62 protein-coding genes and 1 other RNA gene are annotated in these 54,476 nt (G+C 60.7%); 31 read left to right on the top strand and 32 right to left on the bottom strand.

Going from position 1 to position 54,476, the window contains the following annotated elements; translation table 11 throughout:
* The first annotated feature begins 250 nt into the window (after positions 1 to 250).
* The 9 genes from MPJ51_RS06100 (at position 251) to MPJ51_RS06060 (ending at position 9,689) form a co-directional block, all read left to right on the top strand.
* Positions 251 to 820: a peroxidase-related enzyme gene (locus MPJ51_RS06100; RefSeq protein ID WP_298383263.1), complete on the top strand. Its 570-nt coding sequence runs from the start codon at positions 251 to 253 to the stop codon at positions 818 to 820.
* A 498-nt stretch (positions 821 to 1,318) separates the two neighbouring features.
* Positions 1,319 to 1,882 carry a hypothetical protein gene (locus MPJ51_RS06095; RefSeq protein WP_298383259.1) on the top strand — a complete coding sequence of 188 codons (564 nt, stop codon included), beginning with the start codon at positions 1,319 to 1,321 and terminating at the stop codon, positions 1,880 to 1,882.
* A gap of 120 nt (positions 1,883 to 2,002) precedes the next feature.
* Entirely contained in the window at positions 2,003 to 3,031 is a 1,029-nt protein-coding gene (locus tag MPJ51_RS06090; protein ID WP_298383256.1) for a zinc-binding dehydrogenase, read from the top strand.
* Positions 3,032 to 3,105: 74 nt separating this feature from the next.
* Positions 3,106 to 3,981: a branched-chain amino acid ABC transporter permease gene (locus MPJ51_RS06085; RefSeq protein ID WP_298383253.1), complete on the top strand. Its 876-nt coding sequence runs from the start codon at positions 3,106 to 3,108 to the stop codon at positions 3,979 to 3,981.
* 3 nt (positions 3,982 to 3,984) lie between these two features.
* Entirely contained in the window at positions 3,985 to 5,082 is a 1,098-nt protein-coding gene (locus MPJ51_RS06080) for a branched-chain amino acid ABC transporter permease (RefSeq protein WP_298383250.1), read from the top strand.
* Positions 5,079 to 5,843: an ABC transporter ATP-binding protein gene (locus MPJ51_RS06075; RefSeq protein ID WP_298383247.1), complete on the top strand. Its 765-nt coding sequence runs from the start codon at positions 5,079 to 5,081 to the stop codon at positions 5,841 to 5,843. The genes MPJ51_RS06080 and MPJ51_RS06075 overlap by 4 nt, the downstream gene beginning before the upstream one ends.
* A complete protein-coding gene (locus tag MPJ51_RS06070; RefSeq protein WP_298383245.1) occupies positions 5,840 to 6,613 on the top strand; it encodes an ABC transporter ATP-binding protein in 774 nt (257 codons plus the stop codon). The genes MPJ51_RS06075 and MPJ51_RS06070 overlap by 4 nt, the downstream gene beginning before the upstream one ends.
* Positions 6,614 to 6,618: 5 nt before the next feature.
* Positions 6,619 to 8,538 carry a long-chain fatty acid--CoA ligase gene (locus MPJ51_RS06065; RefSeq protein ID WP_298383242.1) on the top strand — a complete coding sequence of 640 codons (1,920 nt, stop codon included), beginning with the start codon at positions 6,619 to 6,621 and terminating at the stop codon, positions 8,536 to 8,538.
* Positions 8,535 to 9,689 (top strand): ABC transporter substrate-binding protein, encoded by a 1,155-nt coding sequence (locus MPJ51_RS06060; RefSeq protein ID WP_298383240.1) that lies wholly within the window; start codon positions 8,535 to 8,537, stop codon positions 9,687 to 9,689. The genes MPJ51_RS06065 and MPJ51_RS06060 overlap by 4 nt, the downstream gene beginning before the upstream one ends.
* 71 nt (positions 9,690 to 9,760) lie before the next feature.
* Here MPJ51_RS06060 and rpsI read toward each other — a convergent pair whose 3' ends face one another.
* The gene (gene rpsI, locus MPJ51_RS06055; protein ID WP_209197069.1) at positions 9,761 to 10,246 is read right to left on the bottom strand and encodes a 30S ribosomal protein S9; all 486 of its coding nucleotides are present in this window, start codon (positions 10,244 to 10,246) and stop codon (positions 9,761 to 9,763) included.
* A 6-nt stretch (positions 10,247 to 10,252) separates the two neighbouring features.
* A complete protein-coding gene (gene rplM, locus MPJ51_RS06050; RefSeq protein WP_298383233.1) occupies positions 10,253 to 10,711 on the bottom strand; it encodes a 50S ribosomal protein L13 in 459 nt (152 codons plus the stop codon).
* Between the two features lie 229 nt (positions 10,712 to 10,940).
* On the opposite strand from rplM, the gene MPJ51_RS06045 reads away from it, so the two are divergent.
* Complete coding sequence (locus MPJ51_RS06045) at positions 10,941 to 11,306, top strand: nuclear transport factor 2 family protein (RefSeq protein WP_298383230.1); 366 nt, start codon at positions 10,941 to 10,943, stop codon at positions 11,304 to 11,306.
* Between the two features lie 2 nt (positions 11,307 to 11,308).
* Here MPJ51_RS06045 and MPJ51_RS06040 read toward each other — a convergent pair whose 3' ends face one another.
* Entirely contained in the window at positions 11,309 to 12,712 is a 1,404-nt protein-coding gene (locus MPJ51_RS06040) for a PLP-dependent aminotransferase family protein (protein ID WP_298383227.1), read from the bottom strand.
* Between the two features lie 100 nt (positions 12,713 to 12,812).
* On the opposite strand from MPJ51_RS06040, the gene MPJ51_RS06035 reads away from it, so the two are divergent.
* Positions 12,813 to 13,040, top strand: coding sequence for a DUF1127 domain-containing protein (locus MPJ51_RS06035; RefSeq protein ID WP_298383224.1), 228 nt, complete (start codon positions 12,813 to 12,815; stop codon positions 13,038 to 13,040).
* 62 nt (positions 13,041 to 13,102) lie between these two features.
* On the opposite strand, the gene MPJ51_RS06030 is transcribed toward MPJ51_RS06035, so the two are convergent.
* Positions 13,103 to 13,546 carry a PaaI family thioesterase gene (locus MPJ51_RS06030; protein WP_298383221.1) on the bottom strand — a complete coding sequence of 148 codons (444 nt, stop codon included), beginning with the start codon at positions 13,544 to 13,546 and terminating at the stop codon, positions 13,103 to 13,105.
* A gap of 30 nt (positions 13,547 to 13,576) precedes the next feature.
* Here MPJ51_RS06030 and MPJ51_RS06025 point away from each other — a divergent pair, with 30 nt between their 5' ends.
* The 4 genes from MPJ51_RS06025 to gluQRS all read left to right on the top strand — a co-directional run bounded on the left by MPJ51_RS06025 (position 13,577) and on the right by gluQRS (position 17,475).
* Complete coding sequence (locus MPJ51_RS06025) at positions 13,577 to 14,389, top strand: enoyl-CoA hydratase (RefSeq protein WP_298383218.1); 813 nt, start codon at positions 13,577 to 13,579, stop codon at positions 14,387 to 14,389.
* 251 nt (positions 14,390 to 14,640) lie between these two features.
* The gene (gene trmFO, locus MPJ51_RS06020) at positions 14,641 to 15,981 is read left to right on the top strand and encodes a methylenetetrahydrofolate--tRNA-(uracil(54)-C(5))-methyltransferase (FADH(2)-oxidizing) TrmFO (protein ID WP_298383216.1); all 1,341 of its coding nucleotides are present in this window, start codon (positions 14,641 to 14,643) and stop codon (positions 15,979 to 15,981) included.
* A 37-nt stretch (positions 15,982 to 16,018) separates the two neighbouring features.
* On the top strand, positions 16,019 to 16,633 hold the full coding sequence (locus MPJ51_RS06015; RefSeq protein ID WP_298383213.1) for a methyltransferase domain-containing protein: 615 nt from the start codon (positions 16,019 to 16,021) through the stop codon (positions 16,631 to 16,633).
* Positions 16,630 to 17,475, top strand: coding sequence for a tRNA glutamyl-Q(34) synthetase GluQRS (gene gluQRS, locus MPJ51_RS06010; RefSeq protein WP_298383210.1), 846 nt, complete (start codon positions 16,630 to 16,632; stop codon positions 17,473 to 17,475). The genes MPJ51_RS06015 and gluQRS overlap by 4 nt, the downstream gene beginning before the upstream one ends.
* Positions 17,476 to 17,518: 43 nt before the next feature.
* On the opposite strand, the gene hisI is transcribed toward gluQRS, so the two are convergent.
* Positions 17,519 to 17,908, bottom strand: a complete 390-nt coding sequence (hisI, locus tag MPJ51_RS06005; protein ID WP_298383207.1) for a phosphoribosyl-AMP cyclohydrolase — start codon at positions 17,906 to 17,908, stop codon at positions 17,519 to 17,521.
* Between the two features lie 48 nt (positions 17,909 to 17,956).
* On the opposite strand from hisI, the gene MPJ51_RS06000 reads away from it, so the two are divergent.
* Complete coding sequence (locus MPJ51_RS06000; protein ID WP_298383203.1) at positions 17,957 to 18,409, top strand: iron-sulfur cluster assembly scaffold protein; 453 nt, start codon at positions 17,957 to 17,959, stop codon at positions 18,407 to 18,409.
* Between the two features lie 59 nt (positions 18,410 to 18,468).
* Complete coding sequence (locus tag MPJ51_RS05995; RefSeq protein WP_298383200.1) at positions 18,469 to 19,107, top strand: MarC family protein; 639 nt, start codon at positions 18,469 to 18,471, stop codon at positions 19,105 to 19,107.
* A gap of 185 nt (positions 19,108 to 19,292) precedes the next feature.
* Here MPJ51_RS05995 and MPJ51_RS05990 read toward each other — a convergent pair whose 3' ends face one another.
* The 5 genes from MPJ51_RS05990 to MPJ51_RS05970 all read right to left on the bottom strand — a co-directional run bounded on the left by MPJ51_RS05990 (position 19,293) and on the right by MPJ51_RS05970 (position 25,088).
* Positions 19,293 to 19,415, bottom strand: coding sequence for a hypothetical protein (locus MPJ51_RS05990; RefSeq protein ID WP_298383198.1), 123 nt, complete (start codon positions 19,413 to 19,415; stop codon positions 19,293 to 19,295).
* A gap of 112 nt (positions 19,416 to 19,527) precedes the next feature.
* Complete coding sequence (gene recG, locus MPJ51_RS05985; protein WP_298383196.1) at positions 19,528 to 21,618, bottom strand: ATP-dependent DNA helicase RecG; 2,091 nt, start codon at positions 21,616 to 21,618, stop codon at positions 19,528 to 19,530.
* Complete coding sequence (gene ligA / locus MPJ51_RS05980) at positions 21,615 to 23,867, bottom strand: NAD-dependent DNA ligase LigA (RefSeq protein WP_298383194.1); 2,253 nt, start codon at positions 23,865 to 23,867, stop codon at positions 21,615 to 21,617. Before ligA ends, recG begins: the two co-directional genes overlap by 4 nt.
* Positions 23,868 to 23,992: 125 nt before the next feature.
* Positions 23,993 to 24,709 (bottom strand): response regulator transcription factor, encoded by a 717-nt coding sequence (locus MPJ51_RS05975; RefSeq protein WP_298383191.1) that lies wholly within the window; start codon positions 24,707 to 24,709, stop codon positions 23,993 to 23,995.
* 85 nt (positions 24,710 to 24,794) lie between these two features.
* Positions 24,795 to 25,088, bottom strand: coding sequence for a DUF1153 domain-containing protein (locus tag MPJ51_RS05970; RefSeq protein ID WP_298383303.1), 294 nt, complete (start codon positions 25,086 to 25,088; stop codon positions 24,795 to 24,797).
* Positions 25,089 to 25,217: 129 nt separating this feature from the next.
* On the opposite strand from MPJ51_RS05970, the gene mnmA reads away from it, so the two are divergent.
* The gene (mnmA, locus tag MPJ51_RS05965) at positions 25,218 to 26,363 is read left to right on the top strand and encodes a tRNA 2-thiouridine(34) synthase MnmA (protein WP_298383188.1); all 1,146 of its coding nucleotides are present in this window, start codon (positions 25,218 to 25,220) and stop codon (positions 26,361 to 26,363) included.
* Here the strand turns inward: mnmA and MPJ51_RS05960 are convergent.
* From MPJ51_RS05960 to MPJ51_RS05870, 19 genes are all read right to left on the bottom strand, one after another.
* Positions 26,360 to 26,905 (bottom strand): carboxymuconolactone decarboxylase family protein, encoded by a 546-nt coding sequence (locus MPJ51_RS05960; protein WP_298383185.1) that lies wholly within the window; start codon positions 26,903 to 26,905, stop codon positions 26,360 to 26,362. The two genes, mnmA and MPJ51_RS05960, sit on opposite strands and share 4 nt — an antisense overlap.
* A gap of 76 nt (positions 26,906 to 26,981) precedes the next feature.
* Positions 26,982 to 27,557 carry a hypothetical protein gene (locus MPJ51_RS05955; protein WP_298383183.1) on the bottom strand — a complete coding sequence of 192 codons (576 nt, stop codon included), beginning with the start codon at positions 27,555 to 27,557 and terminating at the stop codon, positions 26,982 to 26,984.
* Positions 27,550 to 28,713 carry a lipid-A-disaccharide synthase gene (gene lpxB, locus MPJ51_RS05950; RefSeq protein WP_298383179.1) on the bottom strand — a complete coding sequence of 388 codons (1,164 nt, stop codon included), beginning with the start codon at positions 28,711 to 28,713 and terminating at the stop codon, positions 27,550 to 27,552. The genes MPJ51_RS05955 and lpxB overlap by 8 nt, the downstream gene beginning before the upstream one ends.
* Positions 28,713 to 29,507: a UDP-2,3-diacylglucosamine diphosphatase LpxI gene (gene lpxI, locus MPJ51_RS05945; RefSeq protein WP_298383176.1), complete on the bottom strand. Its 795-nt coding sequence runs from the start codon at positions 29,505 to 29,507 to the stop codon at positions 28,713 to 28,715. The genes lpxB and lpxI overlap by 1 nt, the downstream gene beginning before the upstream one ends.
* A 4-nt stretch (positions 29,508 to 29,511) precedes the next feature.
* Positions 29,512 to 30,297, bottom strand: a complete 786-nt coding sequence (gene lpxA, locus MPJ51_RS05940; protein WP_298383173.1) for an acyl-ACP--UDP-N-acetylglucosamine O-acyltransferase — start codon at positions 30,295 to 30,297, stop codon at positions 29,512 to 29,514.
* Entirely contained in the window at positions 30,294 to 30,767 is a 474-nt protein-coding gene (gene fabZ, locus MPJ51_RS05935; protein ID WP_298383170.1) for a 3-hydroxyacyl-ACP dehydratase FabZ, read from the bottom strand. The genes lpxA and fabZ overlap by 4 nt, the downstream gene beginning before the upstream one ends.
* Before the next feature lie 74 nt (positions 30,768 to 30,841).
* Positions 30,842 to 31,408, bottom strand: a complete 567-nt coding sequence (locus tag MPJ51_RS05930) for an OmpH family outer membrane protein (RefSeq protein WP_298383165.1) — start codon at positions 31,406 to 31,408, stop codon at positions 30,842 to 30,844.
* A gap of 22 nt (positions 31,409 to 31,430) precedes the next feature.
* A complete protein-coding gene (bamA, locus tag MPJ51_RS05925; RefSeq protein WP_298383162.1) occupies positions 31,431 to 33,791 on the bottom strand; it encodes an outer membrane protein assembly factor BamA in 2,361 nt (786 codons plus the stop codon).
* A gap of 128 nt (positions 33,792 to 33,919) precedes the next feature.
* Entirely contained in the window at positions 33,920 to 34,048 is a 129-nt protein-coding gene (locus tag MPJ51_RS05920; RefSeq protein WP_298383159.1) for a hypothetical protein, read from the bottom strand.
* A 137-nt stretch (positions 34,049 to 34,185) separates the two neighbouring features.
* Entirely contained in the window at positions 34,186 to 35,538 is a 1,353-nt protein-coding gene (rseP, locus tag MPJ51_RS05915; RefSeq protein WP_298383156.1) for an RIP metalloprotease RseP, read from the bottom strand.
* Positions 35,539 to 35,543: 5 nt separating this feature from the next.
* Positions 35,544 to 36,716: a 1-deoxy-D-xylulose-5-phosphate reductoisomerase gene (gene dxr / locus MPJ51_RS05910; protein ID WP_298383152.1), complete on the bottom strand. Its 1,173-nt coding sequence runs from the start codon at positions 36,714 to 36,716 to the stop codon at positions 35,544 to 35,546.
* Positions 36,716 to 37,498 (bottom strand): phosphatidate cytidylyltransferase, encoded by a 783-nt coding sequence (locus MPJ51_RS05905; protein ID WP_298383149.1) that lies wholly within the window; start codon positions 37,496 to 37,498, stop codon positions 36,716 to 36,718. The genes dxr and MPJ51_RS05905 overlap by 1 nt, the downstream gene beginning before the upstream one ends.
* Positions 37,495 to 38,226 (bottom strand): isoprenyl transferase, encoded by a 732-nt coding sequence (locus MPJ51_RS05900; protein WP_298383146.1) that lies wholly within the window; start codon positions 38,224 to 38,226, stop codon positions 37,495 to 37,497. The genes MPJ51_RS05905 and MPJ51_RS05900 overlap by 4 nt, the downstream gene beginning before the upstream one ends.
* Positions 38,227 to 38,235: 9 nt before the next feature.
* The gene (gene frr / locus MPJ51_RS05895; RefSeq protein WP_298383142.1) at positions 38,236 to 38,799 is read right to left on the bottom strand and encodes a ribosome recycling factor; all 564 of its coding nucleotides are present in this window, start codon (positions 38,797 to 38,799) and stop codon (positions 38,236 to 38,238) included.
* Positions 38,800 to 38,976: 177 nt separating this feature from the next.
* A complete protein-coding gene (gene acuI / locus MPJ51_RS05890) occupies positions 38,977 to 39,972 on the bottom strand; it encodes an acryloyl-CoA reductase (protein WP_298383139.1) in 996 nt (331 codons plus the stop codon).
* A gap of 73 nt (positions 39,973 to 40,045) precedes the next feature.
* Positions 40,046 to 41,140 (bottom strand): dimethylsulfoniopropionate demethylase, encoded by a 1,095-nt coding sequence (locus MPJ51_RS05885; protein ID WP_298383136.1) that lies wholly within the window; start codon positions 41,138 to 41,140, stop codon positions 40,046 to 40,048.
* A 1-nt stretch (position 41,141) separates the two neighbouring features.
* Positions 41,142 to 41,648 carry a DinB family protein gene (locus MPJ51_RS05880; RefSeq protein WP_298383134.1) on the bottom strand — a complete coding sequence of 169 codons (507 nt, stop codon included), beginning with the start codon at positions 41,646 to 41,648 and terminating at the stop codon, positions 41,142 to 41,144.
* Positions 41,648 to 42,352, bottom strand: coding sequence for a DUF1326 domain-containing protein (locus MPJ51_RS05875; protein WP_298383131.1), 705 nt, complete (start codon positions 42,350 to 42,352; stop codon positions 41,648 to 41,650). Before MPJ51_RS05875 ends, MPJ51_RS05880 begins: the two co-directional genes overlap by 1 nt.
* Before the next feature lie 4 nt (positions 42,353 to 42,356).
* On the bottom strand, positions 42,357 to 43,166 hold the full coding sequence (locus tag MPJ51_RS05870; RefSeq protein WP_298383128.1) for a DUF2182 domain-containing protein: 810 nt from the start codon (positions 43,164 to 43,166) through the stop codon (positions 42,357 to 42,359).
* A 71-nt stretch (positions 43,167 to 43,237) separates the two neighbouring features.
* On the opposite strand from MPJ51_RS05870, the gene MPJ51_RS05865 reads away from it, so the two are divergent.
* From MPJ51_RS05865 to MPJ51_RS05830, 8 genes are all read left to right on the top strand, one after another.
* Positions 43,238 to 43,969: an FCD domain-containing protein gene (locus tag MPJ51_RS05865; RefSeq protein WP_298383125.1), complete on the top strand. Its 732-nt coding sequence runs from the start codon at positions 43,238 to 43,240 to the stop codon at positions 43,967 to 43,969.
* Positions 43,970 to 44,040: 71 nt separating this feature from the next.
* On the top strand, positions 44,041 to 44,691 hold the full coding sequence (locus MPJ51_RS05860; protein ID WP_298383122.1) for a TenA family protein: 651 nt from the start codon (positions 44,041 to 44,043) through the stop codon (positions 44,689 to 44,691).
* Between the two features lie 18 nt (positions 44,692 to 44,709).
* Positions 44,710 to 45,072, top strand: coding sequence for a DUF4345 family protein (locus tag MPJ51_RS05855; RefSeq protein WP_298383119.1), 363 nt, complete (start codon positions 44,710 to 44,712; stop codon positions 45,070 to 45,072).
* Positions 45,073 to 45,108: 36 nt separating this feature from the next.
* Positions 45,109 to 45,456: a transfer-messenger RNA gene (gene ssrA / locus MPJ51_RS05850) on the top strand.
* A 100-nt stretch (positions 45,457 to 45,556) separates the two neighbouring features.
* Positions 45,557 to 45,988, top strand: a complete 432-nt coding sequence (locus MPJ51_RS05845) for a nuclear transport factor 2 family protein (RefSeq protein WP_298383116.1) — start codon at positions 45,557 to 45,559, stop codon at positions 45,986 to 45,988.
* A 131-nt stretch (positions 45,989 to 46,119) separates the two neighbouring features.
* Positions 46,120 to 46,935 carry a sulfurtransferase/chromate resistance protein gene (locus tag MPJ51_RS05840; protein WP_298383113.1) on the top strand — a complete coding sequence of 272 codons (816 nt, stop codon included), beginning with the start codon at positions 46,120 to 46,122 and terminating at the stop codon, positions 46,933 to 46,935.
* The gene (gene chrA, locus MPJ51_RS05835) at positions 46,932 to 48,182 is read left to right on the top strand and encodes a chromate efflux transporter (RefSeq protein ID WP_298383111.1); all 1,251 of its coding nucleotides are present in this window, start codon (positions 46,932 to 46,934) and stop codon (positions 48,180 to 48,182) included. The genes MPJ51_RS05840 and chrA overlap by 4 nt, the downstream gene beginning before the upstream one ends.
* A gap of 77 nt (positions 48,183 to 48,259) precedes the next feature.
* Entirely contained in the window at positions 48,260 to 48,724 is a 465-nt protein-coding gene (locus tag MPJ51_RS05830) for a ClpXP protease specificity-enhancing factor SspB (protein ID WP_298383108.1), read from the top strand.
* A gap of 27 nt (positions 48,725 to 48,751) precedes the next feature.
* On the opposite strand, the gene MPJ51_RS05825 is transcribed toward MPJ51_RS05830, so the two are convergent.
* Positions 48,752 to 49,306, bottom strand: a complete 555-nt coding sequence (locus MPJ51_RS05825) for a hypothetical protein (RefSeq protein ID WP_298383105.1) — start codon at positions 49,304 to 49,306, stop codon at positions 48,752 to 48,754.
* A gap of 205 nt (positions 49,307 to 49,511) precedes the next feature.
* Here MPJ51_RS05825 and fumC point away from each other — a divergent pair, with 205 nt between their 5' ends.
* The 5 genes from fumC to MPJ51_RS05800 are packed head-to-tail and all read left to right on the top strand — an operon-like array spanning position 49,512 to position 52,467.
* On the top strand, positions 49,512 to 50,903 hold the full coding sequence (gene fumC, locus MPJ51_RS05820) for a class II fumarate hydratase (protein WP_298383102.1): 1,392 nt from the start codon (positions 49,512 to 49,514) through the stop codon (positions 50,901 to 50,903).
* Positions 50,900 to 51,415 (top strand): gamma subclass chorismate mutase AroQ, encoded by a 516-nt coding sequence (aroQ, locus tag MPJ51_RS05815; RefSeq protein WP_298383099.1) that lies wholly within the window; start codon positions 50,900 to 50,902, stop codon positions 51,413 to 51,415. Before fumC ends, aroQ begins: the two co-directional genes overlap by 4 nt.
* On the top strand, positions 51,412 to 51,588 hold the full coding sequence (locus tag MPJ51_RS05810) for a DUF4169 family protein (RefSeq protein WP_298383097.1): 177 nt from the start codon (positions 51,412 to 51,414) through the stop codon (positions 51,586 to 51,588). Before aroQ ends, MPJ51_RS05810 begins: the two co-directional genes overlap by 4 nt.
* Positions 51,585 to 51,806, top strand: coding sequence for a ribbon-helix-helix domain-containing protein (locus MPJ51_RS05805; RefSeq protein WP_298383094.1), 222 nt, complete (start codon positions 51,585 to 51,587; stop codon positions 51,804 to 51,806). The genes MPJ51_RS05810 and MPJ51_RS05805 overlap by 4 nt, the downstream gene beginning before the upstream one ends.
* A 58-nt stretch (positions 51,807 to 51,864) precedes the next feature.
* Positions 51,865 to 52,467, top strand: coding sequence for a DNA-3-methyladenine glycosylase I (locus tag MPJ51_RS05800; RefSeq protein WP_298383091.1), 603 nt, complete (start codon positions 51,865 to 51,867; stop codon positions 52,465 to 52,467).
* Here the strand turns inward: MPJ51_RS05800 and MPJ51_RS05795 are convergent.
* The gene (locus MPJ51_RS05795; RefSeq protein WP_298383089.1) at positions 52,464 to 53,345 is read right to left on the bottom strand and encodes a fructose bisphosphate aldolase; all 882 of its coding nucleotides are present in this window, start codon (positions 53,343 to 53,345) and stop codon (positions 52,464 to 52,466) included. The genes MPJ51_RS05800 and MPJ51_RS05795 overlap by 4 nt on opposite strands.
* Positions 53,346 to 53,418: 73 nt before the next feature.
* On the bottom strand, positions 53,419 to 54,476 hold a 1,058-nt coding region (locus MPJ51_RS05790), incomplete at its 5' end, for a cytochrome P450 (protein WP_298383087.1).

Raw genomic sequence — 54,476 nt, 5'->3', positions numbered from 1 at the left:
ATAAAGCAGTAGCGTCTACAGAACAGATGTCTGTACCAGAGCAAAAATACCGCAATTTCAGTTATCGATACAAAGCGTCTGATTTCGCCTACGGGCGTATGTCGGGCTTTAGTTCCGCTTAAACCCAATGTCCGCTAAGCGGGACAAAGCTGACAACCACACACATCAGAGCAACCCGCAGAAAGCTCTTTGATTGCGAAAACCCCAAGTTCCACTAAGATGCAAGGCGCTGAATTGCTGAGGAGCCGAAATGAAACGCTTGTTTCCGTCGATGCCCGAAGACGCAAACCTGAGCCACGTCTATCGTGCGTTCCCTGAAAAGCTTGCGCCTTTAGCTGAATATCAAAACCGGGTCATGCGGGGCGACAGCGAACTCAGTGTAGCCGAACGAGAGATAATTGCAGCTTATGTCTCCGGTTTAAATGCTTGCGCATTTTGCCATGGTGCGCACACGGTGCATGCCAAGGCTTTTGGCATTGAAGTCAGCACCATCGAGGACATGATGGTTAGCCTCGAAAAGGCGAACATTGATCACAGTCTGAAACCCATTCTTGCCTATTCCGGAAAGCTAACAACCGATCCTTCCCGTATGACGGAAGCCGACGCAAAAGCGGTATACGATGCTGGGTGGACCGAGAAAGCATTGTTCGACGCTATACAAGTTTGCGGTCTATTCAATTTGATGAACCGCGTGTTGGAGGGTACTGGAATTACCAAATATCACTCGGATATTCGGAACGTCGATCAAGATGTGCTGGACAAGCTTCGCAGCGACGATTGTTACGTTGATTTCGGCAAGGCAAACGGACTTTCACAGTGACTTCTGATTGGTCAGTATGGGCTCTTTCCTGTAATTCGCCTTTATTCATTATCCAACTTCGGTAAATCAGTAGAACGATGATCCACAGGAAGCTCATCAAGCGATTGTATTATTGCTTCCCATTCTTCGAGTGTTGAGAAAAGATCATCAAAATGGCTCGAAGTTTTTCCTCGCAGGTCGGCCACAGAACTTTCGCGAGAAAGTTCAGCTGTCTTCTGATCAAAGCACTGAGCAGTAGTCGTTCCGAAGGAACGATGAGAGCTTGCAGGGTTCGAACAGTATCTCTTCAGGTTTGCCACTAACGTTCCAGCCATCGGCCCCGTTTCAATCCCCGTCCCGTGCGATGCGCAGCCGACGGCGTGAACTTGCCTGCCTGATCCCGGTCAATCAGCGCACAGTGGCTCAAACCGCGATTCTGCCAAGTTTGCGCCGGATTTCCCCTTTGCGATCAGGTAGTTTTTCCCCATCTGGGCGGCACATCGTTCAAAGGAGATACTCATGTCCCGTTTATTGCTTATCATCGTGATCGCCGTCATCGGCGGCGGTGCTTATTATTATGCCACACAACCCGAACCCACCCCGGCCGAGCAGGTGCAGGCCGCGGCCGAAGATGCCGAAGACGCGGCGTCGGAAGCTGCCACAGCCACCGAGGAAACCGTTTCCGAGGCCGCAGGTTCACTGACCGATCAAGCGGTTGATGCTGCGTCGGATGCGGCAACGGCGGTGCAGGATGCCGCGTCCGAGGCGGCAAGCTCTGTCGCCGATCAGGCATCCGAGGCGGCCTCGTCCCTGGCGGATCAGGCGGGTGATGCCGCCGCTGCCGCAGGCGATCAGGTTGCCGCGCTGACCGCGCAGGGGCAGGATCTGTTCAATTCCTGGCTGCAAGAGGGCCAACTGACCGCGCAGAATTTCGACTATGACGCCATGGTCGCCTCGGTTCAGGACAGTACCCTGACGCAGCAGGTCAAGACTCAGGCGATTGCGATTCTGGACAAGATCAAAGCCTCGCCCGAGACCATCGTGACCGAGATCCAGAAACTGCGCACCCTGTTGACGCAGTGATAAAAGCCTTGCGGGCTGATCACCGGGATCGGCCCGCATCCTGATGGCATTGACGCCCGCGCAGCTATTTGTTTGGCTGGTCTGATCCGCAACCATATGCGGCCAGACAAGGAGCGTCGGATGACCGATCTACCCGCCACCATGTTCGCTGTGATCCAAAAGCATGACGGCTATTCCGGCACCGCCACCGGCCCGGCTCTGGATGATGCCGCCGCGTGGCTTGAGCCTGCCGAGTTGCCCCTGCCCGCGCCCGGCCCCGGTCAAGTTCTGATCCGGCTGCGCGCGGCCTCGGTCAACCCGTCGGATATTCACTTTATCAAGGGCGAATACGGCCAGCCCCGTGCCAAAGGCGCCCCCGCCGGGTTCGAGGGCTGCGGCGATGTTGTCGCCTGTGGTGCCGGGGCCGAGGCGTTGCGGGATCAGCGCGTCGCTTTTGTGGCCGCAGGTTCAGGCGCCTGGGCGGAATATGTGGTCACGCAAGCGCAGATGTGCATCCCGCTGCGCCCCGATATCTCGGATGAGGATGGCGCGGCGCAGATCGTGAACCCCCTGACCGCCATGGCGATGGTTGATATCGCACGCGAAGCTGGCGAGGCGTTTGTCGTCTCTGCCGCGACCAGCCAATTGGGCAAGCTGATGTGCAGCCTTGGGCGGGACCTCGGGCTGCACCCCATCGCTCTGGTCCGGCGGGCCGAGGCGGTGGAGGCGTTGAAACAGACCGGCGCGGCCGAGGTTCTGGATGTGACCCAAGGTGATGTGGTCGAGCGGTTTGCTGCGCTGTCCGCCACGATGAAACCGCGCGTGTTTCTGGACGCGGTGGCTGATCAACTGTCGGAACAGCTATTCTGCGCCATGCCCAACGGCGCGCGCTGGGTCTGTTATGGCAAGCTGAGCGCCGATCTGCCACGCCTGACCCAGATGGGTCAGTTGATCTTTATGGATAAGCGGATCGAAGGGTTCTGGCTGACCCGCTGGATGATGTCCACGCCGCCTGCCGATCAGATGCGCGTGGTGGCCGAGGTTCAGGCCCGCTTTGCCGATGGCCGTTGGAAAACCGATGTCTCGGAACGGCTTACCCTAAAAAATCTTGTGCCGAATCTGGCGGATGCGCTGAAAAAGAGTGACGGGAAGGTGATTATCACGCCATAGTAGAACCATGCCCCTGCCCATCAACGCGGCAGGGCGAAAACAAAGCCGGGCATACCGGCGGATGGAGGGAGAGTTTGGATAACGCGCAGCTGCTGATCAGCGGGCTGGCCAATGGCTGTGTCTATGGCCTGATCGCGCTTGGCTTTGTGCTGATCTACAAGGCGACCGAGGCGGTGAATTTCGCGCAGGGCGATTTCATGATGCTGGGCGCTTTTGTGACCATCGGCCTGACCAATACCGAATATATGGGCCTGCCCTTCTGGCTGGCGCTGCCGATCTCATTGGGCATCATGGGGGCGCTGGGGTATCTGGTCGACCGGCTGATCATCCGCCGCCTGTTCGGCGAAAGCCAGACGGCGGTGGTGATCCTGACCATCGCTTTGGGGTTCGTCATCCGCTTTGCCGCCGGGTTGATCTGGGGGCATGAGCCGCAGACACTACAGAACCCGCTTGCCGGGAAAGAGGTCCGCTTTGGCGGGCTGGTGCTGGGGATGGAGGATGTTGCGGTCATCGTGGTGACCCTGCTGCTGACCTGGGGCCTTTACGTGTTTTTCAGCAAGACCCGGCTGGGGTTGGCGATGCAGGGGGCCTCACAAAACCAACTCGCGGCTTATTACATGGGCATCCCGGTCAAGCGGGTGCAGGGTTTCATCTGGGCGCTGGCGGGTGTGGTCGCGGGGATCGCGGGCATTCTGTTTGCGGCCAAGGGCTCGGTCGATCCGGCCTCGGGGCTGTTGGGGATCAAGGCATTTGCAGCGGCGGTGATCGGCGGCTTCGGCAGCCTGCCCGGAGCACTTGCGGGCGGGCTGATCGTCGGTGTGATCGAGCCTTTCGCCAGCCGCTATATCGCCGCCGGGTACAGCCAGATCGCGCCTTATGCGCTGTTGCTGGCGGTGCTGATCTTCCGCCCGCACGGGCTGTTCAGCCAGGTCCGGGTCAAGAAGGTCTGAGATATGCGGATCGTTTTCAAAACCAACTATATGCAGGATATCCGGCCCTGGAAGGACGGCTATCAGCTGACCCTCTACTTGATCCTGTTAGCGGTCGTGGCTGCTGCCCCCTGGTGGCTGGATGATTTCTATCTGGGTGAGCTGACGAATGTGCTGATCTGGGCCATCGCCGGACTGGGTCTGATGATCTTGACCGGCCACACCGGACAAGCCAGCCTGGGCCACGCGGCGTTTCTGGCCTTTGGCTGCTATGCCAATGTGGTGCTGATCGAGGCCGGAGTGCCCTTTCTGATCGCCTTCCCCGTCGCGGGCATCCTGACCGGTATCGCAGGCGTCACCGTGGCCATCCCGGCCCTGCGGCTACATGGGATCTATCTGGCGATTTTCACGCTGGCCCTGTCGATCCTGATGGACGACATCATCGTGCTGGCCGAACCCATCACCGGCGGGGTTGCGGGCAAGTATTTGGGTGGGGTCGAGATCTTCGGGTTCCTCGTTGATCGCTGGGCCACGCCCGCGCCGTTCTTCTGGCTGGTGCTGGGCGTCGCGGTGCTGGTCACGCTGGGATATATCAACCTGCTACGCTCACCGCTGGGCCGCAGTTTCATCGCCGTGCGCGACAGCGAGGTTTCGGCGCAGGCCATGGGCGTCGATATCGCACGCACCAAGATGATTTCTTTCGCGCTGTCCTGTGCTGTAACGGGCTGGGCGGGCGCGTTGATGGGGCTTTATGCGGGCGCGTTCAATAACGAGACTTTCAGTGTCCTGATCTCGATCCAATTGCTGATGATGATCGTCATCGGCGGGTTGGGCTCGATCCACGGGGCCTTTCTGGGCGCTATCGTGATCGGCTTTTTGCCGCAATTCCTATCGATCTCGAAAGAATACGTCGGCGCCCTGTTCGGCGGCAACACCGTCGCCATCCCGGGGCTGGAGTTCGGCATTTTCGGCATGATCCTGATCGGTTTCATCCTGTTCGAACCCATGGGGCTTTATGGTCGCTGGCTGAAAATCCGCACCTGGTTCGAACTATTCCCCTTCTACCGCAAGGACATGTTCAAACGGCAGAAATCCTATCTGAAGACGGAGCGTCTGCGATGAGCTTGCTGGAGTTCGAAAATGTCACCCTGAAATTCGGCGGCCTGACGGCGGTGGATGATCTGTCTTTCTCGGTCGAACAGGGTGAGGTCTTTGCCATCGTCGGCCCAAATGGCGCGGGCAAATCGACCGTGTTCAACCTGATCTCGCGCTTCTACGACCCCTCAAACGGGGCGATCCGCTTCGACGGGCATGATCTGTTGCAGGTCAAACCCTCGGGCGTGGCTGACCATGGCGTGGCGCGGACTTTTCAGAATATCGAACTGTTCGAGCATGCCACCGTCTTGCAGAACCTGCTGGTCGGGCGGCACCGTCATCGGCGCACGAACCTGATCTCGGACATCCTGTTCACCCGCGCCGCGCGGCGGCAGGAATTGGAAAGCCGCGAAAAGGTCGAGCAGATCATCGACTTTCTCGACCTGCAGGCGTTCCGCGACAAGATGATTTCGGGCCTGCCCTATGGTGTGCGCAAGGTGGTCGAAGTGGCCCGCGCATTGGCGACCGAGCCGAAACTGTTGCTGCTAGACGAACCGGCCTCGGGGCTGTCGGTCGAGGAGACCACCGATATGCGCTGGTGGATCGACGACATAAGGCGGCAGATGGGGATCACCGTGCTGATGGTGGAACATGACATGGGTCTGGTCTCGGGCGTGTCCGACCGGGTGCTGGCCATGGCCGATGGCGCGAAACTGGCGCTGGGAACCCCCGCGCAGGTGCAATCTCACCCGGCGGTGGTCGAGGCGTATCTGGGGAAAGCCTCATGAGCCAGCCGATCCTGAAAATCCGCAATGTCGAAAGCTTTTATGGCCCCATCATGGCCATTCGCGGCGTGTCGCTGGATGTGCATCCGGGGCAGATCGTCTCGATCCTTGGGGCCAATGGTGCGGGCAAAACGACGCTGATGAAGACCGTCTCGGGCGTGATGGACCCGGAAAAGGGCACGATCACCTTTGACGGGCACGACATTCAGGGGTCCGAGCCGCATAAGGTGGTCCAGAGCGGCATCGTGCATGTCCCCGAAGGGCGCGAGGTGTTTCCGTTGCTGAGCGTGGACGAAAACCTCAGCCTCGGGGCCTATACCCGCTCCGACAAGGCGCAGATCGAACAGGATCGCGAGCTGGTCTTTTCCTATTTCCCGATCCTCAAGGACCGTCGCGGTCAGGAGGCCGGAACCCTGTCCGGTGGCCAGCAGCAGATGCTGGCGATCGGGCGCGGGTTGATGGCAAAGCCCCGGATCATGCTGCTGGACGAGCCCTCACTGGGTCTGTCGCCGCTGCTGGTGCAGGAAATCTTCGGCATCCTGAAACGCCTGAACGATGAACAGAACATGACCATGATGCTGGTCGAACAGAACGCCCATGCGGCGCTGCAACTGGCCCATCATGGTTATGTGATGGAGGTCGGGCGCATCGTCATGGATGGCGCGGCAGATGTGTTGATGCAATCCGAGGATATCCGGAACTTCTATCTTGGCGTGCAAGAGGAAGGCAGCCGCGAAAACCGCCGTTGGAAGCGGAAAAAGACGTGGAGGTGACGCAGATGGATGCCAGCCCCCTGCCCCCTCAGACAACGATCAACGGGGTCCGCTTCAACGCCACGCCCGGCCAGCGCCCGCTGCGGGTCGATGACTGCATCACCATCGGCGAGCTGTTTCAGAAACGCTGCGCCGAGCTGGGCAACCGCACCGCGCATCGGGAAAAGGATCTGGGCATCTGGAAATCCTATTCCTGGTCCGACTACTGGCACTACGCCAAATGGATCGGGCTGGCCTTGCGCAAGCTGGGGCTGCAACGGGGTGAGGTCGTCTCGATCCTGTCCGAGGACCGCAAGGAATGGGCCTGGCTGGATATGGGTATTCAAGGGGTCGGCGGCGTTGCCTCGGGCATCTACACCACCGACGCGGCCAGTCAGGTGCAGTATATCATCACCGACAGCGACAGCCGGTTTCTGATTGTCGAAGACGAAGAGCAACTGGACAAGTTTCTGGCGGTCGAGGACGCCCTGCCCGATCTGCTGAAGGTCATCATTCTTGAGGATGAGGGCCTGCACGACCTGAACCACCCGCGCTGCATGATGATCGGTGATCTATACGCGCTGGGTCGGCAGGCCGAGGCCGAAACCCCCGGCGCGTTCGAGGCTGAAATCGCTCAGACAACTCCGCAGGACACCGCGCTGCTGGTCTACACCTCGGGCACCACGGGCATGCCCAAAGGCGCGATGCTGAGCAATGAAAACATCATGGCGGTGATCGAGGCCGGCGCCCACTCCCTGCCCGCCATGTCCACAGATGAACAACTGTGCTTCCTGCCGCTCTGCCATATCCTTGAACGCGATGTGTCGGTCTATTTCCCGCTGGCCTCGAAATGCACCGTCAATTTTGCCGAAAGCCCCGAGACGGTGTTTGCCAATCTGCAAGAGGTCTCGCCCAACACCTTCACCGCCGTGCCGCGCGTGTGGGAGAAGATTTATTCCAAAGTGCAGTTCATGGCGAAAGAGGCCACGCCGCTGGGCCGTTACGCCTTTGCCAAGGCCGTGAATGCCGGGATGGCGCGGGCGGATCATATCTTTGCGGGCCAGAAGGTGCCGCCATTAATTGCCGCAAGGTTCTGGCTGTGGGACCGGCTGGTTCTGCGCAATCTGCGGCGGATGCTGGGGCTGGATCGGCTGCGTCGGGGTGGTTCCGGCGCGGCACCGATCTCGGCCGATCTGCTGAAATGGTACTGGGCCATCGGCGTGCCGCTGGTCGAAGGGTTCGGGATGACCGAAACCTCGGGCCTTGGGGCACTGAACACGCCACAGGCCAACCGCCTGGGCACCATTGGCCGCCCGGTGCCCGGCAACGACCTGCGCATTGCCGAGGGTGGCGAGATTCAGATCAAGGGTCTGAACGTGTTTCAGGGCTATTGGCGCAACAATGCCAAGACAGCCGAAACCTTCACCGCCGATGGCTGGCTGCGCACCGGGGACATGGGGCATGTCGATCAGGATGGCTATGTCACCATCACCGGACGGCTCAAGGACATCATCATCACCGCAGGCGGCAAGAACATCACCCCGGCCGAGATTGAAAGCCGGATGAAGTTCAGCCCCTACATCTCGGACGCGGTGATCATCGGCGACCGGCGCAAATTCCTGACCGCGCTGATCATGATCGATCAGGAAGTGGTCGAGAAATTCGCCCAGGACCGGAAAATCCCGTTCTCGAATTTCGCCTCGCTTTGTGCTGCGCCCGAGATCAAGGATTTGATCGGGGCCGAGATCACATCCGTGAACAAGGATTTCGCGCGGGTCGAACAGATCAAGGATTTCCGCCTGATCGACGTGCTGCTGACCGCCGATGATGACGAATTGACCGCAACCATGAAATTGAAACGTAATCTGGTGGAAAAGAAATACTCAGATTTGATCGAAGATATGTACCATCAGACAGGGTCTGACCCACAGGGAGGAGAGACATGAGAAAACTGATCAGCGGTGTTGCCGCCGCGTTCGCAGCCACGGCATCCATGGGCTGGGCCGAAACTCAGGGCGTGAGCGACGATGAAATCGTCATCGGCTCGGTCAATGACCTGAGCGGGATTTTTGCCGCCGTGGGCGTTCCGGCCACCAAGGGCGCCAATGTGGTGTTCGACCGGGTCAACGCAAACGGGGGCGTCCATGGGCGCACGATCCGCTATGTGGTCGAGGATAACGGCTATCAGATGCCGCGCGCGATGCAGGGCTATAACAAGCTGCTGAACCGCGACAAGGTGTTTGCCATGCTGCAATCGCTGGGCACGCCGATGAACATGGCGGGATTCAAACTGCTAGACCCCAAGGGCATTCCCAACGTCGCCCCCCTGACCGCCGCGCGGCAAATGCTGCAGGAGCCGATGGATAACAAGTTCACCTCGTTCTCGACCTATTACGATCAGGCGCGCGTGGGGGTGAAGTATCTGGCCGGTGAGTTTGGCTCGCAATCCGTCTGCACCATGTACCTGCCCACCGATTTCGGTGAAGAGATTCTGGAAGGCAGCCATGCCGGTGCCGAAGAGGCCGGGATCACATTCGTCGCGGAAACCACCCATAAACCGGATGAGACCGATTTCGTGGGCTCGCTGAGCAAGCTCAAGGACGAAGGCTGCGATATCGTGACCATGGCGCTGGGGGTACGTCAGGCGATCACCGTTGTGGGCACGGCCAAGAAGATGGGGCTGGAGGATATGAAATTCCTCGGCACCTCGGCCAGTTTCCTGACCGTTGTGGCGCAGGTGCCGGGCGGCGTGACGGACGGGTTCTATGCCGCCGCCTCGTGGCAGGACCTCTGGGCGCGTGCCGATGATCCCGCCCCGGCGGCCTTTATCGCGGAATACAAAGAGGCCACGGGCGAGGACCCGGTTGGCTTTGCCATGCTGGGCTATTCGGCGGCCGAGATGATGGTCAAGGCGCTGGAGGCCGCAGGCCCCGATCTGACCCATGAAAGCTTCATCGCCGCGATGGAGACGCTGGATTATCAGGATGATCTGGTCGGCAACCACATGACCTTTGGTCCTGACGACCATCAGGGCGCGGACAGCATCTATGTGAACGTTGTGGAAAACGGTGCGTGGAAACTGGTTTACGAAGAATAAACCCAGCCACCAGCGCAAGAAAAAAGGGCTCGCATACGCGAGCCCTTTGAAATTTCGTAGTCCGCAGCGAATTAACGCTTCGAGAACTGGAACGAACGACGCGCTTTGCGCTTACCGTATTTCTTACGTTCCACAACGCGGCTGTCGCGGGTCAGGAAGCCGGCGGCTTTCAGGGCGCCACGCAGGCTGGGATCGTACAGTTGCAGCGCTTTCGAGATGCCGTGCTTGACCGCACCGGCCTGACCGGTCAGGCCACCGCCCTTGACGGTTGCAACAACGTCGAACTCACCTTCCACACCAGCAACCTGGAACGGCTGGCGCAGGATCAGCTGCAGAACCGGACGAGCGAAGTACTTGTCCTGATCCTTGCCGTTCACGGTGACCTTGCCGGAACCCGGCTTGATCCAGACGCGGGCAACAGCGTCTTTACGCTTGCCGGTGGCATAGGAGCGACCCAGTTCGTCACGCACGGGTTCGCGCACGATGACTTCTTCGGTCACGGTTTCAACGCCTGCGACGGCGCTCAGCTCTTCGAGAGTATTGATCTGATCAGCCATCGGTCATTAGCTCCGGGTGTTTTTCTTGTTCATGGACTTGACGTCCAGAACTTCGGGCGCTTGCGCCTCGTGGGGATGCTCGGCACCGGCGTAGACGCGCAGGTTGGTCATCTGCTGACGCGCCAGACGGTTGCCCGGCAGCATGCGCTTGACCGCCTGGGTCACGACGCGCTCGGGGTATTTACCTTCGAGGATCTGCTGCTTGGTGCGCGACTTGATGCCGCCCGGGTGGCCAGTGTGCCAGTAGAAGTTCTCTTCGCGCTTCTTGCCGGTCATTTGGATTTTGTCAGCGTTGATCACGATGACATTGTCGCCCATGTCCATGTTCGGGGTGAACGACGCTTTGTGCTTGCCACGCAGGCGCATGGCGACGATCGAGGCAAGACGACCCAGAACAACGCCCTCGGCGTCGATCAGGATCCATTTCTTGTCGATGTCTGCAGGTGTTGCAGAAAAGGTTTTCATGGCAGGATAGTCCTGTTTGATGTGAAAGACCGCCCCAGCGGAGCGGCCCGAATTCGATGGATGGGTATCTAGAGGCAAGCGAATTGCGCGTCAATATCTGCTATCGGTAATTTTAATATCAATATCAATATGTTATAAAATAGGTATTATTTTACCCCATGTTTTGACCCTATTTTGCCGCCATAGGCTATACTTGTCGTGACCCCCGATCTGAACAAGGAGCGTCCCCATGCAGGACTGGCAGCAAACCATCGCCGATTATGGCGCCGCGTGGCAGGAAACCGATCCGGGCAAAAGGCTGGACCTGTTGACGCGGTGCTTCGCCGAAAATGGCCGCTATGTCGACCCGACGGCGGATGTCAGCGGGCGGTCGGCGCTGTGCGACCATATCGGAGACATCCTGAACGGCTCAACTGGCCGGGTCGAGCTGACCAGCACGCCGACCCAGCATCATGATGTGGTGCATTTCACCTGGCACATGATCGGTCCGGATGGAGGCATCTTTGTCGCGGGGCATGACTTTGTTCACCTGAATGCGGACGGGCAAATTGTCCATCTGGCCGGATTCTTTGGTGACCCTGTCCCGCTGGGCTAAGGTCAGACGCTGATCTGTTCCGGCGGATTGTCCAGCAGCGCGCGCAGCCGCAGCATCGCGTCTTCGAACTGCTCCAATGTCACATGCCCGTTCATGGCGATGCGCACCGCGTTGGGCGCGCGCCCGTCGCGCAGGGCGAATTCATCGGCTGACCGCAGCTGTATCCCCTCCCGCTCGGCCGCGCGGCTGAAGGCGGCGGCGCGCCAGCCTGACGGTAGGCTGAGCCAGACAAAGGGCACGTCCGGCGCCCAGTTCAGATCGAACCCGCCCAAGGCGTTCACGGTGACCCGAACATACTCCCCCATCCGCTTGCGCACATCGCGGATGATCTGTTGCGTGCGTGGATCAGACAGCAGCAGCCGTGTCAGTTCAGCCAATGGCTGGGCCAGACCGAAATAACCGTATTCAGCGGACCGGCGCAGATCGACGCTGCGATCCCTGGGGGCAATCGCAAACCCCACCCGTAACGCAGGCGTCAGGATTTTCGAGATCGAGGACACATGCCACCCCCGCTCGGGCGCAAGCGCCCGATAGCTGGGCGCGCGGGCGTCGCCCATGCGATAACAATCATCCTCGATGATCTGCAGATCGTATTTCCGGGCAAGGGCGACGATCTCTTTCCGCCGTTCCAGCGGGGTATGCAGGCCGGTCGGGTTCTGCACCTCGGGCGAGACACAGATCGCCTGCGCCGAGGTCTGGCGCAGGATATGTTCCAACGCGCTGGGGTCGACGCCCCATTTGTCCATCTTGATGCCGATTACCTCGGCCCGCATCAACTCTCCGGCGCGGCGGAACCCGGCATAGGACAGGTCTTCGACCAGAACCACCGGTTTGGGGCCTTGCAGGATGGTCTGAAACACCAGGCACAGCCCGTTCTGGCCGCCATGGGTCAGCACGATATCGTCCTGAGTGATTGGCCCCAGCGGCAGGTCGGACAACCAGTCCACCACCGCCTGCCGCATTGGCCTATACGCATCGCGCGTGGGATAGTTCATCAACAGCCACGGGTCGCATTTCGCGACCTTCTCAAGGCATTCCCGGATCAACCTCACCTGCCCCATATCGGGCAGCCGGGGGCTGAACAGGCTGACATGGTTGTCATCGCGCGCCTCGGCCAGATGCAATTGCCGCGACCAGACATCATCCAGGATCGGCGATTTCGGAGGCGCCACGAATGTACCACGCCCGACCTCGGCTTGTAACAATCCCTCATCGGTCAGGATCGTATAGGCCCGCGCCACGGTTCCGGGTGTGATCTGCAATCTATAAGCAAGCTCGCGCACCGGAGGCAGCTTGCCCCCAACCTCCAGCGTTTTGTTTTCTATAGCTTTTCGGATCGTGTCTGCGACCAGAGTGTATTTCGGACCTTTGGATTTCGGCAAGGACTCTGGCCAAATTGTATCCATTACAATTCTTCCTTTGCTTTTGACACAATCCTGAATGTACTAAACACATGTACCGAGCATTTATACTTTGTGTCAATACAATTTTGAAAGGATACCCCAGATGACACGCACAATGCACAACCCCGCCCTTATGCTGCTGAACGACAGTCCCCGGCTGCCGCTGATCGCCGCGCTGGCGGTGCGGTTTGCGGTCGTGGTCACAAAATGGGAACAACGCCGCCGCAGCCGCGTCAATCTTGGGCGACTGGACGACCGGCTGCTGCGCGACGTCGGTCTGACCCGGTATCAAGCCGAGTCAGAGGTCAGCCGTTTTTTCTGGATGCACTGAGTTATCCCCAGTCCCGATTTTTTCGGGACCTCTTCCTGGCCGGGGCTTGTCCCCGGCCTTTTTTATCCGAAAGTTGCCGCAGCCGAGCCTGCGGGCGGGATCGAATAGGTCATACTGGCCCGCGCCACGGGCTTGTCGGACCCGTCGGAATAAATCAGCACATCCCCCACTGCCAGACTGCGCCCCAGCTTCAGCAGGCGGCACTGCGCGATCATATCCGTCGCCCCGTCTGGTTTGCGCAGGAAATCCATCGAACTGCTGGTGGTCACGGCCAGCGATTGCCGCCCCTTGCGCGCCAGCACCATCGCATAGACACAGACATCGGCCAGCCCGAACATCGAAGGCCCCGAAACCGTGCCGCCGGGGCGCAGATGCCGGTTCGCGACCACAAGGCGCATGGTGATCGTGTCTTCGGTCAGATCCTCGACCACGAAATCCTTGTGAACCTGCGGAAAGACCTGCGCCAGATAGGCGGTCAATTCTTCCTTGTTCAGCGCCAATGACATGCTTCCCCTCCGTCCCGTGCCGCCCTAGAGTTGGCCAAGACTGCGCGGGAGAGCAAGATGCCAATTCTGGAACGTAACGACACGGGCGCCATCGCCCATCTGACATTGAACGCCCCGGACCGGCTGAACGCTCTGAGCGATGAGATGCTGGCCGCCCTGCAGGCCCAATTGGATGCGCTGGAACAGGACCGCTCGATCCGGGTGGTGATCCTTTCTGGTGCGGGCAAGGCGTTCTGTGCTGGTCATGACCTGAAGCAGATGACTCAGGGCCGTCAGGCCGAGGATGGTGGCAAAGCCTATTTCCAGGACCTGTTCGATCGTTGTGCGCGGATGATGATGTCGATCCAGTCCCTGCCCCAGCCCGTTATCGCCCGCCCCCACGGCATCGCTACCGCCGCCGGTTGCCAGTTGGTTGCCACCTGCGATCTGGCCGTCGCTGCCGAGGGCACGCGGTTCGGGGTCAATGGTGTCAATATCGGCCTGTTTTGCTCGACCCCCATGGTCGCGCTCAGCCGCAACATCCCGCGCAAGCACGCGTTCGAGATGCTGACCACCGGCGATTTCATCTCGGCCGAACGCGCGGCTGAGCTTGGTTTGGTCAACCGCGTCGTCCCGGTTGACCAGTTGGAACAGGAAACCATGGCGCTGGCCGAAAAGTTGGCGGACAAGCTGGGAAGCGCTGTGAAAATCGGAAAACAGGCGTTTTACCAGCAAGCTCAGATGCCGCTGGATCAGGCCTATGCCTATACCGCCGAGGTAATGGCACAGAATATGCTGCATCGTGACACCGAAGAAGGGATTTCCGCTTTTATCGAAAAAAGACCACCAAATTGGCGGCAATGACGCGATTGTTATGCACAAATTTATTGATTGTTCGCATTTTTGTACTTTCCAAAAGGGCGACACTGTGGCAATGCTGGGTCAAGGCCATGGCCTGAATATGCTTTTGGGTCGCCGTGGGCGGAAGGTCCCTCCAAGCTGGTTTCTCTCACCGGCGTAGACATTCCCGCAGCGGCGACCCCAAAAACTTCCCTGACAATTGATGGTTCAAACGCGCGTTGCGTATAGCTGCGCTGTGCCCTATGTGGCTGCTTATGACAGACAGATTGCATATCGTGGGCGGCGGCATGGCCGGGTCCGAGGCCGCATGGCAGGCGGCAGAGATGGGCGTTGACGTGGTGATCCACGAAATGCGGCCCAATGTGGGCACCTTTGCGCATCAGACCGGCAATCTGGCCGAAATGGTGTGCTCGAACTCCTTCCGCTCGGACGATGATGAACAGAACGCCGTCGGGCTTCTGCATTGGGAGATGCGTGCCGCCAACGGATTGATCATGACAACCGCAGATGCCCATCGCCTGCCCGCAGGCGGCGCGCTGGCTGTGGACCGCGACCCCTTTGCGGAAAGTGTCACTGCGAAACTGCGGGCGCATCCGCGTGTCTCGGTCACCGGGGAAGAGGTCACCACCCTGCCCGAGACCGGTCAATGGATCTTTGCCACCGGCCCTCTGACCTCGCCCGATCTGGGCGCTGCGATCCGGGCCGAGACCGGGGCCGAGTCGCTTGCCTTTTTTGACGCCATCGCCCCCATCGTCTATGCCGACAGCATCGATATGAGCCAGGCCTGGATGCAGTCGCGCTATGATAAGGGCGAGACCGAGGAAGAACGCACCGCCTATCTGAACTGCCCGATGGACCGCGATCAATACGAGGCGTTCATCGACGCCCTTCTGGCCGCCGACAAGACCGAGTTCCACGAAGGCGAAACCGCTGGTTATTTCGACGGCTGCCTGCCGATCGAAGTGATGGCCGAACGCGGGCGCGAGACGCTGCGCCACGGGCCGATGAAGCCGGTCGGACTGACCAATCCGCATCAGCCGGATGTGAAACCTCATGCGGTGGTACAGCTGCGCCGGGATAATGCTCTGGGTACGCTGTTCAACATCGTGGGGTTTCAGACCAAGATGAAATACGGCGCGCAAACCGATGTTTTCCGGATGATTCCGGGGTTGGAGAATGCCAGTTTCGCGCGGCTTGGCGGCATTCATCGCAACACGTTCATCAACTCTCCGACCCTGCTGGACGCGCAGATGCGGCTGAAATCGCGACCCAATATCCGCTTTGCCGGGCAGATCACCGGGGTTGAGGGCTATGTCGAAAGCGCCGCCATGGGGCTGCTGGCGGGTCGTCTGGCGGCGGCTGATTTGCTGGGCCGCGCCCTGCCCGAAGTGCCGCAGGACAGCGCCATGGGGGCACTGATCCACCACATCACCGGCGGTGCCGAGGCCAAAACGTTCCAGCCGATGAACGTGAACTTTGGCCTGTTCCGTCCGGTTGATGGCCTCAAAGGCGGGCGCCGGGGCCGCAAGGACCGGTACAAGGCCTATACCGACCGCGCCAAATCGGCCTGGACCGACTGGCTGGCGCATTGCTGACTGGACGCCGCCCCCCGGCACCGCCTACCATGACCGCATGAGCGACAAGTTCCTGAACAGCACCTATGACCTGACCACCCCGCAAGAGACGCAGGACCACTATCAGAAATGGGCAGGGTCCTACGACGCCGAGGTGGCCGAAAACGGCTATATCACCCCCAGCCGCGCCGCTGCGGCGCTGTGGGCGCAAAAGCCTGATCCTGATCTGCCGATCCTCGACTATGGCTGCGGCACCGGTCTTTCTGGTCAGGCTTTAACCAAAGTCGGATACCGCGTGATCGACGGGATGGACCCGACACCGGAAATGCTTGAAATGGCCGCGCAAAAGGGCATTTACCGCAGCCTTACAGGTTTTGAGATCACCGATCCCGATCCGCTGGAACAAGATGCGTATGATGTGATCGCTGCCATCGGGGTCATCGGCACCGGTGCCGCCCCGCCGGAAACCTTCGATCTGCTGATGAAGGCCCTGCCACGCGGCGGCTGGCTGGTGTTCTCACTGAACGACCACGCGCTGGCCCTGCCGGAATATCCGGCGCGGATGAATGACTGGCTGGATATGGGCGCCGCGCGGTTGATCTTCCGCGAAAATGGCCCGCATCTGCCTGGCATGAACTTGAAATCTGACGTATATATTGTTGAAAAAGCGTGACATTCACCACCCGTTTTGCGCCTTCACCAACAGGGCCTCTGCATCTGGGTCACGCCTATTCTGCCCTGCTGGCCCATGACCTGGCCACAGCGCAAGGTGGCCAGTTCCTGTTGCGGATCGAGGATATCGACCAATCCCGCGCGCGCCCACAATGGGAGGATCAGATCTATGACGACCTGTCATGGCTGGGCCTGACCTGGCCGCATCCGGTGATGCGTCAATCAGATCGGCTGGATCGCTACCGTCAGGCACTGCACACCCTCATCGACATGGGCCTCGTCTATCCCTGCCGCTGCAACCGCGCCGATATCGAGGCCGCCGCCGGGGCCCCGCAGGAAGGTGTCCCGCAATTCGGCCCCGACGGGCGGATTTATCCCGGCACCTGTCGTCTGCGCCCTATGTCCGAGGCGGGATCACAGGATGTTTTGCGGCTGAACATGAAAAAGGCGCTGGAACGGATTGATTCCATTTCATTTCAGGAAACCGGAGCAACTCACTCAGGCACCCATGCCCTCGACCCGAAGACCCTGCTGCGAGAGGTCGGCGACATCATCCTTGTCCGCCGCAATATGGGCAGCTCCTATCACCTGTCCGTGGTCGTGGATGATGCGGATCAGCACATCACCCATGTCATCCGGGGCGAGGACCTGTTCGACGCCACCCAAATCCACGTGCTGCTGCAAGCCCTGCTCGGTCTGCCAACCCCAGTTTACCAACACCACAAACTGATCCGAGATCCGGCGGGCAAGCGGCTGGCAAAACGCGACGATGCCCGCGCCATCGCCAAATACCGGGCCGAGGGGACCTCGCCCAAAGATATCCGCGCCATGGTCGGGCTCTGACCCTCGCTTCATCTTTTCAAAAATACTCTCGCCGAAGGCGAAATCACGCCATTGGCGTCATCAGTTCGACCTCTTCCCCTTCCCGCACGGCCGTATAGAAACAACTCCGCCGATTGGTGTGGCAAGCCGGTCCGGTCTGACGCACCAGAACCAGCAGGCAATCACGGTCACAATCGACGCGCAGATCCACCAGTTCCTGCACATGGCCCGAGCTTTCGCCCTTGACCCAGAACGCCTGCCGCGAGCGCGACCAATAGGTGACACGCTCCGTTTCCAGCGTCCGCTCCACCGCCTGCGCGTTCATCCAGGCCATCATCAGAACCTCGCCGGTTCCTTCTTCCTGCGCGATGGCGGGGATCAGCCCGGCCTCGTTGAATTTCAATGTCGACGGGTCAAATGCGACCTTCTGCGCCATGACAAAAACCTTTTGCATCCCAGAGCCTGACCACTATGTATGGGGAACAGCCAACGAGGGAAAGCCATGTCCGGCGAAACTGACCTGATCAAGCTTTATTCCGGGCGCATTCTTGCGCTTGCGGCGGATATTCCGCATCTCGACCGGCTGGAAAACCCCGACGCCACCGTCAAGAAACGCGCGCCGCTGTGTGGGTCGACCGTGACGGTTGACCTCAAGGTGCAGGACGGGCGGATTTCCGAGTTCGGGCAGGACGTCAAAGCCTGTGCATTGGGTCAGGCGTCGGCCTCGGTCGTGGGCAGTGCGGTGATTGGCGCGACCCGCGCGCAGGTGGAAACCGCACGGGACCAACTGGCCGCAATGCTGAAAAAAGACGGCCCCGCCCCCGATGCGCCGTTTGAGGGGCTTGAGGTGCTGATGCCCGCGCGGGAATACAAGAACCGCCATGCCTCGATCCTGCTGGCGCTTGAGGCGACGACCGAGGCGATGGAACAGGCCGAACAAGCCAATTGCGCGTAATCATGGCGTTTTCCGTCAAAGCGGTCTAGTCTCGCCCCTGATTTGAGGGAGGGACGGTTTTGAACAATTTGCTGGAACATTTTGTCACGCTCTGGGTCGTGATCGACCCGATTGGCACAATACCCGTCTTCATCGCGGTCACCGCCGGGATCGAGGCCACCGCCCGCCGCAAAACCGCATTGCTGGCCGCGCTGGTCAGTGCCGGTGTTTTGCTGTTCTTCCTGGTCTTTGGTCAGTTGCTGATCGAGGCGCTGGATATCGGCCTCAACTCATTCCAGGTGGCAGGTGGGATCATTCTGTTCCTCTTTGCCCTGACGATGATCTTTGGTGAAAGCAAGCAGGATGTCGAACAGCGGCAGGCCGAAGAAGATGTCGAAGACAAGATGCACAAGACCAACCCAGCCATCTTTCCGCTGGCGGTGCCCTCGCTGGCCTCACCCGGGGCGATGCTGGCAATTGTCATCCTGACCGACAACAATCGCTACAGCGCCACAGATCAGGGGATCACTGCGCTGGTGATGCTGTCGGTGCTGGCCATCGCCTTTGTGCTGATGCTGCTGGCGGACCCGATTATCCGCTGGATCGGCCATTCCGGTGCGGCGATCATCAGTCGGGTGATGGGGATGATCCTGGCCTCGGTTGCGGTGAATTCCGTGCTGTCGGCCATGCTGGAAATCATGAAAACCGGGCAATTGTAAAAAAACCGCCGCACCTTCCGGGCGGAAAGGGCGGCGGCAGGTTGTGCGTGTCTCGTGTGGGATCCGGAATTCCGCGCGGGGCCGAGGCTGGCCCCTTCAAGGGGTTTGGGACAGGCAGGTCACCCTTGCTTGAGATGGGGAAACAAGCGCGGTTTTTGTCGGCACGAGATCGCAGGCAGAAAGGCTTAGAACCCCAGCGGCAGGTGAAGGGCAACCACCAGCATCACCACAAGCGACGCAACACCCGCGGCATCCTGCAAAATCGTGGCTTGCGAACGGCTGAATGCGGTCTTGATCTGGGTCAGCATGGTCTCACCTCCGGGTCAGGCTTTAATCCTTTGTTGACCTTTTGTTCTCATATCTTGCGCATTCAGTAAAGAACTTTTTGAGAACATTTGTGAACTTTTAAGGATTTTTCGGCTAACCTACTGAAATCAAACGGATCGCCTGATCCTGTTTCATCAGCCATAGCAGAACACGCGCCGCCTGCCCCCGGTCCGAGGTCAGTTTGGGATCACCCGCCAGCAAGGTCCGCGCGTCCGATTGCGCCACGGCCATCAGCCCGGCCTGCCGCTCCAGATCGGCGATGCGGAATTTTGGCAGCCCCGATTGCGCGGTTCCGATCAGATCGCCTGCGCCGCGCATTTGCAGATCGGTTTCGGCGATGCGGAAGCCGTCCTCGGTTTCACGCAGCACTTCCAGCCGCTTGCGGCCGCCTTCGGACAGCGGCGCCTGATACATCAGCAAACAGGTCGAGGCCGCCTCGCCCCGTCCCACCCGGCCGCGCAGCTGGTGCAATTGCGCCAACCCAAAAATCTCGGCCCGCTCGATCACCATGATCGTGGCGTTGGGCACGTTCACCCCAACTTCGATCACCGTTGTGGCGACCAGAACCTTGGTCTGTCCGTTCTGAAACGCTGCCATCGCCGCGTCTTTGTCGGCGGGCGGCATCTGGCCATGGACCAGCCCGACCGTCTCATCCCCCAGCAAGGCACGCAGGCGTTTGAACCGCTCCTGCGCCGCGGTCAGGTCCGAGACCTCGGATTCGTCGACCAGAGGGCAAACCCAATAGCATTGGCGCCCCTCATCAATCGCGCGGCGCAGATGGGCCACGACCTCATCCATGCGCTGCGTGCTGACAATCGCGGTCTTGATCGGTTTGCGCCCGGGTGGCTTTTCATCCAGCACCGAGACATCCATATCGCCATATTGCGCCAGCGACAGACTGCGCGGAATCGGCGTGGCGGTCATGACGAGAACATCCGCGCCCTGCCCCTTTTCGGACAGCTCCATCCGCTGCCGCACCCCGAACCGGTGCTGTTCATCGACAATGGCCAGACGTAGATCGCGGAATTCCACATCGTCCTGAAACACCGCATGGGTTCCGACCAGAATATGAATATCGCCGCGTTTTAGCGCGGCCAGCTTGGCACGCCGCTCTGCCCCTTTGTCGCGCCCGGTCAGGATATCCAACACCACGCCCGCCTCTTCGGCCAGAGGGCGCAGGCCTTCCAGATGCTGACGAGCCAGAATTTCGGTCGGGGCCATCATGACCCCCTGCCCTTTGGCCTCAACCGCGACCAGCAAGGCCATGAACGCGACCAGCGTTTTGCCCGCGCCCACGTCGCCTTGCAGCAGACGGTTCATACGGGTGTCGGCAGCCATATCCGCCGTGATGTCATCAATCGCGCGCGATTGCGCGTTGGTCGGGCGGTACGGCAGGCTGTTCAGGATCTTCGATTGCAGTTTGCCGGTGCCAACGCTGACAACACCGCGCGCCTTACGCTCACGCTGTCGCGCAAGGGCCAGAGTCAACTGGTGCGCAAACAGTTCATCATACGCCAACCGCTCCCGCGCCGGGGCAAACGGGGCCACATCATCGGCCCCCTTGGGATGATGCGCAGCCCGCATGGCCGAGGCCCAATCGGGCCAGTTCTGCTGCCCGACCTGCGCCGGATCGGCCCATTCCGCCAGATCAGGTGCGCGGGCCAGCGCGCTTTGCGCCGCCTTATAGGCTGTCTTCTGGGTCACGCCTTGTGTCAAGTGATAGACCGGTTCGAATTCCGGCAGATCACTTGCGTCTTCGGGCGGCACGATATGGTCGGGATGCACCATCTGCGCCATGCCGTCGAACAGTTCCAGCTTGCCCGACACCACCCTGCGCGCACCCTGCGGCAGGATTTTCTGCAGGTAATCGCCGCGCGCATGGAAGAAAACCAACTGAAAATCGGTCTGCGCATCCTCAACATGGATGCGGTAAGCCCCGCCCCGATTGCGCGCCGGGCGGTGCGTGCCCACCGTCACCTCAACCGTGAGGGTTGAGGGCAATTCGGCCCCCTTGATCGTATCCCGCCGCCGCCGGTCCACCACCGCATAAGGTAGCGAAAACAACACGTCACGCGGCGATTCGATGCCCAGTTGCGCCATGTTCTGCGCCGTCTTGGGGCCAACGCCTTCCAGCGTTTCCAGCCCGGCAAACAGCGGGAACAGTTTCTCAGGACGGCCCGTCATGCATCCCCGATCAGCTGTAGCCAGCCATCTTCGTCCAGCGTCTCGATCCCCAGATCAGCGGCCTTTTTGGCCTTGGACCCGGCCCCCGGCCCCGCCACTAGCAGGTCGGTTTTCTGACTGACCGAACCCGAAACCTTGGCCCCTAACGCCTCGGCCCGGGCCTTGGCCTCGGCCCGGGTCATCTTTTCCAGCGTCCCGGTGAAGACCACGGTTTTGCCCGCCACGGGGCTGTCTTCTGAGGGTGCATCGGGCGCGATGACCTGCAGGTGACTGCGTAACATGTCAAAGGCGGCCCGTTCATCCGCGTTGGCAAAAGCGTCGGACAGCGACAGGCCCAGCGTCGCGCCGATCCCGTCTATGCCGGTCAGGTCGGACCACGCCGCCGTAGCCTCAGCCGGAACATCCAAGGCGACCATCGCCGCCTCGCGCGCCTCTTTGATCCGGGCTCGGCGGTTTTCTTCGGTGGCCGCCAGACGCTCGGCCTCTTCTGCCTCATCGGCCTTACGATGAGCCACCGCTGCCGGGCGCGCGGTGTCGATGGCCTGCGCCATCACATCCCAGTCACGATAGTACAGCGCCAGATCGCGCGCGCCGACCTCACCTACATGCCGGATGCCAAGCGCGAACAGCAGCCGCGCGAACGGGATAGCGCGCTTTTCATCAATCGCTGAAAACAGGTTACTGGCCGAGGTTTCACCCCACCCATCCCGGTTCTTGAGCCGCGCAAGATTTGCCGCATCGCGGGTTTGCAGCGTGAAAATATCGGCGGGCGCATTGATGGGCAGAACCGGGTCGTCATAGAACATCTCGATCTGCTTTGCGCCCAGTCCTTCGATATCAAACGCCTTGCGTGAGACGAAATGTTTCAGCTTTTCAACCGCCTGCGCCGGACAGATCAACCCACCTGTGCAGCGACGCACCGCATCGCCATCCTCGCGGATCGCTTCGCTGCCGCATTGGGGGCATTTCGTGGGGAAATCATAGGGTTCGGCACCCTCGGGCCGTTTGCTCAGATCAACATCCGAGAGCTTTGGGATCACGTCCCCGGCCCGATAGACCTGCACCCAATCGCCGACGCGGATATCCTTGCCGTCACGGATCAGGCCGCCTTTGGCATCACGTCCCTTGATGTAATCTTCGTTATGCAGCGTCGCGTTCGAAACCACGACCCCGCCCACCGTCACCGGATGCAGCCGCGCCACGGGGCTGAGCGCGCCGGTGCGGCCGACCTGAATATCGATCGCTTCCAGCCGGGTCCAGGCAAGTTCGGCCGGGAATTTATGCGCAATGGCCCAGCGGGGCGTGGTCGAGCGGAACCCCAGCCGCGCCTGTAAGGCTAGATCATTCACCTTGTAGACCACCCCGTCGATGTCATAGCCCAGCGTCGCCCGCTGCGCCTCGATATCGCGATAGTGCTCCAACATCTGTTGGGTGTTTTCGCATAGGCGGGTCAGGTCGTTGATCTGAAACCCGAAGGATTTCAGCCGTTGAATGGCCTCCATCTGAGTGTCCGCCAGCGGGGCCGAAATCTCCCCCCAGGCATAGGCGAAAAAGCGCAGCGGGCGCGCCCTGGTGATTGAGGAATCCAATTGTCGCAACGACCCGGCAGCGGCGTTTCGCGGGTTGGCGAAGGTTTTCCCGCCGGTCTCGGTCTGCCGCGCGTTCAAGGCATCAAAATCGGCATGCGACATGTAGACCTCGCCCCGCACTTCCAGCACATCGGGGGCATCTTTGATCTGCTGAGGAATGTCGGACATGGTCAGCGCGTTGGCGGTGACGTTTTCACCTACCTCACCATCACCGCGCGTTGCGGCCTGCACCAGTTTGCCCTGTTCATAGCGCAGCGACAGCGACAGCCCGTCGATCTTGGGCTCTGCCGTAAATGCCAACGCCGCATCGTCAGTCAGCCCAAGATATTTGCGAATCGACCGGTCGAAATCTGCCACATCCTCGTCATCAAACGCATTGCCCAGCGACATCATGCGCACCGCATGAGTGACCTTGGAAAACCCGTCTGCCGCCCGTGCACCCACCTGCTCTGACGGGCTGTCATTGCGCTTGAGGTGTGGGAATTGCCCCTCAATCTCGGCATTTCGGCGCTTTAGCGCGTCATATTCCGCATCGGAAATCTCGGGCGCGTCTTCCGCATGATACAGCTGATTGGCCTTGGCAATCTCGACCGCCAGCCGCGCCAGTTCGGCCTGTGCCGCGTCTTCGGTCAGCTCTGATACCGGAATGGATTCGCTCATGGCCTCGCCCTGTCACTTTGTCTTGGACCCCAGTGATAGGGCGAGGCCATGGCCAGGTCCAGTGCCGTGCTGTACCGTGAGTGAGGGTGCCGCCCCGGACCAGCGACGGCAGTATTTCAGTGTGGTCAGGCGCCGACCGCCATGCGGGTTTCGTCAACCCCGCCAGCCTGCGGGTCGCGCAATACATATCCCCGGCCCCAGACCGTTTCGATATAGTTCTCGCCCCCTGTCGCATTGCTGAGCTTTTTGCGCAGTTTGCAGATAAATACGTCGATAATCTTCAATTCAGGTTCATCCATGCCGCCATAGAGGTGGTTCAGGAACATCTCTTTCGTCAGGGTCGTGCCCTTGCGCAGACTCAGCAGTTCCAGCATCTGGTATTCCTTGCCGGTCAGATGCACCGTTTTGCCCTCAACCTCGACCGTTTTGGCATCGAGATTCACCGCCACGCGGCCGGTATTGATGATCGATTGCGAATGCCCCTTGGACCGGCGGATGATCGCGTGAATGCGCGCCACCAGTTCTTCGCGATGGAACGGCTTGGTCAGATAGTCATCCGCGCCAAATCCGAAACCCTTGATCTTGCTTTCCGTGTCATCCGCGCCCGACAGGATCAGGATCGGCGTTTCGACCCGTGCGATCCGCAACTGGCGCAGCACCTCATGCCCGTTCATGTCAGGCAGGTTCAGATCCAGCAGGATCAGGTCATAATCATAGAGTTTCGCCAGATCGATGCCTTCCTCGCCCAGATCCGTCGCATACACGTTCAGGTTGGCATGGGTCAGCATCAATTCGATGCTTTTGGACGTTGTCGGATCATCCTCGACAAGAAGAATACGCATTTTCACTGCTCCAATTCAGGTCAATCTTTCGAATTCGAGTTAAGCCTGAACAAAAATGGTTAATCTGACGTTACCGTATATTCATTTATTCACCTTCTCCCTTAGGTTGTCGATATTTTTTTAATGCGGTCACTTTCAGCGCCCCTTCACCATGTTCGGCGACCAGCGTGACCCAGCCGTTGAACTCTTCATCGCTGATGCCGTATTGCTTTTTGGCCTCCGACAGGGTGATCAGCCCGTAAAGCACCCCCCGCACCACCAATATCTTGCGCGAGGCCACCCATCGACGCGTGTCGGCGGGGGGCAGATCGGCGCGGGTCAGTATCGACCCGTCCGGCAGGGTGACCGATCTTGGCCCTTCCACTTTGTGCAAATACATCCTTGAACCCTTTTCCAGCTGCATCAAAGCTGCGCCCAGCCTACTTAAAACTGCGTGAAACCGCCCCTTGAGAGTGTGTAGAATTTTCCTATATTCTGCCGGTCTTTCTTAACCCGGACTGGAATCGCCATGGCCCTCGCCGCCGAGACCCAACTCAATTCGCTTGGCTTTGCCAAACCGCCCTCGGAAACGCGGGTGGTTGTGGCCATGTCGGGCGGTGTCGACAGCTCGGTCGTGGCGGCCTATCTGGCGGATCAGGGTTATGACGTGGTGGGTGTGACGCTGCAGCTTTATGACCATGGCGCGGCGCTGGCCAAGAAAGGTGCGTGCTGTGCGGGGATCGACATCCATGACGCGCGCCGCGTGGCCGAGGAGCGTGGCTTTCCCCATTACGTTCTGGATTATGAGAACATCTTCAAGGACGCGGTGATCGATGAGTTCGCCGACAGCTATCTGGCGGGCGCGACCCCTGTGCCCTGCATTCGCTGCAATGAGCGGGTGAAGTTCAAGGATCTGCTGGAGACCGCCAAGGACCTTGAGGCCGACTGCATGGCCACCGGTCACTATATTCAGCGCAAGATGGGCGCGAAAGGCCCGGAATTGCACAGTGCCGAGGATGCCAACCGCGATCAGTCTTATTTCCTGTTCTCGACCACACCCGAGCAGCTGGATTTCCTGCGTTTCCCGCTGGGTCACCTGCCCTCCAAGGACGCCACGCGCGAGATGGCGGCGCAATATGGGCTGGCGGTGGCGGACAAGCCCGACAGTCAGGACATCTGTTTCGTGCCCAACGGCAACTACGCCAGCGTGATCGAGAAACTGCGCCCCGGGGCCGCCGAACCGGGTGAGATCGTGCATGTGGATGGCCGTGTTCTGGCGCAGCATGACGGGGTGATCCACTACACCATCGGTCAGCGCCGAGGTCTGGGCATCGGCGGCCTGAGTGAGCCGCTTTATGTGGTCAAGCTGGACGTGGACAAGAAACAGGTGGTCGTCGGCCCGAAAGAGATGCTGGCCACCCGCGTCGTGCCTGTGCGTGAGATCAACTGGCTGGGGGATGAGCCCTTCACCTCACGCAAGGAATGGCACCTGTCGGTCAAGGTCCGCTCGACCCGCCCGCCGCGTGAGGCAATTGTCCGGTCCTTGTCGGACACGACAGCCGAGGTTGAATTGCTGACGCCCGAGGAAGGGATTTCTCCGGGTCAGGCCTGCGTGTTCTATGCGGGTGAAGGCAGCCGCATCTTTGGCGGCGGCTGGATCTGGCGCGGGTATTAGGCCTCGACGGGCTCAACCTCGGGTTCGATCTGGATTTGCAGCGCATCGTTGAATCTGTTGAACGCGCCGGTCAGGGCGATGCGCCATGTCAGCTCGACGATCTGCGCATTGCTGAACCATTGGCGCAGGTCATGGACCTCGGCATCGTGCATCCGGCCTGACCGCGTCGTCACCGCCTGCGCATAGCGCACCACGGCCTTGTCGCAATCGTCCAGTTCCGGGTGTCCCTCGACATCCGGCAACCGCGCGGCCCCTTCGGGGCTCAGCCCTTCAACGGTCAGCAGCGGAGTGTGATGCGACAGGCAATAATCGCAGGCATTCAGCCTGGAAACCGTCACCATCGCCAGCTCTAACGCGCGGCGTGGCAGAGTGTCTTGCGCACGCAAACCGGTCAGCATCCCGGCGACATGTTCCAGCACCGCCGGGCTGTGGGCCGCCACCCGCGCCCAGTTGTCGAAGGGGCCGTATTCACCCAACGCGACATGGGCCGCCTTGGCGGAGGCGGTCATCTCAGAGTCGGTCAGGGGTGGGATACGGGTCATGGGCGCTCTCCTCTATCCGCGTGATATTGCAAGGGGTTGAGGCCACGACAACCGCCGGGTGATCACAAGGCAGAGATCACAGCGCGTCCGTTGGCGTATTCAGCAAGATATAGAGCCCGACGCAGACCATGATATACGGCGCGATCCGGTCCAGACGCGCGACCCGTGGCCCAAGGCTCTGCGCATGCGGCGCGCCCCAGGTTGCAACAGCCACCAGCACCACAGCCGAACAGAAGGCCCCCGCAAGGGCGGCGAGCCGGAACACAGGCGTCGAATCCGCCAGCAAAGGTGTCATCACCGCAAAACTGTCGATGGACAGGCTGAGGAACAGGGTCACGACCGAGGTCACGGCGCCGCTGGGCTCGGTCTCCTCCGTTTCGGCGCCGGTGAATTGTTGCCAGATGCCACGCAGGCCCAGAACCAGCGGCACGATCCCCAGATAGCCGATCCAGCTTGGGATACCGGTCTGGCTCAGCCCGCTGGCGACTGCCATGGCCAACGACAGGACAATGACCTGCGCCAGGGCAAATCCAATCACCGCACGGCGGTGTTCCATCACCAGCATCAGGCCCAGCAGCACGGCCAGATTATCGAGATTGGTCGAAATCATCGCCACCCCGGCTGAGGCTGCAAACAGCGCGTAATCAAACATCGCGCGGCATGCAGTCCAGAACCGCCTTGGCGGCGCGCAGACCTGGGGCCTCACCCCCACGGCCCAGGCGGGTCATGGTCAGATCCATCGCCTGTCGCTGCGCATCGGGCGCACCCGCCACCTGTGACAGCGCGGCGGCGATCTTGTCCGGCTGACAATCGTCCAGCAGGCATTCCGGCACCGCCCGTGTGTCCGAGACCAGATTGACCAGCGTCACGGTGTCCAGTTTCACCATGCGTTTGGCGATCAGCGTGGTCAGCCAGTTCAGGTTATAGGCAATCACCATCGGCGTTGCTTGCGCCGCCAGTTCCAGCGAGACGGTCCCCGAGGCCGCCAGCGCCAGCTCGGCCGCGCCAAAGGCCGCGCGTTTCTGCGCCTGCGCCTGATCTGCGGTCCCCGTGCGCGGGTCGACGACAACCGGCTGGCCTGGCCAGTTCTTGACCTGCGCCGCTACGGCCTCGACCATATGCGCCACGGTCGGAACCACGACGCGCATATCCGGGCGATCCTGCAGAAACTGATGCAGCGCGGCACCAAAGATCGGGGCCAGCCGTTCGACCTCACCCCGCCGCGACCCGGGCAGCGCAAGGACAATCGGCGCGTCCCCCAGATCATGGTCTGCGCGAAACCGGGCGATGTCCTGATCCGAGGCGACGGGTTCGTTCACCACCGGATGGCCGACAAAATCGCACTCCATCCCGGCGCGTTCCATATAGGGCGGCTCGAATGGCAGCAGGGCCAGAACATGGTCGATCACCTTGGCCATCTTGTCGGCCCGCCCCGGACGCCAGGCCCAAACACTGGGGGCGACGTAATGAACGGTGCGGATCGTGCTTTGCGCCTTGACCAGTTTAGCGACACGCAAGGAAAAATCGGGGCTGTCGATGGTAATCAGCACATCCGGCTGCGTGTCCAGCACCGCCTGCGCCGTCTCGGCAATGCGGCGTTTGAGGTGGAAGAATTTGGGCAGAACCTCGACCAGCCCCATGACCGAAAGCTCATCCATGGGAAAGCGGCTGGTCAGGCCCTGTGCCTGCATCAGCGGACCACCGACCCCGTCGAACTCCACATCCGGCACAAGGGTTTTCAGCCCTTCCATCAATGCGCCGCCCAAGCGATCGCCCGAGGGTTCTCCGGCGACCAGAAAGACACGCATCAGACGGCCCGCTCGCGCACGGTCAGGAACAGGCCCAGACGGTTGCATTCGGCGAAGACCTTGTCGCGATGCAGAACCAGCACGCCGCCCTTTTCGATCACGATCCCCGACAGGCCCGCGGCCACGGCGGCGGAAACGGTATCGGGGCCAATGGCAGGCAGGTCCGCGCGCCGGTCCTGATCGGGTTTGGGGCCTTTGAACAACACGCCGCCACCGGCATCGGGGCGCTGGGTCAGGGATTGCAGCATCCAGGCGGTGCCAAAAATGCTCTCAACCGCCAGAGCCTGCCCTTTCAGCACCACGCAAGCCTGCCCGATATCGGCAACGCCCATGGCGCGCAAGATACCTGCGGCGCGGTCGGCATCACCCAGATCAGCCTCCGAGGGTTGCGCCTCGGTCAGGCAACCCAGCGGCGGCAGCAGGTCCGGTGCAATCTCATGCGCGGCGCGGACGGTCAGACCGGCGTCTTCGAAAATACCGATCACGGCGCGCAAGGCACCATCGTCACCGGACATGATCGCTTGTTGCAGGATCGGAACCAGAGGCATTGTCGCCGCATCAATCCGCGCCGGATCAACCTTGGGCCGACGCACCGCGCCCGCCATGCATAACTGAGTGACGCCGCGCGCTTTCAGCTCGGCAATGAAGCTGCCCAGCTGTTCCAGCGGGAAGGTCAAATCGGGGGTCAGGGTATCGGGCTCAAACCCCTCCATCGCGCAAATCAGGGGCCGTTCGGGCAATGCCGCCACGACCTGATCCGGCAAAACGCCCGTTCCTGCAATCAGTGCCAGCATCGGGCTACTTCCCCGGTGTCAGGAAAGATCGGTCCGTCTCGCCGGTCACAAAATCGACGATGCGGCGGACATATTCGCTGTTGGCATCCTCACCCACGCGCTTGGCACGGTCCATGAAGGTGCCATCACCATCAGAAAGCTCACGGAAGGCCGCGCGCAGGGCCGAGATATCCTCACGCGCCACACCGCGCCGCTTGAGGCCGACGAGGTTCAACCCGTCCAGCTCTCCGCGCGGGGCCTGAACCAGACCGTAGGGAATCACGTCCTTGGCCACCATGGTCAGTGCGCCGATGATGGCGCCCTGCCCGACCCGCACCCATTGATGCAGGCCCGAGATACCGCCGACGATCACGTCATCCTCGACAATGCAATGACCCGCCGCACCGGCATGGTTGACCATGATCACCCGGTTGCCGATCTGTACATCATGCGCCACGTGGACCCCGGCCATCAGCAGGCAATCGTCACCAATCCGAGTCACCCCGCCACCGCCCTCGGTGCCGGTGTTCACGGTCACATGCTCGCGAATGCGGTTGCGCTTGCCGATCTCCAGCCGGGTGTTCTCGCCCCCGAATTTCAGGTCCTGTGGAATCTCACCGATGACCGAGAAATTGAAGATCACGCTGTCTTCGCCGATCCAGGTATCGCCGGTGACCACCACATGCGATTTCAGCTCGACCCGGTCGTCCAGACGGACCTGCGGGCCGACATAGCAAAACGGCCCGATGGTACAGCCCTGCCCGATCTGGGCCCCGTCTTCGATAATGGCGCTGGGGTGGATGCCGCTCATGTCGTTTTTTCCATGTCCCAGTCGACATAGGCCGAGAACTCGGCCTCGGCTGCGACCTCACCATCAACCGTGGCGCGGCCGCTGAATTTGAAGATCTTGCCACCCTTCTTGCCGCGCACGGTTTCCACATGCATCTGAAGGACGTCGCCGGGGATGACCTTGCGGCGGAATTTGCATTTGTCGATGTTCATGAAATAGATCAGCAGTTCGCTGTCGATCACATCCATGCCCACGCCCAGCATGACGCCTGCGGTCTGGGCCATCGCCTCGACAATCGTGACGCCGGGCATGATCGGGGTTCCGGGGAAATGGCCCTGGAAATGCGGTTCGTTCATGGTGACATTCTTGATACCCACGGCGGATTGATAGCCGTCGATATCCACTACCTTGTCGACCAGAAGAAACGGATAGCGATGGGGCAGAATGCGCTGAATCAGCTGAATGTCGGCACTCTTGGTTTCCGTGGTCATGGTGCAGATGTCCCGTGTTTGATTGTTCGTCGTTCCGCGTGGTTAACAATACCGGCCCTCAAGGGCAAGCAATGCTATTCTTCCCGCCCCTCTTCCAGCGCCAGACCGTCGCCGATAACCGCATCGATCCGGGCGATGGCCGCATCGGTGATATCCGACGCGTCCGAACTGAGAAACACGCTGGAGCGTTCGATGATCATTGAGGCCCCGGTTTCGCGCATCAGTTCGATCAGCACGGGCTGGGCCATTTCGATAAAGATGACGCGCGCCTCTTCGCTGCGTCGGGCCAGAACCTCCAGCTTGGCGCGCTGGCTTTCGCGGTGGGATTGGACCTTGTCGTCGAACGCTTCGGCCAGAGGGCGGAATTCCTCGGGTGTCAGTTCGGCGCGCTGTTCTGTCAGGTCCTTTTCCTCTTTGCTGAGCGCGGAGACGATGCGTTCGTTTTCCTGCGCCAGAATTGTGCTTTCGGCCTCAATCTCGCGAAACACGCGCTGGCCATAGGCCGAGCCGGAGAACAGCCGCTCACCCGAGATGGTCAGGACGCCCGTTTGCGGCACGCCCAGTTGCTGCGCCTCGGCTGTTGCCAAACCGAGGGTCAGGAAAACACACAGGGCCCGGATCGGGCCCTGCATTCTGTTCATCAATCCACCGATCATTCAGACCTCAGAACCGGGCCTGAATGGTCAGGTCAAAGTTCTGTTCCTTGTCGAAGCTTTCCTTTTTCAGGGCTTTCGAGAAGTTGAACCGCAGCGGACCAAAAGGCGTGTCCCACAGGACCGACAGGCCAACAACATGGCGGAGCGCCCCGTTGGCACCGACGATATTGGCCCCTGCGGTGTTCACGTTGTCGATGTTGTAAAGGTTGCCCACGTCATAGAAGACACCACCACGCAGCCCCAGCTCCTCGGGCAAGCCCAGCGGGAAATCGGATTCGAACCGGGCCACCCAGTAGTAGTTACCACCGATGGCGTCATCCTGACCGTTCGACAGGTCGCGGGGGCCAAGACCCGCAGGCTCGAACCCGCGGAACACGTTCGGACCCAGCACGAAACGGTCCAGCGTGCGGCTGAAATCGCTGCCGGTCCAGTTCAACGCACCCAGTTCCAGAGTGGCGCGCAGAACAACCTCTTCGTTCAGCACCCGTTGCTGGGCGATGGCGCGTGCAGTGGTCTTGATGTATTCGCTGTCGCCACCAACACCGGCAAAATCGACATTCGCCTCAAACAGAACACCGGCATTGGGGTTCAGACCACCCAAACGGCTGTCATAGACATAGGACAGACCGATCGAACTGGCGACCCGTTCGCCCTGCGCAATCTCGGACGCGATCACCGCACCATTTGTCTGACCGCTTTGCTGTGTCATCTCACTGCTGTTCCAGCCATAGCGCAGGCGCAGAGACGACAGCTCTCCGATCGCATAACTCAGCTGCGGGTTGAAGAAGACGCTTTTGGTGTCAAAGCTGGCAAAGCTGGAGTTGGTTGTCGCCAGACCAAGCCCCAGATCAAAGCGCAGCTTGCGGCCCAGAAGGTAGGGTTCGGTGAAGTTCACCACATATTGCTCGGAATCCTGTGCGGTCGACAGGGTAATACCCAGATTCTGACCCCGACCTAGGAAGTTGGCCTCGTTCAGACCAATGGCAATCCCGAAACCATCCGAGGCCGAGAAGCTACCGCCCAGGCTGAGCGAGCCGGTCGGCTGTTCCTCGACATCCACGTCCACGATGACCTGGCTGGGGGTCGACCCTTCGCGGGTTTCCACATCGGCCACGGCAAAGAAGCCAAGCGCCCGGATGCGTTCCGCGCTCTGACGGATTTCGCGCGGGTTGAACGGGTCACCCTCGACCGTGTCGAACTGACGACGGATCACCTGATCCAGCGTGGTGGTGTTGCCCTCGATATCGATGCGTTCCACGAAGATGCGCGGACCCTTGGTCAGCACGAACTGCACGTCCAGCGTCAAATCGCGATCATTGCGGGTGACGCGCGGCTCGACCCGCAGGAAATCGACGCCCTGTTTCAGGCCCAGCCGTTCCTGCCGGGCAATCGAGTTTTCGATCAGCGTGGGTGAATAGACCACACCGGGCTTCAGCTTCAGCGCATCCTGATAGGCTGCCGCATCCACACCGGGTATTTCGCTGACGGTCGAGATATTGCCAAACCGGAACTGCTGCCCCTCGGTGACGTTGATGACCAGGAAGAACGCGTCACGCTCCTGCGTCAGTTCCACATTGCTGCTGTTGACGCGGAAATCGGCATATCCACGCGACAGGTAGAAATCGCGCAGCACCTGTTTGTCGAACTCGATCCGGTCGGCGATGAACGTGTCGCCCCGAATAAAAGTCCGCAGGAAGTTGGCCTGTTTGGTTTCCAGCACCCGACGCAGACGACGGTCGGAATAGGCGCGGTTGCCGACAAAGCTGACCCGTTCGATCTCGATCGTGGTGCCTTCGGCGACCTCAAAAACCAGATCGACGCGGTTGTCGCTGCGGCGGATGATGCGCGGAATGACCGTGGCCGAGATACGGCCCTGTGACGAATAGACCTGAGCAATCAGGTCGGCATCGGCTTCGGCAACCTGCGGGATGAACACGCGCCGTGTCTCGGACGAGATCACATCCAGCAGCACATCATCCTTGACCCGGCGATTCCCTTCGATGCTGATCTGGTTGATCGTCGGGTATTCCTGCACTTCGATGACCAGCGTGCTGCCGCGCGGTGTCAGTTCGACTGTCTCAAAAACGCCACTGTCAAGCAAACGCTGAAAGGCGTCATTCAACTGGCCTGCGCTGACCGTTTGGCCCGGTTCGATTCCCGTCCGCGCGATGATGGTCGAGGTCTCGATGCGCCGGTTGCCTTCAACTTCGAAGTTGGTGATCGTGAAAGTCTGCGCCTGCGCGGCGCCCGGCAAAGCCGTTAAACTCAAGGCAGCAAAGAGGAAAAGAACCGCTAGTGTCTGCCACAAAATCTTGCCTTGCGACCGGATCAAGCCGCAGGATGTGCCCGTGCCTCTGCTCACTGCCATGTTTTTTCTCTACCCAGATTTTTCAGACTTTAGCTGCTGAGTAGCGGGTCTGGCCCGTCTTGTCAAAAGACCAAACGGCACAGATGCGCTTTAAAATTCGCGCTCAATTTCGGGAATATGTGGAAGAATCACAGGCCGACGAAATAGGCACCGGCGGCCAGCGCCAATGCGGTCACGCCAAAGCTGAGCAGCGTGTCCCAGTTCAGCATGAACAGGTAACTGAAACTCTGATAGGATTTTTGCAGCGCCTTGGTCATGTCGACGGTATCCGTTGATGTATCTCAACCCCGGATTGTAACCGTCAATTAAGGCGATTTTGCGTCGGAACCGTGCCGCTGATGCCTTATTGCCCTTTGCGAAAATCTTCCATCAAGGGGGTCGCAAAGGGCTACTTTCAGCAGAACAGATCGTTGCTGACCGAAAACACCATCAGCGACAGGATCATCGTGATGCCGATTCCCATCAGCACCCGCAGCGCTTTGTCGCTGGGCGGCTTTCCGGCCACGGCCTCATAGGCGTAGAACACCAGATGCCCCCCATCCAGCGCCGGGATCGGGAACAGGTTCAGCAGACCCACGGCGGTGGACAGAACCGCGATGAAAAAGATGAAATTCTCGGCCCCCTGGCTGGCCATCGCACCGGATGTTTCGGCAATGCCGATGGGCCCCGAGATATTGCAGGTGCTGATCGCGCCGGTGATCATATGCCAGATCCCCGACAGCGACCCGTCGATGATGCGGATCGTCTGATTGACCCCGCCGGACAGCGAAGACCACAGCCCCGCCGGAACCGTTTCAGGCTCCAGCATCATGCCGCCGACGATGCCGATGCGCCAATGGGTGACGAAACCGCCATCTGCGCGCGGCTCATCGGTGCGGCGCGGGGCCAGTGCAAATTCCAGTTCGGCCCCGTCACGCCAGACATTCAACAGCAAAGGCCGCCCGTCCGAGGCCTCGACCCGGGACTTCAACTGCTCAAAGGCAAAGATCGGTTCACCATCCACGGCGGTGATCACATCCCCCGATTGCAACTGGATATCCATCGCGGCGCTGCGCGGGGCAACCTGCTGAATCAGCGGTGGAAACGGCCACGGGGCTTCGACGTCCAGCGTCTCACCATCACGATTGACGGTGTAATCCAGAACCGGCTGCAGTGGCAGTTCATCAGTGAACTGGCCCCAAGTGCGCTGATCGTCGAAATCCGGCGTGGTGATGCCGGCAATGGCGACGATCTCATCCCCGTCCTGCAACCCCTGCACCGTACCGGGCAGCGGGTGCAGCGCGCCGACGGTCAGCGGCTCGCGCGAGACACCCTGAGACCACAGGATCAGGCCGAAAACCAGAATGGACATGACAAAGTTGAACACCGGCCCGGCCGCAACGGTGGCCGCCCGCGCCCAGAGTGGCGCGCCATGCATGGTGCGCCGCAGCTCTTCGGGGCTTTGTTCGGTGATCTCTTCCATCGCCGCTTCGTCCTTGCCGGACGCGGCATTGGAATCGCCAAGAAACTTGACGTAACCGCCCAAGGGCAACAGCGCGACCTGCCAGCGGGTGCCGCGCTTGTCCATGCGGCTCCACAACACCGGGCCGAACCCGATCGAGAATACCTCGGCATGGATGCCGGACCAGCGGCCAACGATGTAATGGCCATATTCATGCACCGCGACGATAACGGACAAAGCCACGACAAAGGCCAGTACGGTATACAGCACGCCGCCGAATTGGGGGATCAAAGAGAATATGTCCAAAAGTCTTATCCTGCTCGTTCTAGTACGGCTTCATCCACCCACTTACGTGCCAGATGGTCCGTTTGCTGCACGTTATCAAGGGTCAAAGCGGCATCAATAAGGCTGTCTGTGGCGTCAAACCGGTCAAGAACCGCAGCCACCATATCGGCCATGTCCAGAAAGCCCACGCGACGGGCGATGAAATGATCCAGTGCGCGTTCCTTGGCGGCGTTGAAAACGGCACCGGCCAGCCCGCCCCGCGCCATCACCTCACGCGCCAGACGCAGCGCCGGATATCGCGCCTCGTCCGGGGCGGTGAAGTTCAGCTGTCCCAACCCGGCAAGGTCCAGACGCGGCACCGGCAGCTCCTGCCGTTCGGGCCAGTGCAGCGCATAGCCGATGGCGTGGCGCATATCCGGCGCGCCCAGATGGCTGAGCACCGCGCCATCGCGGAACCCGACCAGCGCATGAACGATGGATTCGGGATGCACCAGCACCTCGATCCGGTCGGGATGGATGCCGAAGAACTCTTTTGTTTCGATAACTTCCAGTGCCTTGTTGAACATCGACGCACTGTCGATGGTGATCCGTTGTCCCATGGCCCAGTTCGGATGGCTGGACGCCTGTTCAACCGTGGCATTCGCCAAATCACTCAGCGGCCAGTCGCGGAACGCGCCGCCGCTGGCGGTGATGATAATACGTTCGACCGCGGCGATATCCTCGCCCACCAGCGCCTGAAACACGGCTGAATGCTCGCTGTCCACCGGCAGCAGGCGCGCGTTATGTTTGCGCGCGGTGTCCAGCACCAAAGGCCCGGCACACACCAGCGTTTCCTTGTTGGCCAAAGCCAGCGTCGCACCCTGTTCCAGCGCAGCAATGCCCGGGGCCAGACCAGCCGCGCCGACAATGGCCGACATCACCCAATCCGCCGGACGCGCTGCGGCCTCGGTCAGGGCCGCCTGCCCGGCTGCGGCCTCGATCCCGGTGCCAGACAGGGCGCGGCGCAGATCGTCCAAACGGTTGTCATAGGCGGTCACCGCCAAATCCGCGCCCAGACGCTGCGCATCCTGCGCCAGCTGCGCGATATTGGCCCCTCCGGTCAGGGCAACCACATCATAGGCTGACGGGTCGCGCGCGATCAGGTCGATCGTGTTCTGCCCGATCGACCCGGTTGCGCCAAAGATCGATACTTTACGCATCACATCCCCCCGGGTGCGTAAATCAGCCCCGCCAGCAAAACGAACAGCGCGGCCCCCATCATTCCATCAAACCGGTCCAGAAACCCGCCATGACCGGGAATCAGGTTCGAACTGTCCTTGACCCCGAACCGCCGCTTGGTGGCACTTTCGACGATATCCCCCGCCTGACTGGCCATGGACGCCAGGACCGAGATCATGACGAACAGCACCCCAAACCCGGTATAGGCCGCAAAGATAGCGCCCACCACGGCGGCGGCCACCCATCCCCCGGCCGTACCGGACCACGTTTTCTTGGGACTGACCCGAGGCCAGAATTTCGGCCCGCCAAAGGCTTTGCCGACAAAATACCCCGCCACATCGGTGACCACGACAACCGAGATCAACCAGACCATCCAGCCAAAGCCCATATTCTCGCGGATCGAGATAAAGCCCAGCCCCGATGCGGCTATCCAGATGGCAAACAGTGCATAAATGCCCCGATCCCGGCTGATCTGCCCTGCCCCGACCAATGCCGGTGCCAGCAGGAAGGGCAGTTTATAAAGCGGCGGCAGGTGAAAGCTGAGAACAACGGCCACGCCGGTCAGAATGGCCAGTTGCACCGCCAGACCGCGCCGGTCGGGGTCGACCATGCGCACCAGTTCCCAGGTCATCAGACCACAGGCCGCGGCAATGAACGCTTCGAACCACAGCCCGCCCAGCCAGACCTCAACCGCGCCGATCAGCACCAGAACTGCCGCAGACAAGACCCTGGCCGTCAGATCGGACCATCGGCCATCGCTCATGCCGGAACCGCTCCGAACCGCCGCTCGCGCGCGCCGAAGCTGCGGCAGAGCCGTTCCAGCTCGGCTGCGGTGAAATCCGGCCACAAGGTGTCGATGAATTCGTATTCCGAATAAGCCGACTGCCAGAGGAGGAAGTTCGAAATCCGCGCCTCGCCACTGGTGCGGATGACCAGATCGGGATCGGGTAAAACTCTTGTGTCCAGATACTTTGGCAGCGTCTCCTCATCCACATTATCGGGATGCAGACGGCCTTCGGCCACATCGCGGGCCAGACGTTTGGTGGCGCGCGCCACCTCGTCCCGACCGCCGTAATTCAGCGCGACGGTCAGGTGGACAAGGTCATTGTCCTGCGTTTCCCGCTCTAGCGTGTCCATCAGATCGGTCAGCTTGGAATCCAGCCGCACCCGGTCACCGATGAACCGCACGCGAATGCCGTTTTCCTTGAGGGTCTGCGCCTCTTTGGTGATGTAGCGGCGGAACAGGCTCATCAACCCGGCCACTTCGGCCTGCGTGCGTTTCCAGTTCTCGGTCGAAAACGCAAAGACGGTCAGATATTTGATCCCGAGGCCCGGGCAGGCTTCAACCACCTCGCGTACACGCCGCGCACCAGCATGGTGGCCAAACAGCCGGGGCCGCCCCCGCGCCTGCGCCCAGCGGCCATTGCCGTCCATGATGATCGCCACATGTGTGGGGCCAAGGGCCTGCGTATCCTGAGGGTCTCTGGGCATATGCGCGGATCAGACCTGCATGATCTCGGCTTGCTTGGTCTCAAGCGCCTCATCCACGGCTTTGATCATCGCATCGGTCAGATCCTGAACCTCGGATTCCCAAAGCTTCTGGTCGTCCTCGGACATGCCGTCCGCCTTGGCCTTCTTGATCTGATCCATGCCGTCACGACGCACGTTGCGGATCGAAACCCGCGCGCTTTCAGCATATTGCCCGGCGACCTTGGTCAGATCGCGGCGGCGTTCCTCGTTCAGCTCGGGGATCGGTAGCATGATGATGGTGCCATTCAGCTGCGGATTGATGCCCAACCCGCTTTCACGGATCGCCTTTTCAACCTTGCCGACCAGAGACTTATCCCAGACATTTACAGTAACCATGCGCGGTTCGGGCACGTTCACGGTGCCAACCTGATTGATCGGCGTCATCGAGCCATAGGCGTCGACCATCACCGGCTCCAGCATCGAGGCCGAGGCCCGTCCGGTCCGCAACGAGGCAAACTCGGTCCTCAGATTGGCCATCGCACCGTCCATACGGCGTTTCAGATCATCGGTGTCCAGTTCGAAATCGTCAGACATGCTGCTCACTCCCCCGTCTTCAGGTGCTGTTGGATGGGTCATAAGCCATCGGAATTGGGATGTATAGCAATCATGCGCAGGAATTGTGTCAAGGACTAGGTTTGTTTCTGTCCAAGCGACAATTCCTCCGGCGGGAAAGACCGGCCATCGTCGGGCCGGTCTTCCAAATCTTGCGGATCAGGCGTTCACATCGACCACAACACGGCCCTTGACCTGCCCCTGCAGGATATCAGCGCCCAGTTGCGGCAAATCGGACAGGGTTGCAGGAAGGATCATCGCCTCCAGCTTGTCTATCGGCAGGTCGGTGGCAATCCGCTGCCAGGCCCGCACGCGGTTATCATAGGGCTGCATCACGCTGTCGATGCCCAGCAAGTTAACCCCGCGCAGCAGAAAGGGAATCACACTGGCAGGCAAACCTGCCCCGCCCGCAAGACCCACCGCCGCGACCGAGCAGCCATACTTCATCTGCCCCAGCACCCGGGCCAGCATCGCGCCGCCCACGGCATCCACACACCCGGCCCAGGCTTCGCTTTCCAGCGGGCGTTTGGTGGTCTCGTTCAACTCATCGCGCGGCACGATGGTCGTGGCCCCCAGCGATTTCAGATAATCGCCGGTTTCAGGCCGCCCAGTCACCGCCGCCACCTCATAACCGAGATTGGCCAGAATCGCCGTCGCAACCGAACCCACGCCACCTGCAGCGCCCGTCACCAGAACCGGACCATGCCCCGGCTGCAACCCATGATCCTCCAACGCCATGACCGCCAGCATGGCCGTGAACCCTGCCGTGCCCACGGCCATCGCCTGCCGCGTATCCAGCCCATCCGGCAAGGGCACCAGCCAATCGGCACGCGCATTGGCTTTTTGGGCATATCCACCCCAATGCGCCTCACCCACGCGCCAGCCGGTCAGGACCACCTTGTCGCCGGGCTTGTAGCGATCGTCCGAGGACGCCTCGACCGTACCGGCATAATCGACCCCGGGAATATGCGGATAGCTGCGCACCAGTCCGCCGCCCTTGGGCGACAGGCACAGGCCATCCTTGTAATTCACCGTCGAATACTCGACCGCAACCGTGACCTCTCCCTGCGGAAGATCGTCCAGCGCGACCTCCTTCACCGCCGCACTGGCCAGTCCGCTTTCCTCATCCTTTTCAACAACGAGCGCATTGAACATCACGTTATCTCCCTCCAAAACCTTCATCTTTTCCCAAATACTCCCGCCGGAGGCGGCCTGACGGTGCCAGAAATCACCGCCAGAAATTCGACTGCACCTCGGCCCACCGCATTCCGTGCTCGGTCAACACCTCAACCCGTGTGCCCGCATCCCAATGCGACCGATCGACCATGCCAATGGCGACATTCACCCCGAACTCAGGCGAATAAACGGCGGATGCGATCTGACCCACTTGCCGCCCAGCCGCCATCAACGGCCAGGATTGCGCGCATGGCCCGATCTCACCCTCGATCACCATCGGGCGGATGATCCGGGGCGGACCGTTTTCTGCCTGATCCGCCAGCGCCGCCTTGCCGATATAGTCGTCCGGCGCATTACAGAACCGGCCCAGCCCGCATTCATAAGGCGTATTCTCGCGCCGCATGTCCGAGCCGAAGCTGAGCAACCCGCTTTCGATCCGCTCGATATTGTTCGGACAGCCCGCGCGGACCTTCAGGTCGTGACCGTTGGCAAACAGGCACTCCCATAACGGCATGCCGTAATCGGCACCGTCGACATAAATCTCAAACCCGCCCTGTTTGGACCAGCCGGAGCGGGCAACGACAAACTCGGTATCCTCAAAGGCCAGACGCTTGTACCGGAAGAACCTGATATCCCGCACCGCATCGCCAAACACCCGCGCCATCAGATCGTCCGCCTTGGGACCTTGCACCGCAAGGGGGGAGACATCCGGCTCGGAAACCTCAACATCCAGCCCCAGCGCAATCGCGATTCCCAAAGCGAATTGCCACAGATCACCGTCGGCGACCGATAGCCAATAGTGATCGTCGGCCAGTTTGATCGCCACCGGATCGTTCAGCATTCCGCCGTTCTGATCGACGATGGGCACATAATAGCACTGATCTGCCTGCATCCGGTCCATGTCGCGCGGGCTGAGCAGCCGCATCAGGCGCAGCGCGTCAGGCCCCTTGATCTGCACCTGCCGCTCGCAGGCCACATCCCAGACCTGCACATGCTGTTTCAGATGCGCCGCATCGGCCTCGACACTTTCAAAGAAGGTCGGCAGCAGCATGTGATTGTAGACGGTATAGCCGCCGACCCCTGCGGCCTCGACACCGGGTGAAAACGGGGTTTTGCGCACGCGGCGGCTGGGGGTGATGACGGCCATGTCAGTAATCCCTCGGCAGGAAGACCAGATCACTGACCGGTGCGTTCGATCCGGTCTCGGTCAGCATCTGATGCAATTGCCCCCGGTGATGCGTCTGGTGGTTGAACATGTGGATCACACATTGCGCATAAGGTTTTGTCACATCGGCCTCTTTCGCCGCTGAATACCAAGTGAAATCCCCGGTCAGAGGCGCATCGCCCAACGTCCCGGCCCAGACCGCAATCCGCGCGTCGATCTGTTCCCGCAGGGGCAGCCACGCCGCAAGATCCGCACAGAGCGAGACGCTTTCCGGTATCCCGCCCCCCGGCCCCTGCCCCTTGTCGAACCGGGAAATCCAGATCCAGTCGCCCCAGAGCAGATGATTGGCCGTGCCCATGATCGAGCCGAAGAACGCCCCGCGATCCCGGGTCAGTTCCGCCTCGGGCAATGCCTGCAGGAACCCGGCAAGCTGGTCGTTTTGCCAGCGGCCATAGCGGGCCATCTCGCGCGCATATGCTCCGGTGATCATCACTTTGGCCCGTGCCAATCGATCGGGCAGATTTCCGCGGATTTGCCGCCGAAATCCCAGACCCGCCCGTAATCGCGCACCTTGGATTTTGTCCCCCGCGCCACGATGATATCCGGCCCCATCCAGTATTTCGAGTTCGAGACCATCACCGGGTGTTCCGGGTCCTTGCCCGCCAGCATCTCGATCTCGCCCTGAATCTTGCGTCCGATCACGATGCGGCGCTTGGTGCCATCGCGTTCAATCTGAACCGGCGCGCGCTCGGCACCGATGATTTCGGAAACCAGCATGGTGAACAGACCCGTCGTGCCCCCCGCCTGCCCGCTGAAGATTTGCAGCAGCCCGTTATAGGCCTTGCCGCTGGCACGTTCATCCACATAGGCGGCAACCTTCCACTGCCCCTCGCCCATGCGGCCCGGGATATCGACCAGCAGGCCCACATTCAGACCCGAGAGGTCTTCGCCCTCGTAATGTCCCTCATCAATGATCACCCCCATCCAGGCGTGGCAATGCCCTTCAGTCGGCGGATGCGCACCCAGCGACACCACACAGGGGCAGAACACGTCGCAGGAGCAGTTGAGGATCAGCTCCCCCTTGATGGCCCAGTCCGTCGGGCTCATCTCGCGCCGTTTGGGGTTGGGCATCCGGCTGTCGATCCGCTGGCTGATGGGCAACCGGTCCGCATCGGGTTTCTTGTTCTTTGCCATCGGGTTATCCTCCGTAAATAAAGGGGTAGATTAGCAGGCCGATACCGCCTGCGATCAATGCAAAACCCATCGGTCGGGTCACGATATGGCCGATCTGGGGGAGCTTCTCCAAAACCATGAACAGGGTCGCCAGACCCATCCACAACAGGCTCATGACGCCACCGACAAAGCCAAGCGCCATGAAGCCCCAGCAGCAGCCGACGCAGAATGCGCCCAGCCCCAGCCCCATGCGCAGCCCGCCGGTAAAGCCTGTCTTCCAGTGGCCCAGAAAATAGGTCATCGGCGCGTGGCAAACGCCATGGCAAACCTCTTTCGTGCGGGTGAACTGGAACGCGCCGACCACGATCAGCAGCCCAGCGGCCAGATAAGGTGAGCGGGCAATGCCCAGCATGTCGACAGCGCCGCCAAACAACAGCGCCAGTTGCGCGCCGGTGATCAGGGCGGCAAATCCGACCCAGACCACGAGGTAACCCAGCAGAACGCCCAGCCATCCGGCCCGCGTCCCATTGGCGCTGCGGATCAGGTCCTCATAGCTGCGCAGGGTCGGCACCAAAGTCGGCAGCATCATCGCCGCCATCATGATCGCCCACATCCAGAACAGCGGCCCGAACTCGGCCATGGGCATATACATGTCCATACGCGGATCCATCGCCGCCATCGCCTGCCCCATCGGGCCGGGACGGCCGATCCAGTCCAGATCCATATCGCGGCTCATCGAGACCATCATCCACCACGACCACAGGATCGTGACATAGAAGCCCAACCAAAGACCTGACCGTATTAGGGCGCGACTCACCTGATCCTCCCGACTCATCTCCCTTGCAATTCAAATGTCAGACTTTTAAATGTCAGACAAATAAAAACGCACCTCGGACCCCTTTTGAAATGAAAATCGACCCCCAAAGCCCCGCCGACCTGTCCGCTCAGATCGCTCAGGCGATCCGGGATGCGATCGTCTCGGGCCGGCTGATCGTGGACGAGCGGTTGCCGTCGGAATCGGAACTGGCCGATCAGTTTCAGGTGTCCCGATCCACGGTGCGCGAGGCGCTGAAACGGCTGGCGGCGCAATCGCTGATCCGCACGCAGCGCGGGGCCTCAGGCGGAGCTTTTGTCAACCGGCTCAGCTTTCCAGACGCCTATTCGCAGCAGATCACCACCTCGACCCTGCTGCTGTCGATGAACGCGGTCAGTTTCGATACCGCGTGCGAGGCACGCTATGCCCTGGAACGCGCCTGCGCCCCGCTGGCGGCGCAGCGGCGCACGCCCGATCAACTGGCGACCATGCGGGCCGAGATTTTTCGGCAGGCGCAGCCGGGTCTGACGGATGAGGCATTCTGCGCCTCGGATGTGGCCTTTCACCGCGCGCTGGTCGATGGCGCGGGCAATCCGGTGCTGTCCTATCAACTGGCCGGTGCGGTCGAGGCGATGCAGCCGCTGATGAACATGATCACCTTCACCGAACGCTCACGCGAGGCGATTATTGCGCTGCATTCCAAAATCGCAGACGCGCTGGATGCCTATGATGCGGATACAGTGGACGCGGCGCTGGTCGAGCTTGAGACCTATACCCGCCAACTGGCCCGTGACGTGGCAGCCAAGCGCAGGCAGGCGGGCTGAGCTTCAAGCGCCCTTGTACTTTGAAACAAAACCCGCTTTGTCTGCCGCCAGCACAATCACGGAGTTTTCGAATGCAGGACAGCGCCCGCCCCACAGACATGCTGCGTCAGGGCAGAATCGACGATTGGCAGGCCGCCACGACCCATGCGTTCACGCGGGAACTGGCTGACGGGTCTTTGCCCGAACACAAGATGCGCTGGTATCTGCAGCAGGATTACCAGTTCGTTGACGGCTTTGTGCGTTTGCTGGCCAGCGCCATCGCCCACGCGCCCAGCCTTGCCGACAGCGTGCCCGCCGCACAGTTTCTGGCGGTGATCACCGGCCCCGAAAACACCTATTTCCTGCGCGCCATGCAGGCGCTGGACACCGCGCCCTGCTTTGACCCTGCGCCCGCGACCAAAGCGTTTCAGGATCTGATGGCCGAGGCCGCCTCCTCGGGCCGGTATGAGAACATGCTGGCGGTTCTGGTTGTGGCCGAATGGGTCTATCTGGACTGGGCCAGCCCGGTGCATCCGCCAAAGGATGACCTGCCCTTCTGGTTTGCCGAGTGGATCACCCTACATGCGGGCGACGGGTTCGAGGGCGTCGTGGGTTATCTGCGGGACCAGTTGGATCAGGTCTGGCCGACGCTGGATACCCCGGCCCAGGCCGAGGTCACGCGGCTGTTCCACCGCGCCGTCGAACTGGAGCGTGATTTCTTTGACGCCGCTTACGCGGCCTGAACCGGATAGAGGCCCGCCATGATCGCCATTCTGAACGCCCTTGCCGCCCTTCTGACCATCGGCTTTGGCCTCTTTGGCTTTCTGGCGCCCGCCCATACCGCGCAGGCGCTGGATCTGGCGCCCACCAACAGCACCATGGGGCTGAGCGAGATGCGCGCCTCGGTCGGCGGCTTGTTCGTCATCACCGGCCTCGCAGTGCTGTGGCTGAACAATCCGGTGGCATACATGATGCTCGGCGTGGTCTATGCCGGGGCCGCTTTGGGGCGGTTCGTGTCGGTTGCGCTGGACAATCCACCGCTGCTCAAGGCGCTGACCTTTGGTGGAATCGAGCTGGTTCTGGCCCTGTGGCTGATCCTGGCCAACATGAACAAAGCCACCTAACCCATTGGGATCATGTAACACGCAGCAAGCCATTCCGGGTTTGCATCTGCCCGGAACCTCACCTATATAGGATATGTCCTTCGGGACTATGGACATAAACGCGCTCGTAATAAGCGGATCGGACCCGGGGGCGGTACCCGGCGGCTCCACCAACCATCCTTCGTTTGAGGATTTTGGGGCCGAAACAGGATCGACGAACGTCTAAAGGGGTTAGCTTTGTCCCGGCTGTCTGCCACCGTTATCGGCGAAACTAGTACAATTGCAAACGACAATCGTGCTCCGGTTGCAGTTGCTGCGTAAGCAGTAACAAGACCGAAATCTAAGCCCTTGCGCCTAGCCGCGTAAGGCGGGGTTCGCAGGTACCTGGCAACAGAAACCTGCATTATTCCCCCTTATGTCTGCTTTTTTGCGCGATCTCATCTGGAATTCAGGCTTTGTTCATAACTCTGCGTCATCGTCCTGCAGGACTGACAGGAGAACTGAGATGACAAATTCCGACAGGTTGCGCGCGTGGTATTTCGAGGTTTGGGAAAAGGGTGATACCGAGGCGATCGATCAGTTTTTTGCCCCCGACACGATGGCCGATGGGCTGATCCCCGAAATGCAGGTCGGGGCCGATGATTTCCGCGATCTGGTGATGGCCTTCCGACATGTATTGGGTGAGATTTCGGTAGACCTGCCCAAGATCGTCGAAAATGGCGAATGGGTGTCCGGCATCCTGCATGTGCGCACCTCGCGCGCCGACAATGGTGCCCCGTTAGAGGTGACGGGTCAGGTCATGGCGCGGTTCAAGGGCGACAAGATGGTCGAGGCGTATAATCAGTTCGACTTTATCTCGCTGTTCGAACAGTTGGGGCAGTTTCCGCAGGACACTCTGCCCGTTTGCATGACGGGGCAGCGGCTGGATTGGGCCTGATCCGGGGCGGGTGATCTTGACGCTTTGGGGGCTTCCGCGTTAGCTGGGGCGCAAGGGGTAAGCTTGCGAACACCCCGTGAGGCGGCAGCCCAAGTTTCGCATGTATCCGACCTGATGACAGGAGACATGCCATGGCCGCCGCCAATGCGATCACCCCCCGCCAACTGACCCGATTGATCGGAACCCCCACCGCGCCGGTGCTGGTCGACATCCGCACCGATGCCGATTTTGACGACGACCCGAGGCTGATCCCCGGATCATTCCGCCTGCCCTTTGATGATCTTGACGGCATCCGTCAGCGGATCGGCGATCAGCCCTGTGTGATCATTTGCCAAAGAGGAAAGAAACTCAGCCAGGGCGCGGTGTCATGGTTGCGTGGTCAGGGACATCAGGCCGAATATCTTGAGGGTGGGCAGTATGCCTGGCGCGATCTGCCGGACGCGCCGATGGTGCCCTTTGCCGCCTTGCCCGCTCCTGCGCAGGGCAGCACCCTATGGGTCACCCGCCACCGCCCCAAGATCGACCGCATCGCCTGCCCTTGGCTGATCCGCCGCTTTGTCGACCCGCAGGCGCGGTTCCTGTTCGTGGCGCCCGCCGAAGTTCAGGGCGTCGCGGATCATTTCAACGCCACCCCCTTCGATGTCGAAAACACGTTCTGGAGCCATCGCGGCGACGCCTGCACTTTTGACACGATGCTGGATGAATTCTCTCTGCACATCCCGGCGCTGGACCGGTTGGCACAGATCATCCGCGCCGCTGACACCAACCGCCACGATCTGGCGCCCGAGGCGGCGGGGCTGCTGGCCCTGTCGGTCGGTCTGTCCCGGCAATACCGCGATGACCACGCGCAGTTGGAGGCCGGGATGCATCTTTACGATGCGCTTTATCGCTGGGCGCGGGACGGGTTTGATGAAACCCACGACTGGCCTGCGGGGCACGGCGCATGACCCCATCGACCAGCGAGCTGTTCCGGGTTTTCGGACGGATCGGCCTGTTATCCTTTGGCGGGCCGGCGGCGCAAATCTCACTGATGCATCAGGAGCTTGTCGAGCGCAGACCATGGCTGGACGAACAGACCTATCTGCGGGCGTTGTCCTTGTGCATGCTGCTGCCGGGGCCTGAGGCGATGCAGTTGGCAACCTATGCCGGTTGGCGTCTGCGCGGCGTGCTCGGCGGGTTGATCGCGGGTACTCTGTTCATCCTGCCCGGGGCGCTGATTATCGCAATTCTGGTGGGGCTTTACGCCGCCTATGGTGATCTGCCGCTGGTGCAGGCCGGGTTTCTGGGCGTCAAGGCCACGGTGATCGTGATCGTCCTGCAGGCCCTACGCAACCTGTCGCGCAAAGCCCTGATCGGCACCGAGCCCCGGATCATCGCCGCCTTGGCCTTTGTGGCCATTTTTGCGCTGAACCTGCCCTTTCCCCTGATCATCCTGACCGCCGCGATCTGGGGATTCGCCACCTCGCGATCCGAACCGCCAGCACCCAGCACACCCTCACCCACGCTGGCCCGTCCGGCCCAAACCGCAGCCCTTTGGTTGACCCTGTGGCTGGCCCCGCTGATCGCATTGGACCTCACCGGCTATGGCTTGCTCAGCGACCTAGGCTGGTTTTTCGCCAAGCTGGCGGTGGTGACCTTTGGCGGGGCCTATGCGGTGCTGGCCTATATGACCCAGACCGTGGTCGAGACCTATGGCTGGATCAGCACCGATCAGATGATCGACGCGCTGGGGCTGGCCGAAACCACGCCGGGGCCGCTAATTCTGGTCACCCAGTTCGTGGCCATGCTCAGCGGTCAGGTCGCCGGAGGCGCAGGTCTGGCGCTGGCCGCCGGGCTGGTGGCGCTGTGGGCCACCTTCGTGCCCTGTTTCCTATGGATCTTCCTGGCCGCCCCCTATCTGGACAAAATCGCCGCCCGCCCGCGCCCGGCGGCGGCGATGCGCGCCATCACGGCGGCGGTGGTTGGCGTGATTCTCAACCTCTCGGTCTGGTTCGGGCTGAACGTTCTGTTCACGCTTGTGCCGGGCGGGGCGTGGGGGCCGGTTTCCATCCCCCTGCCCGACCCGTCCACGCTGGATATCCGGGCGCTGATCCTGACACTCGGGGCCGGGCTGTTGATTTTCCGGTTGAAATCCGGTTTAGCGACCACATTGGCAGCAATGGTGCTGGCCGGTATGATGATACAGCTTTTGTAACCAATACGCCGCTGACCGGCCTTTCGTTTCCGCGTAAATCCCCTATGCTGAGAAGAACAAATTTCTGAGGAACACCCATGTCGCAAGACATTGACTACGGAACCCTGATGCACACGGCGATGCGCGGTCTGATCAAGACCGTTCTCAGGGGTGTGTCGGAAACCGGCCTGCCCGGTGCGCATCACTTTTTCATCACCTTCGACACCCGTCAGGAGGGCGTCGAAATCGCCGATTGGTTGCGCCAGCGCTACCCGGACGAGATGACCATCGTCATGCAGCACTGGTTCGAAAACCTTGAAGTGGGCGAAGACGGCTTTTCGATCACGCTGAATTTCGGCGACGCGCCCGAGCCGCTGTATATCCCCTATCTGGCGATCAAGACCTTTGTTGACCCCTCGGTCGAGTTCGGCCTGCGGTTCGAAAGCCCCGAGGATGAGGACGAAACCGATCAGATCGTCGAGGAGCCGATCGAGGTCGAGGTGGAAGAGGAAGAACCCCATCACGACGCCGATGTGGTCTCGCTGGACAGTTTTCGGAAGTAACAGATCAAACCCCGCCCGGCGCGGGGTTTATTCTTTTTGCAGGAAGGTTTCGACCGACCGCGATTTCACGCCGTTGCGGAATCGGGAAAAGGACAGATCCAGCCCGCCATCGGCCAGTGTCCGGTCGAATTGCTGCAGCTCATAGCCGCCATTTGCGTCGATAAACAGGGAAAACACTGTCAGAGTGTCGCCTTCGATCCGGCCCCAGACAAAGGGTTCGCCCTTCATCGGGTCCAGCTGCACCTCATGCCCGAACACATTGCGCTTCATCGCTGCCGAATAGACATCCGGACGGACCGAGGGCTGGAAATCGACCGAGAATTTCTCGTCCTTGACCCGCCCGTCCAGCTTGTAGGTCGTCGTGGTCCAACTGACATTGAACCCGTCCTTGGTTTCATGGATCGACACGCTCATGTCCCGGGGCGTTTCGGTGCCGTCCGCATCCACCACATTGGCCGAGCCGACATAATCTCCGAAAAACGCGTCGATACCGGCGGCAACCGCCTGCATTGACAGCGCGGCAAGCCAGAGCATCGCGACACCCGCGAGGGTCATCTGTCTGCCGGTGAATGATGCGCGCATGGGGGCCTCCGTCCTTCGTTCACCCTATATTAACTTTAGCCCGGTCCGGCACAATGGCACTGTTTTCGCTAACGCCCAATATTTGCCGCGCGCGCCTGTCTATACCTCTGACAGACATGCGTTTATGGTGCGCGCAACTGGCCGATTGCGTCGCGGCTGCGCGAAGGATAAACGGCATACAACTGCATACCAGACGGAGTGACAGATGTCTCAGACCCGCACCGAATCCGACAGCTTTGGCCCGCTTGAGGTCCCCGCCGACAAGTATTGGGGCGCGCAGACGCAGCGGTCGATCATGAATTTCCCCATTGGCTGGGAAAAACAGCCCGTTGCCATCGTGCGCGCGCTGGGCGTGATCAAAAAGGCCTGTGCGATGGAAAACAAATCCACCGGCAAGCTGGACGCCAAAATCGCCGACGCCGTCATTCAGGCCGCGGGTGAGGTGATCGAAGGCAAGTTTGACGACAACTTCCCGCTGGTCGTGTGGCAGACCGGGTCGGGCACCCAGTCGAACATGAACTCGAACGAGGTTATCGCCAACCGCGCTATCGAGATTCTGGGCGGCGTGATCGGATCAAAAGACCCGGTGCACCCGAATGATCACTGCAACATGGGCCAGTCGTCCAACGACACCTTCCCCACTGCCATGCATATCGCCACCGCGATGAGCGTGCGCGACGTGCTGCTGCCGGGCCTTGAAAAACTGGCCTCGGCGCTGGAGCAAAAGGCCGAAGAGTTCAAGGACATCATCAAGATCGGCCGCACCCATACGCAGGACGCAACGCCCCTGACATTGGGTCAGGAATTCAGCGGCTATGCCCATCAGATCCGTCAGGGCATCGCCCGCGTCCACGCCGCGATGCCAGGGATTTATGAGCTGGCCCAAGGCGGCACCGCCGTCGGCACCGGTCTGAACACGCAGAAAGGCTGGGGTGAGGCGGTCGCAGGCCATATGGCCGAGATCACCGGCCTGCCCTTCGTCACTGCGCCAAACAAGTTCGAGGCGCTGGCCGCCCATGACGCGATGGTCTTCCTGTCTGGCGCCTTGGCGACCATTGCGGGCTCTTGCTACAAGATCGCCAACGATATCCGCTTTCTAGGGTCGGGTCCCCGCTCGGGTCTGGGCGAACTGATCCTGCCAGAGAATGAGCCCGGGTCGTCGATCATGCCGGGCAAGGTGAACCCGACTCAGGCTGAGGCGCTGACGCAGGTTGCCGCCCATGTGATGGGCAACAATGCGGCGATGACATTTGCCGGATCGCAGGGCCATTTCGAACTGAACGTCTACAACCCGATGATGTCCTACAACCTGCTGCAATCGATCCAGTTGCTGGGCGACGCCACCGACAGCTTTACCGAACGCATGCTGCTGGGCATTCAGGCCAATGAACCGCGCATCGACAAGCTGATGAAGGAATCGCTGATGCTGGTGACCGCGCTGGCCCCGACCATCGGCTATGACAACGCCACCAAGGTCGCCAAGACCGCGCATAAGAACGGCACCACCCTTAAGGAAGAGGCCATCGCGCTGGGCTTTGTCGATGAAGAAACCTTCGACGCCGTCGTCCGCCCCGAACAGATGATCGGCCCCAAGTGAGGGTTTGGCGCAAAACCCTGTTGCTGTGCATGTGTCTGACCGGCACAGCAACCGCAGCCCGCGCCGATTTGTTCGAACTGATCGATGCACGGCTGGAATGGATGCGGGATGTGGCGGCCTATAAACACGCCAATTCCCTGCCGGTTGAGGATGTGGCGCGGGAACAGACCGTGATTGCCAAAACGCTGGAACAGGCGGCGGCGGCGGGTCTGGACCCGGCCACGACACAGGCGTTTTTCGAAGCGCAGATCGAGGCGGCCAAGGATATCCAATCCTGCTGGATTGCGCGCTGGATGGAGACCGAGGCCCCGGCAGAGTACCGCGATCTCAAGCAAGAGGTGCGCCCGGTCCTTCTGGACCTTGGCGGACAGATCATCGCCGCCTTGCCGGATCAAACGGTAGCCACATCCGAACGAGACGGGTTTGTCGCAGCCGTGCAGGTCGATTGCCTGTCGGATCAATCTCGCGACCGGATGTTCGACGCGCTGACCCAAGTGACCCGGTTGCAATGAGCACGCCCATCAACCTGAACCAGTATCGCAAGGCCAAGGCTAAGGCTGCGAAAAAGGCGCAGGCGGATGAGAACACGGTCAAGTTCGGCCGGACAAAGGCCGAGAAGGACTTAACGAACCGGCAAAGCGACAAGCAGCGTCGTGATCTGGATGGGCACGAGGTTGAGGAATGAGCGGACGGCCCATCAAACGCTCCCTGACCTTGAGAGGCCACCGAACCTCGGTGTCCCTTGAGGATGAATTCTGGCAGGCCTTCCGTGACATCGCACGGGAAAAACAGATGCCAATCAACGTGTTGGCATCCGAAATTGACGCGGAACGTGACCCGGAGACCGGGTTGGCCTCGGCCATCCGGGTCTATATCTTGAACCGTTACCGCAACCCCGAATGACCTCTTGCCAGATCGGCTGAACCCCGGTTAAGCTGCGCAGGAACAAAAAGGGTACGCCATGAGCCAGACCATCCCCGGCCCGGACGGACAGCCGCGTTGCACATGGTGCCAATCCGCGCCGGAATTCTTTGACTATCACGATCAGGAATGGGGATATCCGGTTGGCGAAGACCAGCGCCTGTTCGAAAAGCTGTGCCTTGAAAGCTTTCAATCCGGTCTCAGTTGGCGCACCATTCTGAACAAGCGCGAGAACTTCCGCCGCGCCTTTTGTGAATTTGATTTCAACAAGATGGCCATGTTTTCTGAAGCGGATGTCACCCGGCTGCTGGGTGATGCAGGCATCATCCGTCATCGTGGCAAGATCGAAGCGGTGATCAACAACGCCCACCGTGTGCAAGAACTGATTGCCGTCGAAGGCTCGCTGGCCGCCTATGTGTGGCGTTACGAGCCGGAAACGCCATCTGCCCCGCAAACCATGACGACCTCACCTGAATCGGTGGCGATGTCGAAGGACCTCAAGAAACGGGGATGGAAATTTGTTGGTCCGACGACCTTGTTTGCCTTCATGCAGGCCATGGGACTGATCAACGACCATGCCGAGGGCTGCATCGGGCGCGAAAAGGCGGCGCAGTTGCGCCGCCAATTCACCAAACCGGTTTAAACCGACGCGCGGTAGATTTTGTCGATATTGCCGCCAAGGGCTGCATTGAATTCCGCATCCGATTGCTGTTTCGACAGCCCTTCGGTCAGCGCGCGCGAGAATGAGGCGATCATTTTTCCGTTCTGCCCCAGCAGATCACAGGCCTGCTCGGTCGAATAGCCACCGGACAAGGCCACTACACGCAGCACCCGCGGATGATCGGCCAACGCGTCATAAAGGTTGGCCTGGCTCGGGATGGTCAGTTTCAGCATGACCTCCTGCCCTTCGGCCAGTTGGTCGAGGTTTTTCAGGATCTCACCCTTCAGAATATCCTCAGCCTCGGCCTTGGATTCGGAATGGATGTTCACCTCAGGCTCGACAATCGGAACCATGCCCGCGTCGGTAACCACACGGGCCACCTCGAACTGCTGCGCAACAACGGCGGCGATACCTTCGGCATTGGCCTCATGAATGACCGAGCGTTCCTTGGTCCCGAAAACCCCATCCGCCTTGGCCAGCGTGTCGGCCAGACCCGGGATCGGTTTCATCATCTGAACACCGTTCGCGGTATCCTCCAACCCCTTGTCGATCTTCAGGAACGGCACGATGCCCTTGGCCGACCACAGGTAATCGGCCACTTTGCGGCCGTCGATTTCCTCGGCCAGCGTGCGTTCGAACAGGATGGCGCCGATCACTTTGTCCCTGGTGAAATCGTCGGCCAGAATGATGCGGGCGCGCATTTTCTGGATCTCGCCGAACATCTCGGCGTCCGAGCTGTATTCCGACGCGTCAACGCCGTAAAGCGCCAGCGCCTTGGGGGTGGAACCGCCGCTTTGGTCCAGTGCTGCGATGAAACCCGCCCCTTCGGACATCTGCGTGCGCTGTTCTGCCTTGGACATAACTCTTTCCCGTTCTGTAATGATTCCGCGTTTTGTGACCGCATACAGCAAGGTCGGGAACAATGGTAGGTTGTTAGCGCTGAACCAGACGCAGGCGAATGCCATCGCGCGACCGCACCGTCAGATGCGCGACCGGAACCGGCATTTCCCCGCCGATTGTTTCCAGACGGTAGTGGCGCAGCAGCATGGACAGGATCAGCGGCCCCTCGACCATGGCAAAACCCGCACCGGTGCAGACACGCGGCCCGGCAGAGAACGGGATGTAAGCCTGCCGCTGGCAGGTCTTGCCGTTTTCCGTGCTCCAACGCGCCGGGTCGAAATCGTCGGGATTGTCCCACAGCCGTTCGTGCCGGTGCAGGTGCCACGGGCTGAGCACGATCTGCGCACCTTTGGGGACGTCGCGATTGCGGAACTGTTCCGGGCAGGTTGCCTCGCGCACCATCATAGGCACCGGGGGGTATAGCCGCAGCGCCTCGCGAAATACATCGCGGCTGAGGCGCAGTTGCGAGACCGTTGTGAAGGAGGGATCATCCAATGCCTTGGCTTCTTCCGCCACCCGGTCCTGCCACTCGGGATAAAGCGCCAGCAGGTATAGCGACCAGGCCAGGGCCGAGGCGCTGGTTTCATGCCCGGCCAGAAAGAAGATGGCGACCTGATCGACCATTTCAGCCGTGTCAAAGCCCTGCCCGGTTTCGGGGTCGGGTGTTGTCATGATCTTGGTCGCCAGATCGTCGGGCGCATTGCCAGTGGCGATCTGTGCGGCCCGCTCCGCCGTCAGCCGGGTGATCAGCGCGCGGATTTCACGGGCATTTCGGCACGTTCGGCGGGAATGAAACCGGGGCAGCCAGCGGGGCAGCGGGATAAAGGCCGCCAGATTCAACAGGGGTTGTTCCCGTTGATAGGCACGGAATTTTTCGAACACCTCCGCCGCCACCTCATGTTCGATGGGGACCGAGAACAAGGTGCGAAAGATCACATCGGCGGCGGCATGGCTGGTGATCTCTTCGATCTCAACAATCGAATTCGTTTGCGGTTGCAACCGATCCACGCAGGCCAGCGCAGCGGCCAGCATCGCCGGGAAGGTATCCTTCAGCCGCCCGCCAGCAAAGGCCGGGTCGATGATCCGGCGCT

Origin of the sequence: Ruegeria sp. (assembly GCF_028066395.1) — a bacterium.
GTDB lineage: Bacteria > Pseudomonadota > Alphaproteobacteria > Rhodobacterales > Rhodobacteraceae > Ruegeria.
This window is presented reverse-complemented; position numbering and strand designations above follow the sequence as displayed.

Bases quoted from the DNA above. Each gene is read 5' to 3' on its own strand.
- MPJ51_RS05990 (WP_298383198.1), bottom strand. From the start codon at position 19,415: ATGCTGACCCAGATCAAGACCGCATTCAGCCGTTCGCAAGCCACGATT.
- mnmA (WP_298383188.1), top strand. From the start codon at position 25,218: ATGGCCCTCGCCGCCGAGACCCAACTCAATTCGCTTGGCTTTGCCAAA.
- MPJ51_RS05795 (WP_298383089.1), bottom strand. From the start codon at position 53,345: ATGTCCAAGGCAGAACAGCGCACGCAGATGTCCGAAGGGGCGGGTTTC.
- MPJ51_RS05880 (WP_298383134.1), bottom strand. From the start codon at position 41,648: ATGATCACCGGAGCATATGCGCGCGAGATGGCCCGCTATGGCCGCTGG.
- trmFO (WP_298383216.1), top strand. From the start codon at position 14,641: ATGACAGACAGATTGCATATCGTGGGCGGCGGCATGGCCGGGTCCGAG.
- MPJ51_RS06075 (WP_298383247.1), top strand. From the start codon at position 5,079: ATGAGCTTGCTGGAGTTCGAAAATGTCACCCTGAAATTCGGCGGCCTG.
- MPJ51_RS05830 (WP_298383108.1), top strand. From the start codon at position 48,260: ATGTCGCAAGACATTGACTACGGAACCCTGATGCACACGGCGATGCGC.
- MPJ51_RS05885 (WP_298383136.1), bottom strand. From the start codon at position 41,140: ATGGCCGTCATCACCCCCAGCCGCCGCGTGCGCAAAACCCCGTTTTCA.
- fabZ (WP_298383170.1), bottom strand. From the start codon at position 30,767: ATGACCACGGAAACCAAGAGTGCCGACATTCAGCTGATTCAGCGCATT.
- hisI (WP_298383207.1), bottom strand. From the start codon at position 17,908: ATGCAAAAGGTTTTTGTCATGGCGCAGAAGGTCGCATTTGACCCGTCG.
- MPJ51_RS05870 (WP_298383128.1), bottom strand. From the start codon at position 43,166: ATGAGTCGGGAGGATCAGGTGAGTCGCGCCCTAATACGGTCAGGTCTT.
- rpsI (WP_209197069.1), bottom strand. From the start codon at position 10,246: ATGGCTGATCAGATCAATACTCTCGAAGAGCTGAGCGCCGTCGCAGGC.
- lpxI (WP_298383176.1), bottom strand. From the start codon at position 29,507: ATGCTGGCACTGATTGCAGGAACGGGCGTTTTGCCGGATCAGGTCGTG.
- MPJ51_RS06045 (WP_298383230.1), top strand. From the start codon at position 10,941: ATGCAGGACTGGCAGCAAACCATCGCCGATTATGGCGCCGCGTGGCAG.
- MPJ51_RS05955 (WP_298383183.1), bottom strand. From the start codon at position 27,557: ATGTTTGATTACGCGCTGTTTGCAGCCTCAGCCGGGGTGGCGATGATT.
- MPJ51_RS05845 (WP_298383116.1), top strand. From the start codon at position 45,557: ATGACAAATTCCGACAGGTTGCGCGCGTGGTATTTCGAGGTTTGGGAA.
- MPJ51_RS06030 (WP_298383221.1), bottom strand. From the start codon at position 13,546: ATGTCATTGGCGCTGAACAAGGAAGAATTGACCGCCTATCTGGCGCAG.
- MPJ51_RS05855 (WP_298383119.1), top strand. From the start codon at position 44,710: ATGATCGCCATTCTGAACGCCCTTGCCGCCCTTCTGACCATCGGCTTT.
- MPJ51_RS06070 (WP_298383245.1), top strand. From the start codon at position 5,840: ATGAGCCAGCCGATCCTGAAAATCCGCAATGTCGAAAGCTTTTATGGC.
- MPJ51_RS06095 (WP_298383259.1), top strand. From the start codon at position 1,319: ATGTCCCGTTTATTGCTTATCATCGTGATCGCCGTCATCGGCGGCGGT.
- MPJ51_RS06065 (WP_298383242.1), top strand. From the start codon at position 6,619: ATGGATGCCAGCCCCCTGCCCCCTCAGACAACGATCAACGGGGTCCGC.
- chrA (WP_298383111.1), top strand. From the start codon at position 46,932: ATGACCCCATCGACCAGCGAGCTGTTCCGGGTTTTCGGACGGATCGGC.
- MPJ51_RS05960 (WP_298383185.1), bottom strand. From the start codon at position 26,905: ATGACCCGTATCCCACCCCTGACCGACTCTGAGATGACCGCCTCCGCC.
- MPJ51_RS05900 (WP_298383146.1), bottom strand. From the start codon at position 38,226: ATGCCCAGAGACCCTCAGGATACGCAGGCCCTTGGCCCCACACATGTG.
- recG (WP_298383196.1), bottom strand. From the start codon at position 21,618: ATGACGGGCCGTCCTGAGAAACTGTTCCCGCTGTTTGCCGGGCTGGAA.
- MPJ51_RS05930 (WP_298383165.1), bottom strand. From the start codon at position 31,408: ATGAACAGAATGCAGGGCCCGATCCGGGCCCTGTGTGTTTTCCTGACC.
- MPJ51_RS05905 (WP_298383149.1), bottom strand. From the start codon at position 37,498: ATGAGCGATGGCCGATGGTCCGATCTGACGGCCAGGGTCTTGTCTGCG.
- MPJ51_RS06015 (WP_298383213.1), top strand. From the start codon at position 16,019: ATGAGCGACAAGTTCCTGAACAGCACCTATGACCTGACCACCCCGCAA.
- fumC (WP_298383102.1), top strand. From the start codon at position 49,512: ATGTCTCAGACCCGCACCGAATCCGACAGCTTTGGCCCGCTTGAGGTC.
- frr (WP_298383142.1), bottom strand. From the start codon at position 38,799: ATGTCTGACGATTTCGAACTGGACACCGATGATCTGAAACGCCGTATG.
- MPJ51_RS05805 (WP_298383094.1), top strand. From the start codon at position 51,585: ATGAGCGGACGGCCCATCAAACGCTCCCTGACCTTGAGAGGCCACCGA.
- MPJ51_RS05825 (WP_298383105.1), bottom strand. From the start codon at position 49,306: ATGCGCGCATCATTCACCGGCAGACAGATGACCCTCGCGGGTGTCGCG.
- MPJ51_RS05865 (WP_298383125.1), top strand. From the start codon at position 43,238: ATGAAAATCGACCCCCAAAGCCCCGCCGACCTGTCCGCTCAGATCGCT.
- lpxA (WP_298383173.1), bottom strand. From the start codon at position 30,297: ATGAGCGGCATCCACCCCAGCGCCATTATCGAAGACGGGGCCCAGATC.
- MPJ51_RS06040 (WP_298383227.1), bottom strand. From the start codon at position 12,712: ATGGATACAATTTGGCCAGAGTCCTTGCCGAAATCCAAAGGTCCGAAA.
- MPJ51_RS06035 (WP_298383224.1), top strand. From the start codon at position 12,813: ATGACACGCACAATGCACAACCCCGCCCTTATGCTGCTGAACGACAGT.
- ligA (WP_298383194.1), bottom strand. From the start codon at position 23,867: ATGAGCGAATCCATTCCGGTATCAGAGCTGACCGAAGACGCGGCACAG.
- MPJ51_RS06000 (WP_298383203.1), top strand. From the start codon at position 17,957: ATGTCCGGCGAAACTGACCTGATCAAGCTTTATTCCGGGCGCATTCTT.
- acuI (WP_298383139.1), bottom strand. From the start codon at position 39,972: ATGTTCAATGCGCTCGTTGTTGAAAAGGATGAGGAAAGCGGACTGGCC.
- MPJ51_RS05920 (WP_298383159.1), bottom strand. From the start codon at position 34,048: ATGACCAAGGCGCTGCAAAAATCCTATCAGAGTTTCAGTTACCTGTTC.
- MPJ51_RS06060 (WP_298383240.1), top strand. From the start codon at position 8,535: ATGAGAAAACTGATCAGCGGTGTTGCCGCCGCGTTCGCAGCCACGGCA.
- MPJ51_RS05970 (WP_298383303.1), bottom strand. From the start codon at position 25,088: ATGTATTTGCACAAAGTGGAAGGGCCAAGATCGGTCACCCTGCCGGAC.
- bamA (WP_298383162.1), bottom strand. From the start codon at position 33,791: ATGGCAGTGAGCAGAGGCACGGGCACATCCTGCGGCTTGATCCGGTCG.
- MPJ51_RS05810 (WP_298383097.1), top strand. From the start codon at position 51,412: ATGAGCACGCCCATCAACCTGAACCAGTATCGCAAGGCCAAGGCTAAG.
- MPJ51_RS06090 (WP_298383256.1), top strand. From the start codon at position 2,003: ATGACCGATCTACCCGCCACCATGTTCGCTGTGATCCAAAAGCATGAC.
- rplM (WP_298383233.1), bottom strand. From the start codon at position 10,711: ATGAAAACCTTTTCTGCAACACCTGCAGACATCGACAAGAAATGGATC.
- MPJ51_RS05840 (WP_298383113.1), top strand. From the start codon at position 46,120: ATGGCCGCCGCCAATGCGATCACCCCCCGCCAACTGACCCGATTGATC.
- MPJ51_RS05975 (WP_298383191.1), bottom strand. From the start codon at position 24,709: ATGCGTATTCTTCTTGTCGAGGATGATCCGACAACGTCCAAAAGCATC.
- MPJ51_RS05800 (WP_298383091.1), top strand. From the start codon at position 51,865: ATGAGCCAGACCATCCCCGGCCCGGACGGACAGCCGCGTTGCACATGG.
- MPJ51_RS06100 (WP_298383263.1), top strand. From the start codon at position 251: ATGAAACGCTTGTTTCCGTCGATGCCCGAAGACGCAAACCTGAGCCAC.
- MPJ51_RS05860 (WP_298383122.1), top strand. From the start codon at position 44,041: ATGCAGGACAGCGCCCGCCCCACAGACATGCTGCGTCAGGGCAGAATC.
- dxr (WP_298383152.1), bottom strand. From the start codon at position 36,716: ATGCGTAAAGTATCGATCTTTGGCGCAACCGGGTCGATCGGGCAGAAC.
- lpxB (WP_298383179.1), bottom strand. From the start codon at position 28,713: ATGCGTGTCTTTCTGGTCGCCGGAGAACCCTCGGGCGATCGCTTGGGC.
- MPJ51_RS06080 (WP_298383250.1), top strand. From the start codon at position 3,985: ATGCGGATCGTTTTCAAAACCAACTATATGCAGGATATCCGGCCCTGG.
- MPJ51_RS05875 (WP_298383131.1), bottom strand. From the start codon at position 42,352: ATGGCAAAGAACAAGAAACCCGATGCGGACCGGTTGCCCATCAGCCAG.